We start from the raw sequence: 56,728 nt of genomic DNA on the forward strand, positions 1-56,728 counted from the left end.
TAGACCTATGGCCCAACCACAAAGCCATGCTGGTAGGAATATTATTTTTTCAAATAAAGATGCAATTATAACTGCAAAAAATCCTAATATACTAAGAGTTAAAAATAATTCTAGGTTTGGATTGAAATTCATACACTCCATAATTAAAATGGCCAAAACTGCCCATAAATCTCCACACCAAAAACCGAACATTATTTTTAATCCATCTTTTCGTTTATTACCATTTGTTACATATAGTCCTGCACAAATAAGTGCTACAGCTCCAGTTTTTATTCCTATATAAGGTGCTAACACTGCCCATAAAGGAGGTAGTAAAGCAATCCCTATAGCTAGTGTTAATATTTCTTTTTTCTTTCTATCCATTTCCTATATTATAATTAATAGCTTCTATAGCTTGCCTCATTCCCACCAACCTCATTGCTATTGGATTTGCAATCATAGATACTATAAATTTTAATTATTCTCCTAATGAAAGTTCAACATGCTTTTCTTTTGTTGATGGTTCTATAAAATTGTAAGCTGTTTTTCTTTCTTTAAATTCTGGTGTTTTACGAACTTCTGCATAATGGCCTTCCATTTTCTTAATATCATCACCATGTATAAACTTGCCTGCTAAAGTATCATGAGCATGACCTAATTGTTCTTCTTGGAAACTAAATACAGTTTTTCCACTTGCAGTATCTAATTCTCCAACTATACCACATAGAGCACATATTGATTTTTTAGTACCTGGCTCAAGATAGAATAATCTATTATTACAATGTGGACAGACTCCTTCTTCTCCTTGGTATAAAGCTTTGTCAAAATCTTTTGCTGCTTCAACTATGTTTAAACCTATTTGATGAACTTGAGCAAGTTTTGAGTCATCCATTACTAATTCCTTTGCCCATGGGAACCAAGCATTATCTATAACTTTCCACATTGGTATTAAGGCTAGCATAGCATGCTCACATTGAACTCTTGTACCCCAGTCTGATCCTCCTATTCCCATGAATGATATTACTTTATCATTAAGCATTCTTGGGTCTGGAATTTTTCCTCCTGTAGCTTCTGCAACTTTTGTTCCTATAATATTATTTCCTCTATCTGCTCTTGGTCCAAAACGATCCATTATAGTATGGAATAATCCTGATGCTCCTTCTTCAAAGATAGGGTCTGAAACTACTATCCCATCTGCACCTTTCATTTTGTCAAGTAACCATTCAAAATCATCCTTTAATACACACATACTACCTTTTCCAGATAATAAATTCTTAACACATGCACAACATCCAGTACAATGTTTAATGTTAAGAGATGACATTTGAATAAATTCTACTCCAGCTCCTGCTTCTTGAGCACCTTTAAGTGCCACTTTACACATTGTGTCATTATTTCCATTTTTTGTTCCAAAAGAAATACCTAGTATTTTCATTTTCAACTCTCCCTCTTTAGCATTTATTAATATTCTTTCATTTTTAATATATAGAATCCATCATCTAAGGCATCTATGATGATGTAACCTCTATCATCAACAATAAGATCTTCTGTTACTGCCAAGCGTGGTCCAGGGAATCCTGGGAAATAAGATTCTTCTGGTGTTTTATTTGGATTTGGTGGTATAAAATATGCTAACTCTTTGATGTAATATGGATCTGATACATCATAAACCCTTAATCCTGCATGGAAATAACAACAATATACTCTATCTCCTCTTTGCTCTAGCCATGGTTTATTATCCATTGGCTCATGAAGGTTATGTGGTCCAAATGGCCCTGGTTTTCCTAGCCCTGCAACATTAAAGTTAGGATATGGGAAATCCTTCGGTACTTCAGGATATGGGAATTGAGCAATTAATGTTGGTCTTGTTGGATTACTAACATCAACCATATGTATATTATTCATGGCTTGAACATCTGTAATATTCTCTGGCTTAAAAAATTGGAAACGTTCTCCCTCATTTTGCACAACAACTAAATCTCTTTCTGGTAATGGTAGTGCTGTATGAGTTCTTGCTCCTGCAAGTCTACTAGAAAATGCAGGCATAAATGGTAATTCACCTAAACATCTTGGTCTTGTTAAATCCTCAACATCTAGTACAACTAAACCTGCTCCACCATAACCACAATATGCTTTTCCATCTCTTACAAATGGAGGTCCATGAAGCCATCCTTTATCCATAAATTCTGGACAATGAGCTGCCCCTGGATCAAAAGTTCTATTTGGATATCCATCTGCATATTGGTCTGGTCTCCACCACTTACCTATTTCCACTGGATTAGTTGGATCTATTATATCTATGACTCTATAAATCAAACCTTCAAAACCAACACAATCACTTGATAAATGGACATATCTTCCACCATTATACATAAATCTATGGACACCCATTACATGCTTTAATCCACAATCCCAGTATCCTAAAAACTTAGGATTTAAAGGGTCTTCTTTTAAACTATATATTCTAATTCCTGCTTCGCACTTAATACTTGCTAATTTAGCTTGGTCAACAAGTGCTCCTGGTCCACTTCCACAGCTCATAGCTACTATCATTAAATCATCTGCTATTTGAATTTTTGGAGTTGTTGTTGTAGGGTACTCTTTTGGATCTAACATTTGAAAATGTTTTATAAAGTGTGGATTATAAGGATCTGTAACATCACTAATCATTACTCCATTTTTTTTGCTTCCTCCAAAACAACATCCATATAAATAGTATTTTTCATCTCTTTTGTACAGAGCCATTTGAAACATTCCACAAGTTCCATCTAAGTCATTAAAGGAACAAACTTCAAGGTTTTTAACATATCCGTTATTTCCTTTTCCTTTTGCGTAAAATTTATCCTCCATTTTTTCTCCTTTCTCATTTAAAATATTATTAATTGGTATACTTTCATTTTATGGGACAAACTTACTTAAATCCAATATCGTTTTCATGGGAATATATAAGTTATTCTTATTAATAAGTTTATAAAATCTAGTATAAAGATATGTTTAAAACATATATTTTTATACAAATATTTTCCAATATTCTTTAAAAGTAAATTTTCTTATACTATAATAAGTTTTAATTATATATAAACAATGTTTACAAACAATCAAGTTTAAATAGGGGTGATTATTTGAATACTAAACAATTAGAATATTTTATATCTGTAGCAGAAAATCTAAGTTTTACCAAAACAGCAGAAAAGTTTTATATTTCCCAAACTGCTATTACACAACAAATAAAAGCTTTAGAAGAAAAAATAAATGTAACTCTATTTACAAGAAGTAAACGACATGTTGAACTAACCCCAGCTGGAAAAGTTTTTTTATCTGAGGCACGTACTATAATAAAAAATATCAATGATGCTATTGAAAAAACACAACAATTTGCACATGGTTCTTTTGGAACTTTGAGTATTGGAATCTTAATAGGATATGAAAAAAACAAATTTCAACAATATTTAAAAGAATTTTCTAATACATACCCTAATATATCTATGGAAATTTGTACTAACGAGATAACTGAACTTTTAAACTTAGTGAAAAATAATTTTATGGATCTTGCCTTTGTTATTAATCCAGAAAATCAACCATTAAAAGATTTTGAATATAAAACTGTAGAAAGATATTCTTTGGTAGCTCTTTTACCCCCTGGTCATCCACTTTGCAATGAGGATTATATTGATTTAATTGAGCTACAACATGAGAAGTTTATTTTTGTAAAGGAAACAGGCGATGAATATGGGCAGAAGTCCATGATACAAAATAGATATCGTGAAGCGGGATTTGTACCTAATGTTGTGCAACGTTCAAATGATCTTAATACTATTGAATCATTAGTTGCCTCTAATATGGGTATATCCATTTTACCTTCATTTTGTGTTGTAGATACTATGATAAAGCAGGATATTGCAATTGTACCCATAAATGAAGTACAAAATAGAATAGAAGTTGTAGTTGTATGGAATAAAAACAATACAAATCCAGCATTAGAAAAATTTATTTCTATAATATAAAATTAATTAATATTAACTATAAAAATAGCATTAACCATCTTTCTATGGTTAATGCTATTTTCTATCTACTTATTATTTAATTTTTCATTCATTATTAATACTATCTCAATATATCTAATTTTTCATTGTTCATAAGTCTAAATACGTGATTCGTACTTACTAAAGAATTATCCCCATAAGTTGTATGGGCTAGCACTGAACTAGCAACCCCGAACTCAACTATATCTTCATTGCTCATCTTTTCCAAATATGAATATATAATTCCTGCTACATATCCATCTCCAGCACCAACTCTGTCATATATTTCTAACTTATATTCCTTACTTTCAAAATAGCCATCATTATTTGATATATATCCCTTTATAAATCTATTGTTCATATCATCAAATCTTCTCATAGTTCCAGCCACAATTTCTATATCATACTCTTTTTTAATCAATTCTGAACTCGATTTTATATCTAGAGCGTCTATATTAAGTATTTTATTTATATCTCTATAGCTAGCAAATAATCCATGGCAATATGGTAGTATTTTTTTATAATCATCTACTAAATTATCATAAGTCTTGTCTGGATTTAGCGATTGTCTAAAATTAAAATCAAAGAATACTTTTATCCCCTTTTCATAAGACTTTTTAGCTAGTTCTAAAGCAATCTCTTTAACTGAATCTGTAAGTTGCATAGCAATCCCACATATGTGGACTACATCTATTCCTTCTAGACAATTATCAATATCATATTCTTGTAGCCTACTCTCGCAAAATGAACTATTTAGCCTATTTAAATAAGTCACTTCTGAAGGCCTTTCTCCATATCCAGTCTCAAGAAAATATACTCCTATATGATTTCCTCCATATGTAATAAAATCATCTTTTACTCCAAGCTTTCTTATGTTTGCACTTGATGCTTTACCTACATTGTTATTAGGCAACTTTGTTAACATATAGGTATTGTATCCAAAATTTTGAAGTCCAGATAATATATTTAACCCTGTACCTGTAATTACATAATTTAATTGGTCTGTTTGTGTTAAAAACTTATAATCAGGTACTGAAAGTCTCATCATTATTTCACCAAAAGCTAATATATTCATAAATCTACCCCAATAATTCTTTTATTATTTTGTAAAGTGTTTTTATATCTTCTACTTTTGTACAACCTGTTTCTTTATCAATTATTGATGTATAAACATGAGGTATAACTTTTTCTACACCATTATCAAGTGCAATTTGAACTATCTCTTTGAAGTTATCTAAGTCTATACCTCCTGTTGGCTCTAGATAAAAGTCATGCTTTGCGCAAGCTTTTGCAACTTCTATATATTCATCTTTTGTTTTAAGCCCTCCCATTGGGAAAAACTTAACTGAACTTCCTCCCATATCCTTCATCATAGCTATAGCTGTCTCTATAGGAACTATACCATCTTCCTCCTTTGAGCTTAATGGACCTGTAGATATCTTTACAAATCCTGGCTTACCAGTTGGAGAAACTAATCCATTTATTATGCTATTGTCTTGACCAAGTAATGCTCTAGATGTAGCTATACCTGTAAATACTTGGTTTATATGTTGTGGTTGAAGCTCTTTAGAAATTTGAGATACCATATTTGATTGATTTGGGTCTCCAGCTCCAAGTCCTACAGATACTGCATTATCTATTTCCTTTGAGTACTTTTTCATATCTTTAATAGCTTCTTCTATAGTACTATAATTCTTCGATAGTACTCCTACTAATACATGCCCATCGCAAGCATCATATACTTCTTTAGCATTTTTTATGTTCCCTGCAAGAACATTTAAACAAACTCTATCTTTATAATATTTTGGTGTACAATTCATATTAATCCCCTCTTCTAGTAAAATTTAATTTAATAAGTCATTATCGTTTTATTTACCTTATTTTCTATTTTTCTATTATCTCTTTTATTCTATTATAAATAATATCTAAATCATCTTTACTTACACTTCTTATATCAACCTCTATCTTGCCTTCATTAGCCTTATAATCTCTAGTGTATATGGATATCTCTCCACCTCTAAGCTCATTTATAATTTGTTGTATTGATTTATTTATTATATCTTCATTAAAATTAATTTCTCCACGCAGTATTTCTCTGCCCGCTGAATCTCTAGTTATATTAGCACTTATCCCATTTAGAGTATTTATCTTGTCTATAAATGGATTTAGCTTATCCTCCATTTCTTTTAAAGTTACTTTATCATTATTTATATATCTCTCAATTGCACATGTTAAACCTACTATATTTTCTTTTCCTATTTTCATAGCTCTTCCAATACCCTTTGATTGAAGCTTTACATTATCTATATATTTTTTCTTACCTATTACTAACCCTGAACTAGGTCCCTCTATAGCCTTTGCGCCACTGTATATCACTAAATCTGCTCCTAGTTCATAGTATACTTTTAAATCTTCCTCTGCCGCTGCATCTACTATTAAAGGTAAATTGTATTCTTTGGCAACTTGTACTGCATCTAATACACTTAGCATACTCTTTTGAACACAATGATGAGATTTAATATACATAATTGCCGCTGTATTGTCATTTATCTCTCTTCTTATATGTTCCTTGTTGCACATATTAGCATAGCCAGCCTCAACAACTTCTCCTCCTCCAAGTCTTATCATTGTTTCTACTGGGATTCCATAGTCAACATTATGCCCTTTTGGAATTATTATTTCCCTTTTAACTTGCTTTTTAGGATTATTTATATTGTAAACTAAACTCATATCATCCCTTGCTATCATTGCACCTACACTCTGTGCAATTCCAGCAGATGCACTAGAAACTATTACTGAACTTTCACACTCTAATAAATTTGCTATATATTCACCTGTTTTATTTACAAGCTCTTCTATTATAAAGAAATTTTTACACCCTTCACCTATTGCTTCAATAACTTCCTTATCTAATGTTGACACCCCTAGTATAGTCATCTTACCTGAGGCATTTATAACACGTCTTACAGAGTACTTTTCAAATACACTACTCATACAATATTCTCTCCTTCCTATTCATTCTCCTTTGTAGACTCACCTATATTCAAATACTCTCCATTAATTACTACCGCTCTTGGCTTTATGGACGTATTTGTGATTACTGACTTATTCAAAGAATCTTGAAGTTCTTTTTCTTCATTCACCACGTCAAATATAGTTAAATCAGCATCATATCCTTCTTTTATTAAACCTTTATTTTTCAAGTTTATTGCATTTGCTGCATTTTTAGTAACCTTATTTATTATATCTTCAAGTGAGTAACCCATATATATAAACTTTTCCATTGTTGTAGATAAGCTATATACTGGACCATTTATTCTATTTTTAATATATATATCTGTACTTATGGTATCTGGAAAAAGTCCCACATCCTTAGCTTTCATTGCAACATCCATACTAAAACTTTCTGTTCCATGACCTACATCAAGGATTATACCTCTTTCTCTAGCTTCTATAATTTCCTCTTTAATCTTATTACCTTTTAATATTCCATTTGGTTTTCCATTATATATATGAGTTAATATATCTCCTTTTTCCATATAACCTAATATATCCTCTATAGTTGGAGGAGAGCTTCCAAAGTGAACCATCATAGGTAGATTAAGTTCTTTTTTAATTCTTTTAGCTAACTTCAAAGGTTCAATTCCATTTGAAATTACAACACTTTTACTCATTCTAGCTTTGATTCCAACAACAAAATCTTTATATTTTTTAACTGCATTTTTAAGTTCATCCTCATCAATGTTCATCATATTTGAAAGTTCATCTTGAGATGTTATTCCCTGCTTAGCAATATTTATTAAAGCATACACGTTTGTTTTGTACTTTTTAGTATCCTCATAAAATTTCTCTATATCTAAAGCACCTGTTGTCCCTGTATCTACTACAGTAGTAACTCCACTTTTTATTCCAACCTCATCAGGATAATCTTTATAAATCTCTAACCTTTCGTAGCAGTGTGTATGTATATCTATCCACCCTGCGCTAATAAATGTCTTTCCGTCTAGGTTTATAATTTGGTTTGCCTGATACTTAGAATCATCTATCTGATTTTTTACTTCTATTATTTTATCATCTAATATAGCTATATCAATTATACTTTTATCTACTGTTTTTCCACCTTTGATTAATATGTCTATCTTCACTTTACTCTCCCTCTAAAACAAGCTTAAATTTACTCCAAGGTTCAATAAAGTCCAAAAGTATTATTTCATCTTCTGTTATTCTGGCAACCTTATTTTTTCTTTCATCTTCACAATCTTGAAGTATCAACTGTAATTCCCCTTTATACTTTCCAAAGTCATCATTACCAATCACTACATCTCCTCTTTTAAAGATGCCCGTATTATCATGTTTAGGGAAATTTTCTTTAGCATATTTTTTTCTTACCTCTGTAGATCTTGCTACCTGATTAGTTATGTCCCCTCTTCTAAAGTGTTGCTCATTTACTATTATTGTTTTTTCTACTTCAGAAGTTTTTTCCTCAGCTACTACACTAAATACAACTTGATATTTATTTACTTCAGACATTCTTTTTAATTCATCTTCACTTGCATATGCATTTCCTACAATAACATCATCAATCAAACCAGTTGCGAATAAGTGCTTAGTTGCTGTAGCTATATCTAAATTTCTATGCATTTCAAGTGTGCACAGTCCATCATTTATATTCCAAGGTCCTATTGTTGCGTATTTTGAATTAACAAAAGCGGCAGTTCTTATTCCATACTTTTTAAATCTATTTGAACATCTTACAAAGAAATCATATGGCAAGCCTGTACCCCTTTGAGGATAAAAATTGTGACAACCATATATATTATTTACATTTGGCTTGTAAGTAATTATATTATCTAAGTACGCTACATCATTACTCATATTTAGCTCTACTTTTAAATCATATGGATTGAAAGAAATCATAGCTTCTTTACTTCCATCATATCCATAGTCAAGTCTTATTCCACTAGCACTTAACTCATTAAAAAATGTTAAATCATCATAAGATATTTCTAATATATCAAATATATTTGGAGCTATATCAAGGATTACTTCAAATCCTAAGTCTCTTGAATAAGTTATAATCTCTTTAAAATGTTTTTTAACCTCTTCCTTTGGTCTTGTAATTGAAAGCATACACATAAATATTCTTTTAAATCCATACTTTGAAGCCATTTTTATATATGTCTTATCATCTTCCATATTACTATGCTCTGGATATACTGATATTCCTAATCTTCTTTCCATCTTTCTCCTCCTAAAATTACACTTTTTTTGATATATAAAATAAAAGTGAAGATAATTCCTCCTACCTTCACCTTTAATAATTTGTAAGTTTTTTCTATATTATATACAGTACAAAACTTCTATTATATGTATTTTTATAAACTTTCACTCATTTCTTTTTGCTCTCTTTGTAATTGTTGCTTTTCAAAAACCTTGAAGAATGGATAATAAACAACAAATGATATCGCAAAGTTGATTAATACTAAGATACCTGCCATTATACTCCAGTTAGTACTCATTACTGCTGCTATTGGTGCTGGCATTGCAAATGGTAATCTTGCTACCATCATAGGTATAATACCTGTAATAGTAAGAACATACGATAGAACTGTCATTATTATAGGCCCAATTATAAATGGTATTCCTAGTATTGGATTCATAACTATTGGTGCTCCAAATATTATAGGTTCATTTATGTTAAATAATCCTGGTAAAAATCCTAATCTGCCTAAACTTTTTAGGTATTTTGACTTAGAAAACATAAACATTACAACTAATGCAAGAGTAGCTCCTGCTCCTCCTATCCATACATACCATTGTAAAAATTGTTCTGTAAATATATTTGGCATTGCATGAGCTGATACTCCTTCTGTGAATGCAGTTATATTTTCTGCTATAGACATATCCCATATAGGTCTTATTACTGGACCCATTATAGCTGGACCATGTATTCCAAGTACCCAGAATACTGTTATTAAGAATACTGTTAGTATTCCACCACCTAAACTATTTCCTGATAAGAATCCTTTTAAAGGTGATAACATAGCACTTAGTGCTGAACTTATATCAAATCCTAATATATGTCTTATTACCCAGAATAACATTAGTACTACTGCTGTTGGTAATAATGCAGTAAATGAGTTTGAAACCTCTAGTGGCACCCCTGCTGGCATCTTAATTGTAATATTCTTTTCCTTCATGAAACGATATATCTCAACTGTAATTAATGATGTTACGATTGCTCCAAATAATGATGGTGAATTAAGTTTCGCCATATCCATCCATCTACCAGCTTCTATAACTCCCCCTACTGGTTCAACTACTTGAGTTGGAACTATTGTAGAAACTAAAAATGCCATAACTGCAAGCATCCCAACACCTGTTGTGTCTAGATTATAACTTTTAGCAAGTGACGACGCTATTCCAAAAGTAGCGTATAGAGATAAAAATCCTACAGTATATCTAAACGGTATATCTAACGTTTCTCTGAATGGAGCTATAAAATCCATATAAGCATCAATAGGTATGTTTAATAATATTGTAAAAAATGATCCCACTATCGTTAGTGGTAATGTTGCTATTATACCTGCTCTTACAGCTCTCATATGTCTTTGATTGCTTATCTTCGCTGCTACAGGCATAATCTTACGCTCTAAAAAACTTGCGAATTTTTCCATAGTTCCCCCCTATATTAGTGATATTCCCCTTTATTTACAACACAATAACGATTTCATGATGAAAACTAATTTTTATGCAATTGATAATATCACTTATTTGATTAATAAGATTATAACATTATAATCTTTAATTGTAAACATCATAATGTTATAATCTTATTTATTTTTATAAAATAAAATCCTGAGCATATTATCATTTTAATAAACTCAGGATTTTTATTATATTATATTTCATATTTAATTACATAATTTTGTACTTCTGTATTGTATCTTGCAAATGATAACTCAACGATACTATCATTCTCATCATAGGTCTTTCTCTTTCTTCCAAGTAATGTGTCTTTTTCTAGATTTAGAGCCTTTGATACTTCCAGTTCTGATTCTTCTATAAAAAATTCATCTTCAAACCTAGTTATATTTATATCTCTCCTATATAAATACATATATAAAGAACTTTCATTATTAAAACTTTCAACAGTTAGATTTTCGTCAAAAGGTATATAATGAGTAAAATATATATATGGTTTACTATCCAAGTAATACATTCTAGTAATCTTGCTACATTTTTCTCCAAATATACTAAATACTTGTGAGTTTGTATCATTTATAATTTTTTCAATTGAAATAGTCTCTTTAGATAACTTATGACCTTTAGATAAAAGTATGCTTGAAAAAGAATCTGCCTTAGATAGCTTATTAAAAAGACTATTGCTTATTACTTTTGTCCCTTTTCCACTCTTTTTCTCTACATATCCTTCTGATTCTAATATCTCAATAGCTTTTCTAACAGTAATTTTACTAACCCCAAACTCTTGCTCTAACTCTCTTTCTGTTGGAATATTTTCATCGATTTTATATTCATTATTTAATATTTTTTGCTTTAATATCTCTACGACTTGTATATATAATGGTTGATTTTTTAACATGATTCACCTCTTAAATTATATGTTATAATATTATAACATATAATCTTATACTATTAATAGTAAATATACATTGACTTTAAACTCAATATAAAAAGAGTCCTCAAAATAAACTTAGTGTACTACACTTCAATTATTGAACCAACATTCTAACGATTGGTGTGCAGTACATAATTTATATTTTTAGAACTCTTTCATTTTATTCTCTTTAATTTTTATTTATCTTGTAACCTCAAATGTAAGTCAACTATTTCCTCAGCTAACTGTTGAAAATTCATACCATTCATTAAGTGATCTTGTGCATGTACAAGTATAACACTCATTTCAGTCTTATTCCCACTAGCTTCATTTTGTATTAATTCTGTTTGGTATCTATGCGCCTTATTTATAACTTCCTTAGACTCTTTTAATAATTCTTTTGCTTTTTCTATGTTTCCATTTTTAGCTTCTTGTATTGCCTCAAAAGCTAATCCTTTACCTTCACCTGCATAGCCTATTATACCAAAAGAAATCTCTATAATCTTTTCGTCCATCCCTTGATTCTCCCAATTTATATATTAAAAATACGTTATATTTTCTATTACTTAGCGTTGTTAAGTTCTATTGCTCTATCTAAAACAGCTTTTCCATTAACTGTACCATAGTGCATCATATTTATAACCTCTACTGGTATATTATGTGGCTTAGCTATTTCCTGAGCCTTAGACAATACATATCTAACTTGTGGCCCTAATAATAAAACATCACATTTTTCTATTTCATTTTGTATATTTGATTCTGGTATTGCCCAAATTTGTGACTCTATACCGCTTTCTTTAGCTGCATCTTCCATCTTAGTAACTAATAAACTTGTAGACATTCCCGCTGAACACGCCAACATTATTTTTATCATATATTTACCTCCAAATTTTTATTAACAATCAACTTAAACATTATAATGTTATAATATTTTATTTAATTCTACCTCAAATGTAATATACTTTCAATACTTTTTTATTATTTTAATATTATTAATTGCTAAACTGAAAAAACCGTATCACTTATTTGTGATACGGCTCACCATCAACAATCAACTCACAAAATTTATATAGAAGTATAAATCATACCATCTAAAAAAACACCTCTTTAAATTGAATTTTATGTATCTTATATTTATTTGGTTCAGTTGTATCAAATCTATTTAGTAATTTGTATTATTATAGTTTTTGTTTACAATAAAAGAATCTGATTATTTTTGCTAATTCTTTTGGTGAATCGGTATTTACCTCATGTCCAGCATTTTTCACAAATTGAATTTCTGATTTTATTATACCTTTAGCTATATTACTTGTAGCTTTTTTATTTGCTTTATCTTTTTCTCCACATATAACCAACACAGGGCATGAAATATTTTTTAGATTTTCACTAAAATTTAAATTCATCATTGAATTTATTAATTCAATAAAATCTTTCTTTCTAAGTCCCATACCCTTAAAAGATTTCTGAGGTATAAATCTAAAAATAATATTTTGAAGTTTGAGTAATACTTTTGGCATTTCATATTGTGTCGCTATCAATATCAAGGATTTAACTTTTGAAGGATTATCTATCGCATAATTTAATGCAAGAACTCCCCCCAATGAAAGTCCACATAGGTTTAAAGGTTCCGAAAAATCATCACAATACTGTGAAAAGGATTGATATAGATTCGAATACGTTACATCTCCCTCTCTTAGAAATAAAGATAATTCTGGACATATAAGCCTCTCTTGTCCTCTCATATAAGAAATTACTTTATCCCAACTTGATGAATTTTGTCCAAGACCATGAATTAATACATACTGCATTATATACTTCCTTTCTACCAATTTATAATTCGTTGTTATATTTTATTAATAATTTAATATTTTGCTATTGGATATTAGTTATTCAAACTCCCCCCTTTTATAAAAAAATAAATTATAGGTTGTAACTATACAACTTTCTATGTAAATGCTTTAGAGCTACCTATTTTTATCAAATTAAATACAAATTTTATTATAAGTAACTGTATATCATTTCACATATAAAAAATAAAACCGTATTACTTACTTATGATACGGTTCTCCATTATTTATTCTATAAGCCCTATAAATCTGCTCTAACAATATCAATCTCATCATCTGATGAGGAAAAGTCATCCTAGAAAAAGACAATCTATAATCAGCCCTAGCTAAGACCTCATCAGAAAGTCCTAAAGAACCTCCTATTATAAAACAGATACTACTATTTCCTCTAACTGCTAAATCACTCATGGTCTTAGCAAGTTCTTCAGAAGACAAATTCTTTCCATCAATAGCCAAAGCTATAACATAACTATTATGCTTTATCTTCCCTAAAATTCTCTTTCCTTCTTTATCTTTTATAATTTCCATTTCCTTGGCACTTAAATTTTCTGGAGCTTTTTCATCATCTAGCTCTATAATTTCCAACTTACAATACTTAGAAAGTCTCTTTCTAAATTCATCAATACCTAACTTTAAATATTTTTCTTTAATTTTACCTACTACAACTATACTTATATTCATATACTTCTCCTAAACTTAATCTTATTACAAATTTATATACTAATATAACTTACAAATCATTAGAAAAGTTATTTAGCAAGTGCTCGATTTGCATAATCTATAAACTCCTCAAAAGGTATAGCTTTACTATAATAATATCCTTGATATATTTCACATCCTAGGCCATACAACTTATCTCTCTGATTTAAATTTTCAACATACTCCACGATTATATCAAAATCTAGGTTTTTTGAAAGATTTACAATAGACATTATGATTTCACTACTTCTTTTGTTTATAAGTATCTCTTTAACAAGAGAGCCATCTAACTTAACTATATCAAAATTATTATTTTGAAGGTATATAAGAGAACTATGTCCCATTCCAAAATCATCCATAATAAGCTTTATTCCTAAGTCATGTATCGCATTTATACGTTCAATGATTATCTGGGAGCCTGACAGTGCAACTTGCTCCGTGATTTCTATGCCAAGCATATTAGGATTGATATTCTTATTTTCAATTATATTTTTTATTTGCTCTGGCAAATTAGGGTCATTAAGTTGGTCTGGAGATATATTTACAGAAAATTTAATAGGATTTATTAGTAAGCTTTCACTTTTCTTTAAATCAATACAAGCTTTATTAATAATATACTCTCCAAGTTCATCTAAAAAACCTTCTTCTTTAGCTAAAAGTATAACAAGTGGTGGATAAATAAATCCCCCTATTGAATGTCTCCATCTAAGTAATCCCTCTGCCCCTACAACATTTCCATCATAATTAACTTGCGGTTGGTAAAAAAGCTCTATTTCTTCCTTTTTCATAGCAAACTTTAAATCCGATGCTAGCATTTTTGAGATTGAACCTATTTTTCCACTGTGATTTAAAATATTTGGTTGTTCTCCTGTTAATTCACACTTCTTTACTAAATTTGTTAAGTTTTCTATATTATTTTTGAACATGTAAATATATCTATTTTGTGACATCTTTATAAATGGAATATAAATCATAACTCCTACACACAAATTAAACAATTGCAACAAACTTCCTCTTATTGAGTCCGTAGCCATATATCCACTTAAAAATATCGGTGATGTCCACTCTACAGCAGAAACTGTACAAGGTACAAGCCCTGTAGCCATAGCTACATAACTTGTAATTGTTAGAATTATAGGTGTAATTATAAAAGGTATGAACATAATATAGTTAAAAACAATCGGAATCCCAAAAACTAACATTTCATTTATATTAAAAAGAGCTGGTATTGAAGCAATTTTAGCCAGCTTCCTTACATTTATACGCTTCTCACTAAGAAAAATGGCAATTACTAAACATAACAAAGCTCCACATCCACCCAATAAAACCATTGTATCAAAAAAAGTCTTAGTAAAAATTTCTGTTGGTAATTGATTATTGTTAACTAAATTTATGTTAATTGCCATTCCATTTTCAAATAAATTTTTTGCAACTGTATCAAGTACGTTGCTCCCATGAATACCAAAGAACCACATAAAATGCATTAGAAATATAAACAGCAAAGCACTCATAAGGTTTCTTCCCATACTCTTAAATATATTTGAGAATAAATTATAAAATATATCTTGAAAATTCGAACTTCCAATTAGATTTATTACTATTACACGCAAAATAGAAAATAAAAATACTACAATTATGAAGGGAATTATTGCTGAAACAACCATATTAAAATCAGCATCTGCCCCTTCTGTATGAAATTTTACACTTGTAATAAACGATTCTGTGAGCTTTACAAATAATATAGAAGACGTTATGGAAACAATAATAGCTGTAAACAACCACTTTGTTTTAAATATTTCCACATAAGAATCCAGTTCATTACCATGTGAAAACACTAAAAAAGAACACATTGCAACGATAGGAACAAGTACTGTATACTTGCTCCCATAGATTTTTCCATAGCTATAACTTATTGTCAACAATATTATCAATGAGATAATTCCTAAAGTAGAATCATTTATAAATGTAAGAATATTTGAAATTTCACCATTAAATAAACTTGCTATATATTCTTGATAAATTTTTATTGGAAGATTCAAAATAACAAGAGCAATTGAACCAGTCATAATAGCAGGTATTGCTAAAATCATCCCTTGCTTTATAGAATATAAGATTTTATTATCCTCAACATTTTCGAAATTTCTTTTTAGCAAAGTTATTCACCTCTACTTCATCTTATAAACATTAGAAACATCATTACGTGATAATACATCTAGTTTTACATCCTGCCCAACTACTATATCATTTGATGCTAATACTCCTTTTGAAGTTTCATATGCCAATTCTGGAAAATTATTTTCTTTACTTAAATGTGCTAATAATATAGATTCTGTACCTTTATCAATAAGTTCAACACAGAAATTTGCTGCATCTTCATTAGATAAATGTCCAGTATTTGACATTACCCTTTTCTTTAAAGCATATGTATATGAACCCATCATAAGCATATTAGGGTCATAATTTGATTCTAATACCACTAATTTAGATTTATATAGATGTTTTTTTATATTTTCAGTTATACACCCTATATCAGTAGCTATAGACATTTTTTCATCGTTTTCTGTATAGAAATTATATCCAACTGGGTCAGCTGCATCATGTTCTATCGAAAAAGGCCTTACTATAACATCTCCTAATGAATAAGTTTTATCATTTTCAAAGACCTTCATATTTTTATCCTTAATATTACCAAGCTTGTCTTTCATAGAACACCATGTCTTTATATTAGCAAACACTGGTATATCAAACTTTCTTGATAATATCCCTGCCCCTTTTATATGGTCAATATGCTCATGAGTTATAAATATCCCTTTTAATTTATCTGAATCTACTCCAATGTCTTTAAGACCTGTAGTTATTCTCTTTCCACTTAATCCTGCATCTACTAGTATATTAGTATTTTTATATCCTATATAGTGGCAATTTCCACTACTACCACTTCCTACTGAACAATACTTTAGCATTATTTCACCTCTTTTTCTGCCTTATAAATTATATTATACCAAAAAAACAGAGTATTAAATAAAATTTAATACTCTGTACGAAATTTACTTGTATTCACTTATAATCTTATTTATATCTACCCCTTTACTGTTCCATAACTCTACAAAGGCTCTTCCATTAGCATTTTTATGTTTGTATTTATTATAATACTCATTTAGTGTTTCAAAGAATACCTTATCCCCAACCTCTTTTCTTACTTCATTAAAAGCTGTTGCTCCTTTTGTATAAACATTTAAACTGTATTCAGTAGAATTCTTATACTCATTTGATGGTTTAAATATGTTTTCACTCAAATAACTCTTTGTTTGTATTTGCATAGTTTTTATAAGTTTATTTGCCATTTCCTTCCCATATTTTTGTTCAAAATAAACTATTGTAGAGTATTCAGTAAGAGCTTCATCTAACCAAGGTTCACTTATTTCATCGTTTCCAACAGCAGAATACCACCATTGGTGCGCTGTTTCATGTGCTATAACATACTCAAGCAAAAACTCATTTTTTTCATTATATAAGCCTTGGTCTATCATAACAAGCATAGGATATTCCATGCCACCTATAAAGAAATCACTTGCTACAACAGAATATTCTTTATATGGGTATTTGCCAAACAACTCACTAAATATATTTATTGAATCTTTTGCAATCTCTGTTGCTCTGCTAGAAAGCTTCTTATTTAAATTGTATGTACTAATAGCTACTCCCTTTGAATCTACTTTATTTACATCAAATTTACTACTTAATATAAACGCAAAGTCCCTAACGTTTTCAGCCTCTATTTCATACAACATTTTCTTGTTATCATGTTTATCATTAACAAGTTTACCTGTATGAGCAATCTTATACTTATTTGGAATCAATAGTTTCACATGAAAATCACTAGTTTCACTATAAAATGGGTCTCCAATAGTTTCATAACTCTTTATATTCCATCCTCTTTCATCATTAACACAAGCTATAGGAAACCAATTAGTAATATTTATAGTGTTTTCTCCATATCCAAATCTTCCCACTGAGTTTGGTATTTTTACATTATATTTTATATCCAGTGATATCCTTTCATTTGGCTTTAACTCTTTTCCTAATTCTATTTCTAATATATCATTTTTATCTCCTTTGATTTTATATTCCATTTTACTACTATTATTTAGTATGTTTTTTATATCTATATATCCTTCATTGAATCCATTAGGATAGGCTCTTGTCATCTCATCTTTTTCAAAAGGAGCAAATTCTTTTTTAGAAAAAGCATTCGGATATATATGGAAATATATTTTATCCATATTTGATTTTGTATTATTTATGTACTCAACACTCTGATTACACATTAACCTCTTAGTTTCATCATCAAATATAACATCCATATTATATTGATTTATCTTTGAATTAGATTTTTCTTTGTATGCTTCTAAACTGTCATCCTTTTCTATGAAGCAACCTATTATTAGTACCATAAATAAAATTGCTACTGATAATGTTCTTCTTACTTTTTGGTTGAATTTTATAACCAAAATATCTCCTCCTTTTTAAAATGAATACTTTTAGAAAATATTTACATGCTAATCTTATGACCTTTTATTTGTTTACAACCAAATGTAATACAAAAAATGATATAATTTAATCTGAGGTGATAAAATGTTTTTCAAAGAAAGCAATGAAATAGATTTAGGTGAAATCACTATTCCCAATATCTTTATAGATATATTTATGCCAATGGCGGACGGGTTATACGTAAAAGTTTATCTTTTAGGCTATAGACAGGCATGTGATATTACTTCTAATCCTAAGTTTGACAATAGCTCAATAGCCAAGAACCTAAATATACCTTTGTCTGATGTACTATCTGCTTGGAAATTCTGGGAAGAAAAAAAGATTATAAAAATACATGACAATGGAGAATCTGATAATTTTAATTATTCAATAGAATTTTTAGATTTAAAGAATTTCTATATCGAAAATATATTAGGTAATAATTCATCTGTAAAATCTAATACAGATAAAGTTGTATCTACTTCTGAAAATCCAAGTATTAGAAAGATGTTCAATTCTATAAATAAAATAGTTGGTCGATATCTTGACCCAAGCGAAAAAATAAGTATTATGGATGTAATGAATAAATACAACATGGGCCCTGATATGATACTTTGTGCTTATGAATATGTTAAAGATAAAACTGGTACATCTAAACCAGTTAAATACATCGAAGGCATTATTAGAAACTGGTATGATTCAAATTTATATACCCCAAAAGATGTTGAAGATAGCTTCTTAATTAGAAGCGAACGATATATTTTATATAAAACTATTTTCAATGAATTGGGATTTTCAAGACAAGCAACGAAATCAGAAAAAGAACTTATGGATGCTTGGTTTGATAAATTTGACATGGATATGGACTTAATAGTGAATGCATGTTCTAAATCTAAGAATATACCAAACCCAAGTATATCTTATATAAATGGAATAATTAAAAATTGGCACGAAAAAAATATAAAAAATTTAAATGATTTAAAGCAAAAAGAGGAAGAACGTATAGTTAAGGAGAATATTAATAAAAAGCAGATTAATACTACTCAAAACAACAATACTTACAAGAAAACTAAGTTTCATAATTTCAACGAAACATTTACTCAATATACATCTGATGAACTCGATGAAATTATTAAAAAAAGTCAAAAAGAAAAGTTTAAGTAGGTGATTAAATGAATGAAGATAAAATAAGAAAAATACTGGCTAAATATGCCAATAAAAGAGATAAAAATGAACTACTCTTAGAACATAGAAAAAATGAAGTCTATAATAGGATTCCTGAGATAAAATCTATAGATGATGAGATTTCTAAAATAGGTCTTAACTTAGCTAAAACAGTTCTTTTGAATCCTAAATCTAAAGATGAAATTGTAAATGAGTCTAAGGAAACTATAGAATCTTTAAAATTGAGAAAAGAAGAACTTTTACTTAAAAATAATATATCTCTTGATTACTTAGAAATAAAGTTTCAATGTGACTCTTGTAAAGACAAAGGATTTTTACCTAATGGTGAAAAATGCTCTTGTCTAAAACAAGAAATTGTAAATGAGGCTTATAAAATGTCTAACTTAGATAGAATTTTAAGTCAGGAAAATTTTTCGAATTTTAACTTGAATATATTTTCTCCTAAGAAGAGTCCCGATGGAGAAATCTCTCCAAGAGAAAACATGTTAAATAATCTAAGTATCTGCGAAAATTTTGTTCATGACTTTAAGGTGGATAATAATGAAAACCTATTGTTTTATGGTTCTACTGGACTAGGTAAAACATACATGTGTAACTGTATTGCAAAAGAATTGTTAGACAAAAGTAATGTTGTAATCTATCAAACTTCTTTTAGAATTTTAGATATTCTTGAAGACTATAAATTTAGAAGAGACCCAAACAATCAAATAAGTGAAGAAAATTATAAAAACTTGTTTGATTGTGATTTATTAATAATAGATGACCTTGGTACTGAACTTAATAATTCTTTTACTAGTGGAGAGATTTTCAATATTGTAAACACAAGACTTGTTACTGGTAAAAAAATTATTATATCAACCAACTTAACACCATCTCAAATAGGAAATACTTATACTCAAAGAATTCTATCTAGGATTTTAGACAAGTTTAGAATTTTAGAATTTACTGGAGATGATTTGAGATGGGAGAGATTCAAATAAAGTAGCCCTTAAAAAACATTTTTTTATTTTTAAATAGAGAGGTAAGAACATACTTGCTTCTCTGTTTAAAACTTATACTAAATAATCATATTGTCCTTTCAGTTTTTCTAATTATATTTCTAATATACTAAACCTTTATCTAGTTTGTAATTTTTTATATATTAATATCATATCTTAATATATTGTATTATTTAAATTTATTATAGTGCATTTATAGACTATGTTTCTAAAGCTATGATATTGTATAATATTTAAAGAGTTAATTATAATTACAATTAATTTTTGATGCAATTAAAAAAAAGATACCTAAAAGTATCCTGTAGCATAGAAAATTATGTTAATTTACATTTATGTATTTTGTGGAGCTGGTGATAGGAATCGAACCTACAACCTGCTGATTACAAGTCAGCTGCTCTACCGTTGAGCCACACCAGCATCTATAGTATTTTTCATCTAAAAACTGGTGGGACTAACAGGGCTCGAACCTGTGACCCCCTGCTTGTAAGGCAGGTGCTCTCCCAGCTGAGCTATAGTCCCATATTGGTGACTCGTAGGGGAATTGAACCCCTGTTACCGCCGTGAAAGGGCGGTGTCTTAACCTCTTGACCAACGAGCCATGATTTGGTGATCTATCCGCGACTCGAACGCGGGACACCCTGATTAAAAGTCAGGTGCTCTACCGACTGAGCTAATAGACCACATTTTTTTCGACTTTTTTCGTCGTTTCTTTCACTCACAAGTTATATTATAACTGCTGTATAACTTTTAGTCAACAGTTTTTTTATTTTTTTTAGCATATAATTAAAATAATACTGAATCATTGATTTTCAACAAAATTCTCTAAATAAGACATCTAATTTAGGGTATAAATTCGACCTTAATTTTATTTAAAATATACATAAATAATTTTAGCTCAATGTAAAAGAGCATCTCTAATAATTATAAACATTATCTTGAGATACTCTTTTTTAATCATTTATAATTTAAATCACTTACTTAAAATACTAAGCAAATATATTTTTTCTTATTATAGTTTGAGCTCTATTAGGCCCAACAGAAACCATATCTACACTTACTCCAATCAACTCTTCTATTTTAGCAATATATTTCTTTGCATTTTCTGGAAGGTCATCAAAATTGTCTACTTGAGTTATATCTTCGTTCCATCCATCTAACTCTTCATATATAGGTTCACATTTTGCTAAATCATCTAATGAAGCTGGGAAATCTGTTATTATTTTATCGCCCATTTTATAAGATGTACAAACTTTAATTTTGTCAAATCCAGTTAACACATCTAATAGCATAAATGAAATACTAGTTAATCCATTAACTCTAGCTGCATATTTTACTATAACAGCATCAAACCACCCACATCTTCTTGGTCTACCAGTAGTTACTCCAAATTCATGCCCTTGTTCTCTTATCTTATCACCAGTCTCATTTATTTGTTCTGTAACAAATGGACCTTCTCCAACTCTTGTAGTGTAAGCTTTTACTATACCAACAACATCCTTTATCATATTTGGTCCTATACCTGCACCAATAGCAAATCCTCCAGATATTGGATGAGAAGATGTAACAAATGGATAAGTTCCTAAGTCTAAGTCTAATAAAGTACCTTGTGCTCCTTCAAATAAAACTTTTTTACCTGCTTTTACCGCATCATATACAATAACTGATGTATCTGCTACATATTTCTTTATTTGTTCTGCGTACCCAATATATTCATTATATATAGCTTCAAAATCAAATAATTCTTCTTTTCCGTATATGTTTCTAACTAATTTGTTTTTAGCTTCTATCTGAGCCTTTAATTTTATAGCAAATTTATCTTTATCCATTAAATCACATATTCTGATTCCAGATCTCTCTGTTTTATCCATGTAGCAAGGCCCAATACCTTTTTTTGTCGTACCTATCTTTAAATCGCCTCTAGCTTCTTCTGATAATGCATCTAGCTCTTTATGGTATGGGAATATAACATGAGCTCTATCGCTAATTTTTATGTTTTCTGTATTTATATTATCCGCTTTAAACATTTCTAATTCTTCTAAGAATCCTTTAGGGTCAAATACTATTCCATTTCCGATTATGTTCACTGTCTTTGGATTTAAAACTCCAGATGGTATTAAGTGTAATGCATATTTTTTACCTTCAACAACTAATGTATGCCCTGCATTATTTCCACCTTGTCCTCTCACTACTACATCTGCTTGAGTAGCAAGATAATCGATAACTTTACCTTTACCTTCATCTCCCCATTGAGAACCAACAATTGCAACTGTTTTCATGTAATTCACCTCTATATTTTATATACTCTCGAACGCTTTACTTATTTATTCTATCAAATATTCGTATTTTTTTCAACTTTTTTAGCGTTCTCCAATATTTAACAGATACTCTTCTATTTTTGAAAAGTCATTTATTTCTTTAATTTCTGTGCTATTTTTTATAACTTTTTCTATAAACTTATCCACGTCTAAAAGTTTTTCTAATTTACATATGTTAATTATATTTCCAAAGTTTGTATTAGTCATGTTTATATAATATTGATTGTCCACAATACTAGCATAAACAACAATTGATTCTTTTAAATTACTATCAACTATCCTAAACAAGTTTATTTCATCAAGTACTTTAATTATATTGGGATATATATATTTTAAGCTTATTTTTTCCATATTGTTCCTCCTAATAATTAACATTTATACACAGATAAAGCAAGCCAAAAGCTTGCTTTATCTACTTATTCACACTTATCAACAGGCTATCTGTGGATAGTGTGGATAAGTTTTTAGCTAAATTTCAAGGTTTAGACATATTTAGTGACATGTATCCACATTTTTCCTGTAGAAAGAAAGGATGTTCTGTGGATATTAGTTAAATTATAGGTCTCTCAACTTATCCCCAAATCTTTGAACTTCACCAAGCCAAACTAGTTCCACAGAACCAGTTTCGCCATGTCTATTTTTTGCTATTATTATTTCTCCTATATTTTTACTCTCAGAATCAGCATGATAGTATTCATCTCTATACAAGAACATAACTATATCTGCATCCTGCTCAATTGCTCCAGATTCTCTTAAATCAGATAACATAGGTCTATGGTCTGCTCTTTGCTCTGGTGCACGTGATAACTGAGATAATGCTACTACAGGACAATTTAATTCTTTTGCTAATACTTTTAATGACCTTGATATTTTAGATATTTCTTGTTGTCTACTTTCATTATTACCTTCACCTTCCATAAGTTGAAGGTAATCTATAAGTACTAAATCTAGACCTTTTTCTATCTTTAACTTTCTGCACTTTGACCTTAATTCTGATATTTTTATACCAGGAGTATCATCGATGTGTATTTTTGCATCTGACAGTACTGCCATTGCATCTATAATCCTAGGCCAATCATTATCATTAAGTGTTCCAGTCTTTATCTTTTTTAATTCTACACTAGATTGCGAAGATAACATACGTTGTACTAACTGTTCTTTGGACATCTCTAAACTAAATACAGCTACAGAAGCATCTCCTTTTAAAGCTGCATTTTGTACTAAATTTAAAGAAAAAGCAGTTTTACCCATTGCAGGTCTTGCGGCAACTAATATTAAATCTGTTCTTTGAAGACCATTTATTTTTTTATTTAAATCTTTAAAACCAGTAGTTATACCAGTTACATCGCTTTTATTGGTATATAATTTTTCTATCATATCATAGGCATCCATCAAAACTAAGTTTATAGATTTAAAATCGTCACTAGTTTTTTCCTGTGATATATCAAATATCCTCTTTTCAGCTTGTTCCAAAACATCTTCAATTTTTGTTGCTCCACTATATCCTAGATTTATTATTTCATTAGATGCTTTTATAAGCTTTCTAAGTACAGACTTTTCTTTTACTATGTCAGCATAGTATTTTACATTTGAAGTTGTTGGCACTATTGTAGAAAGACTTGTAATATAACTGATTCCTCCAATATCATTAAGATGCCCTTGTTTTCTTAGCTCTTCTGTCAATGTGATTAAGTCTATAGGCTCACCTTTATTGCTTAAAGTTATCATACATTCATATATTATTTTGTGAGCTTCTTTATAGAAGTCATCAGGCCTTATGGTTTCTGTAACTGTTATTATAGCATCTTTATCTAGCAGTATAGAACCTAATATTGATTGCTCTGATTCTACACTATGAGGAGGAATTCTCGTCATGTCTTCCATCTTTATCACCTCTAGTTATTACTGTTTTTCTTTTACATCTACTCTTATTTTAGTAGTTACTTTTTGATGTATTTTTATTTCTACAAATGTTGAACCTAAAGTTCTTATTGGTTCGTCTAATAAAATTTTTCTTTTGTCTACATCTATATCTTTTTGTTTCTTTAATTGCTCAGCTATATCTTTGGCTGTTATTGAACCAAATAATCTTCCACCTTCACCTGATTTTGAATATATTTCTATATTAATTTCTTCCATTTGTTTTCCTAATAAAACAGCTTCTTCATATTCTTTTTGAGCTTTTATTTCTTTAGATTTATTCTTTTCATTTAATTCTTTGATTGCTACACTATCTGCTTGCACAGCCATTTTTTTAGGAAATAAGAAATTTCTTGCATATCCATCACTTACTTCTTTCATTTCCCCTTTTTTACCAGTTCCTTTTACGTCTTTTAATAATATAACTTTCATCTATTCTTCCTCCTCTAAATACTCCTCTATTATTTTATTTACTATCTTGTAAGCTTCTTTTAGAGAAACATTTTTTAACTGTGCACCAGCTATATCTATATGTCCCCCGCCTCCTAATTTCTCCATAAGTACATGTACATTTATTTGCCCCAAAGACCTTGCACTTATAAATATAGTATCATCTTTTTCTCCTAATACAAAGGAGGCTTCTACTTCTTTTATATTTAACAGCTCATCAGCAGTTTGAGCTATTATAACGTTTATACTATCTATTTCTGTACTTGAATATGCTAGGCATATTCTATTATTAATTATCTTCGTACTTTGAATTATTTCAGCCTTTATTATAAAATCTTTTACGTCAGAATTAAAAAACTTCTTGACTTCTATTGTATCTGCTCCAACTTTTCTAAGGTAAGAAGCAGCTTCAAATGTCCTAACACCTGTTTTAAATGCAAAGTTTTTAGTATCTAAGCTTATTCCTGCTAAAAGACCTTCAGCTGTAAGTTTATTGATTGTTACCTCTTCATCCATATATTGAACTAATTCTGTAACCATTTCACAGGTTGAAGATACATATATTTCATGGAATAAAAGCACTGCATCATTTATAAACTCTACACCTCTTCTATGATGGTCTATTACTACTACCTTCTCTGATAACTTTAAGAGTTCTTCACATTCAGTATAATTAGGTCTATGAGTGTCAACTACAACAACTAGTGTATTTTTAGTACAGTTATCAATAGCCTCCTCTTTTCCAATAAACAACTTCTTATAATAATTACTTTCATTTATTTTGTTTATAAATATCTCTATAGATTCATTTACAGATTGTAAAACTATATTTGCTGTCTTATTGCAAGATTTACATATATCATAAACCCCAACTGCAGCTCCCATAGCGTCCATGTCAGGATATTTATGACCCATTATATAAACATGATCGCTTTCTTGTATAACCTCTCTCAGAGCATGACCTATAAGTCTAGATTTTACTTTTGTTTTCTTTTCTACAGCTTTAGATTTTCCACCATAAAATACAAACTTATCTTTTGTCTTTACAACAGCTTGGTCTCCTCCTCTACCAAGTGCTAAATCAAGAGCACCTGTAGCAAGTTTTAGGTTCTCATTTAATGTATCTCCATCTATACCAATTCCTATACTTATTGTAACAGGAAGATTATTTCCATAATCAATATGTCTTATTGTATCTAAAATAGAAAACTTCTCAGCTTCTAATTTTTTTAACTCTTTTTTATGCATTACCAAGAAGAATTTATCTTTTGAAGTCCTTCTCAAAGCACCATTTGAATTTAATTCTAAAGCAGAAAGTATTTTTTCTACTTCAACATTAATTAAAGCTCTCTTATCTTCTGCTGCACTTTTTAATACTTCATCATATCCATCTACTTGTATTAACATCATTGCATCTTTTTCATCATCATAATCTTGTTTTACTTGTAAATATTCTGTCTTATCTATCCAGTATAATATCATTAAATATTTAGGATTCTTTTCTTGATCATTTTTTATAACATTATAAACTATTGTATATTCTCTTTCCTTATAGTTTATTTCAGTGTACATCTCTTTATTTTCATTTAATACTTTTCTTAAATTAAGATTTTTAACTATATCTTCTATATTTTTATCAAGTAAATCTTTTTGACCAATCATATCATAAAACTTTCCATTATACCATGATATATTTCCATCAAATTCTAGAATACATAGTGGTATTGGAAGATTTATTATAGCTTTCTTAGTTGTTTCATCTATATCTAAAGATAAATTTTGAATATACTCTGTCCATTCATGACGTCTAATATTAGTCGTTCTCCAATTGTGAAAAACCATATATGCAAAAATACAGAAAAATAAACACCCTACATACAAGTTGTAATAAAGCAAAATTATACTAGAAATACCAATAATAATTATATATAAATTTATTTCTGGCATATTTAATTTAAAGGTTTGTTTATTACTCATTTCTATCCTCCTAAGTGGATTTATAACTTCTCACCTTTCTAAAGTCAATTATACTATCTACCATACCAACAAAAGATATTCCCATAAATCCAAATAAACATAAAATTATCCCTGAAAGAAACATAATTTTATTTGGTCCTTGTCTTATCCATTTCTTTAAATAATAAATACAAACTGCTATTCCTTGAATTACAAACATTAAGTTAAAAACTAGCTGTAAATTAGTCATTATTAATTCTGTATATAATTTTGAACCAATAATTTCAATCAATAAGACTAATAAATAAAGTAAAAAAGTTGTGACTATAGCATTTCCTGGTAAATAAAAGTCAGCAAATTTAGGAAATCTTATATTCAAATTTGTAATTCTTTTAATAAAGAATACACTTAAATAATATGTTACAAATGCTGATAATAAACCTTGTAGGAATAACATCATCGGTAGCATATTTGTAAAATAACTTACAATTTCATCTGGCTTCATTTTATCAAATACTTTAAGCTCAGTTGCAGAAAAACTATTTTTTTGAATATTTACGATTTCCGTTATCATTTTAGCAACTTCATCTAATAAATTTACATTTAAAAATGTCTTCAATACAAAGAAATACACAACCATTGCAAGCACAAATATTATTGTTCCTCCATATATTGGTTCAAATTTATTGCTATCTTCTTGCTCAAAACTTCTCTTTAGCATCTTTCCTATTGCTATACCTGGCAAAGAATACATTATACATATATTTAATGCATACGAAATGTCTGCAAATAAAATTAGCACACAAAATGTAATCAAAATAGATAAAAAAGAATACTTTTTATCAGTAATGGCACCTATAATTACATATGGGACAGCAGCTAATATACTAAACATTCCTAGCATTGGAATATAGGCTATTACTAAAGCAATTATTATAGCTAAAACTATTATAGGCATGGCTTTAGATAGTCTAATTTTATTATTCAATTTAATATCACTCCCTATTATCCATATGTTTTTTTAAGTTAGATAAATCTCCATACCATCTTTCAACACTATGGTCTTCCTCTATACCAATTTTTATTTTTTCCTTGACTTTATAATCCACATCTCTAAAACTAATTCCTAATCTCTTTGCTAAGAGATATGTTATCATTATTATATTTGCTAGAGTATCTTGAATTGCCTCATCTAAAGGTTTTACCCCTTTAAATAATAAGTTAAACAAATCACTTACACTCATTAATATTTCTGTTTTCATCCACTCTATTATCTTTATGTTTCTTGTTATCTCAGAACCTTTATCTATTTTCACGTTTGCAACCCTCCTTAATATATAATATTATATCATAAATAATAATATATTTAAGTATATAAACAAAAAAACGAGCGTTATAGCTCGTCTCATTTACTTATATAAATATCTATAATAAAAAATGAGCACAAGGCTCATTTTTTAATCTAATGTATATGGTAAAAGTGCTATATTTCTTGATCTTTTTATAGCAACTGTTAATTCTCTTTGATGCTTAGCACAAGTTCCAGATATTCTTCTTGGTAATATCTTTCCTCTTTCAGTTATATACTTTTGTAATCTTTGAGTACTTTTGTAATCTATTTTAGCGTTTTTGTCAGCACAAAATTGACAAACTCTTTTTTTCTTACGTCTTTTTTTATTCATCATGACTTTTTTCCCTCCTTTTTAAAATGGTATATCGTCATCATCTATAGCTTGGAAACCTTGTGGGTCTAACCCTTGAGGTTCAAAGCTTGGCTCAAAAGCTGGAGCACTCTCTTTATATGAATTTTCCGATTTATTCTTGCTATCTAAAGCTTGTACTGATCTAGTACTTACTTTTGTAAAAGTTCTTTTTTCACCTGATTGTGTCTGATAATTGTCTACTCTTATCGATCCTTGAAGTGCAACTAATCTACCTTTAGTTATGTAGTTGGCACAAAATTCAGCGGATTTACCCATTACTTCAACAGGTATAAAATCAGTTTCTTTAGATCCATCTTTTTTTACATAGTCTCTATCAATGGCTATTGTAAATGATGCCACTGGTGTTCCTGTACCTGGGATGTATCTTAATTCAGGGTCTTTAGTTAACCTTCCCACTAATACAACTTGATTCATAAAAACACCACCTATTTTTTATAATAAAACTAGTTATTAAGCAACAACTATCATATGTCTTATTACGTTTTCATTTATCTTTAAGTTTCTGTCTATTTCTTTAGGAACGTCTACTGCTGATTTGAAGTTAACTAACACATAGAAACCTTCTGTAAACTTAGCTATTGGATAAGCTAATTTTTTAGTTCCCCAAGTATCAACTTTAACTATTTCTCCTTCAGTTGCAACAACTTCCTTAACTTTGTTTAGTACAGCTTCTCTTGTTTCTTCATCAGAGTTTGGCTTTACTACATAAACTAATTCATAATTTTTCACTATAATTCACCTCCCTTTGGACTTAACGGCTCTACACTCTTAGAGCAGAGAAATGAGACTAAAATCTCATACCTACACATTTTATCATTTTTTCTTGTTTATGTCAATTTAAATTTTGGACAAATTTTAATATTTAATATAAGGTGAAATATATTTTTTAAATTAATAAGGGATGGCAATCGCCATCCCTCATAATATATCTATAAGTTATTATTTTTAATTAAGCTTCAACACCCATAGCTTCTTTTAAAACTGATGCTATATTTTTGATACCTTCTATTATTTTTTCTTCTGGCATATTTGAATAGTTAAGTCTGAAAGTATTTTCTCTACCACCATTAGGGAAGAATCCTCCTCCAGCAACATAAGCAACATTCTTTTCTAAGCATTTTGGCATTAATTCTTTAGCATTTAAATTACTTGGAAGCTCTACCCATGTAAATAATCCACCTTCTGGATGAGTAAATACTAATCCTTCTGGGAATTCTTCTTCCATAGTCTTAAGCATTACATCTCTACGTTTGATATAAACAGCTTTTATTTTATCAACGTGTTCATCTAAGTCATACATATCCATAAATTTGCTTACTTCCATTTGAGATATAGTTGATGCTTGTAAGTCTGCACCTTGTTTTGCAAAGTTAAATTTAGATAGTATTTCTGCAGAAGCACAAGTCCATCCTAATCTGTATCCTGGGCAGAATATTTTAGAGAAAGTTCCTAAGAATATTACTAATCCTTTTGTATCCATTGATTTTAAAGATGGTAAAGTTTCTCCTTCAAATCTTAAATCTCCATATGGATTATCTTCTATTACTGGTATTTCATATTTATTTACTATTTCCATGAATTTTTTACGTCTTTCAAGTGGCCAAGTTCTTCCTGTTGGATTTTGGAAATCAGGTATTACATAAATCATTTTTATTCTATCAGTTGTTTCTAGTATTTTTTCTAGTTCTTCCATTATCATTCCATTAGAATCTGTTGGAACATCTATGAATTTAGGTTGGTAAGATTTAAATGCGTTTATAGCTCCTATGTAAGATGGGCTTTCACATAAAATTACATCACCTTCATCAATAAATACTTTTCCTGCAAAATCTAGACCTTGTTGAGAACCACTTGTAACTAATATATCATCTTTATTTACATTAGTTTGGTTTTTGTCATTCATTCTAGCTGCTATTTTTTCTCTTAATGGTTCATATCCTTCTGTTGTAGTATATTGCATAGCTGATCTTCCATTTTCTTCAAGCACTGCAACTGATACTTTTTTCATTTCTTCAACTGGAAATAACTCTGGAGCAGGCATTCCACCCGCAAAAGATATTATTTGTGGTTGTTGAGTAAGTTTTAAAAGCTCACGTATTTCAGATCCTTGTAAACCTTCCATTCTTTTTGCATATTTAACTGCCATAATTAAAGCACCCCCATGAAAATGTTTTCTTCAATTTCTATTATACCAAAAATTTGGATATTAATATACGGTATTTGACATTTTTTAAATGTTAAATTTATATCATTTTTTTATTAGCTTCTTTACTCTCTTTTCTAATGTCTCTCTATCAAGCATTATTAGCCTTGAACATTTCGTACATTTTATCTTTATATCCATTCCAGTTCTTACGATTTCAAACTCTTTACATCCACATGCATGTTGTTTTTTCAATTCAACAATATCCCCTATTTTTAAATCCATTGGCATAAATAATTAGCCTCCTAATCTAACTTCTTTGCTTCCTTTGAGCCATCTTCTAATTTACTTATACAATAAATTCCCTTTATATCTACATTATTTTCAACTAAAATTGCCTTTATTTTTTCAATATCTTCAAAAGAAAATTTAATTGATATTCCACAGCTTGCTGTTATTTCTCTTGGTGTTGGAAGAGCCATTACTTTTAAACCCTTTTCACCAAATAGCTTTTCTGACCTTATTGCATGATGTGTCGAATTAAACGATACTATATACATTTGATTCATTGCTTAATCCTTTCTGACTATCTACTTTTCTTTAGTTTAATATTTCTTAATGACTTTATATTGTTAAACAAGCATACATTATATAGAAATAGTATTTGATGCATTTTTTAATGTTTCAACTATAGTGTACATATTTGTAACTGAGCCAACTTGTAATTTTTCTTTTAAATTATAGTAATCTAAACAAGTTCCACAAGATAAAATTTCTACGCCTGCATCTTCAAGTATTTTAAGATTTTCTATAGTTGCTTCATTTTCAGCACTTAATTTTACTCCTCCATTAACTAAAAGTATATGTTTAGGATATGGCTTTGATTCTGTTAAAGTATATATAAATCCTTTTATTAATACTTGTCCTAATTCATCATTCCCCAATCCCATCTTATCTGAAGATATAAATACACATGTATCTTCTAGTTCGCTTTCTTCTTTTTGAGCTACAATATTATTGCCTTTTTTAATTTCTATAGAAATTAAATTTTCTTTTTCATCAACAATCTTTGCTTCACAATTTAAAGATTTAGCAAGTTTTAATATATTTTCTTTTGCTGTTTCATTGTCAACTGTTGTAACTACAATACCTTCTTCTATATTATCTAATTCTTTTTTTGTATTTATAACTGGTTTAGGACAAGCAAGCCCTCTAGCATCTATTTTTATACTCATTGTTTGATTCATCTCCTTAAAATTATTCATACAATTTATATTTTATCATAGATATTATCTTGCTTGTTATAGATTGTATCTATACTATTATAGGTTTATTATACTTACATTATCTCTAAATTTTTATACATAAATACTCCCTTTTGGTAGTATTCTAATTCTTTCTCTTTTGATATGCTTGAATATAATTGTCCTAAGTCTATGTACAAGTTTGCTAATATCTTATTATTACCTAAGTCTGATACTATTTTTATACATTTAATTAAATACTCAATAGCAAGAGTAATTTCATTTTGATTCTTATACATATTAGAATAGAATTTTAATGCTTTATACTCATTAAACTTGTTTTTATTTTTTATTGATGATGCTAAAGCTATTTTACAATATTTTCTAGCTAAATCATAATCTTCCTTATCTATGTACGCTTCTATTATCTTGAATAAACCTGACATCATATATTCGTCTTCATCATTTTTCTTTATGTTGTACACTTTTTGAGAATACTCAAGAACTCTATCTGTCTCACCTATTTTTCTATAAACATCACAAATTGTTAAGTATACATTTGCTATTCCAGTTTTATTATCTTCATTTTCAAGTATTTTTAGTGCTTTTTTAAAATACTCTTTTGATTCTTCATATTTTCCAATCTCAAGCATGTTATTTGCTTTTAACACCAAAATATCGACATCTTCTTTTCTATCATTTTTATTATCTATTTCATTTATTTTATCTATGTACTTTAATGACATATTTGGATTATCTAATTTTATATAACAATATGCCATCTTACTATATAATTCCTTATATATGTTAATATCCTCAAACTTACTCTCTGATAAAATTTCCTCTGCAAAATTAAAGTGACTTATCGCACCTTTATAAAAGTCTTCCTGCATATATATCTTTCCTATGTTTAAATAGCACTTTAGTATGTTTTCACTATCATCGTTTTTTATAAAGAAATATAAAGCCTTTTCAAAGTTTTCTATAGCATTATTGTAATTAGATTTTTTTAAGTTAATATTAGCCATAAGAAAATTGCATCTGCCATAGTTCTCCATTAAATCGTATCTCTTACATATATCTAAAACTTCTTTTATTTGGTCCTCAGCCTTGTTTAGCTCATTCTCTTTTATATAAATTTCACTTTGCAGTATTAAATTATCTGTTATCTTTTTTGACTGCATTTCTTTTGTTTCTAATAAATATTCCACGCTTACATCTAGCTTATCACCTAGATATTCCAACAGTTCATAACTAGTATGAGATTTATCTCTCTCTATATGGCTTATTTGTGCTGCTGTTATCCTATCTCCGGCTAACTCTTTCAATGTCATATTTTTTTCTTTTCTTAATTTTTTAATCTTTTCTCCTAAGCTCAAAATTTCCATACTATTCCCACCTTTTGAAGACATTTTTTTATAATATAATTATAACTTATATTTATTTTAAAAACACTACTTTTATTTTACAATATTTTCTCTATACATTAAATGATTTCCCATAAAAATGACTAAAATTTAGTTTATTTTGTATTTAATTAATTTAAATAAATCATTTTTTAAATTTGTTACTATTTTGTATTCATATATTCAGTCATAACGATTATAATTATATATAAGAATAGTATCTTAGAGAGGAGTAATTTTTATGAAAAATAAGAAAATAATGTTAGTGTTAAGTATATTATCTATATCTATATTGGCGGTTGGATGTAGCAATGCTCAAAATGAAGCAACTAAAAAAGAAACTAAAAATAATACAAATGTTGAGCAACCAAAAGAAGAAAACAATAACGAAAATAATGATGAAAAAGAAGTTCCTAATAAAAAATCTGCATCAACTCCAAAGGAAGAAAAGAAGACAGAGTCTGCTGTTATTTACTCTTTTGATGTAGACAAAACAGATTTAATTGAAAATAAGGTTAATTTAGAAAAAATTGATGAAAACACTTTATTTGCTGAGCTTCAAAAGCTTAAAGTAATTCCAGAATCTGCAAAACTAAATTCATTTACTACAAAAGATATTGATGGCGTAAAAACTGGTATATTAGATGTTAACTCTGATTTTACAAAATCAAACTTAGGTAGTGATGCAGAAACTTTAATGCTTGATTCAGTTGCACGTACTTACATAAAGAACATGAATGTTGAACAAATAAAGCTTACTGTTGATGGCGCTAACTATGAAAGTGGTCATATAGTTCTTGAAGATGGAGATTATTTAAAGTAAGTTTTTAAATTATATTAAGTTACAAAAAATAGTGTCAGCTTTCTATAAAGTTGACACTATTTTTATGTTGTAATGTATAACTATCTATTTTTTGAAATTTTCTTCAAAGCGTCTATTGCTTTATCTATTTCATCTTTTGTATTAAAATATCCTATACTGAACCTTACCGCACCTTGTTTTAACGTACCTAAAGTAGTATGAGCTAACGGAGAACAATGTATTCCTGATCTAGTTGCTATATTATATTCACTATCTAATAAGAAAGTAACCTCTCCAGAATCCATATTCCCTATATTTATAGCTATTACTGAGGCTCTTTTTTTACTGTCTTTTGGTCCATATATCTTTATATCTGATACTTCTTCTAACTTATTTAGCATATATTGACATAATTCTTCTTCATGTTGTCTTATATTGTTGATTCCTCTTTCAAATATAAATAATACACCTTGGTTAAGTCCTGCTATACCTGGAGTATTATGAGTTCCTGACTCGTATTTATCTGGGAACAGTTCTGGTTGAACCATTTCTTCTGATTTACTACCTGTTCCACCCTCTTTTAATATATTTAAATTTAGACCTTCTCTTACATATAAGATACCTGTTCCTTGAGGTCCAAATAAGCATTTATGACCTGGCATTGCCAACATGTCTATATTGCATTTCTTCACATCTATATCATAAACACCTGCTGTTTGTGATGCATCTACCAAGAATAATATATTATGTTTCTTAGCTATTTCTCCAACTTTTTTTATATCTATTAATGTTCCACATACATTAGATGCATGTGTAGTTACAATCAGCTTAGTGTTATCCTTTATTGATTTTTCTAACTCTTCATAATCTAAAAAACCTTCATCATCACATTTTACTACAGTATTTTCTACCCCTTTTTGCTCAAGTGCTTTTATGGGTCTTATTACTGAATTATGTTCCATAGATGTTGTTATTACATGATCTCCTTTTTGTAGTACACCTTTTATTGCTAAATTCAAAGAGTCTGTTGCATTAGACGTAAATACTATATTCATAGGATTACTTACATTAAATAACTTAGCTACATTTTCTCTTGTGTCATAAATTTCTCTAGCAGCTCTCATAGCAAGCTTATGTCCTGCTCTTCCTGGATTTGCACAATAGTTTTTCATACAATCTAAAACAGCATCATAAACTCTTTCTGGCTTTGGATATGTAGTTGCAGCATTGTCTAGATAAATCATATTAATCGTCCTCTCTATTTTATATTTGTGTGTTATTCAAGAAGCATTGATACAATACTGTTTAAATCATCGTCATTATAGTATTCTATCTCTATTTTACCTTTTTTCTTACCTTTAGAAATATTTACTTTAGTTCCAAAAATATTTCTAAGTTTATCTTCTACATCTAAAATAAATACATCCTTAGGCTTAGACTTTTTTGGCATATCTTCTTCTTTATTTTCAGATATTTTTTTTGCAATATTTTCAACCTCTCTTACAGAGAGTTCTTCCTCTTCTATCTTTTTTGCGATTTGTAATTGTAATTTTTTATCTACAATCCTTAACAGAGCCTTTCCATGACCTGCTGTGATTTTACCACTATCTATCATGTCTATAACATCTTGTCCTAGATTTAAAAGTCTCAAAGTGTTAGTTATATGAGGTCTACTTTTACCAACAGCTTCTGATATTTCTTCTTGAGTTACACTATAGTGCTCTATTAAACTTTTATATGCTAGTGCTTCTTCTATCGAATTTAAATCTTCCCTCTGTAAGTTTTCAATTAAAGCTATCTCCATTATATCTTTCATCTCTATATCTTTAATTATAGCAGGCATTTGACTTTTATTTGCAAGTTTTGATGCTCTAAATCTTCTTTCACCAGCTATTATCATGTACTTATTATTTTCATCCCTTTTAACTACTATTGGTTGTAGTACACCATAATTTTTTATAGACTCAGATAATACTTTTATTTTTTCTTCATCAAATTGCTTTCTCGGCTGAACTTCGTTTGGATATATTTTGTCTATATCTATATTAACTATTTCTTTATCTGAAGTTTCTCCTTTGATTTCTGGTATCAATGCACTAAGACCTCGACCCAATCTATTACTTCTTTTAGACTTATTCTCCATACTACCACTCCTCCTCTTCTAAATCTATAAATTCTTCTGCTAGTTCCAAATAAGCTACAGACCCTCTACATCTTTTATCATAGTAAATTGCTGGTTTACCATGACTAGGAGCTTCTGCAAGCCTTACATTTCTTGGAATTAGAGTTGTATATACACTTCCTTTAAAGTACTTTTTAACTTCTTCAACAACTTGTATCGATAGATTAGCTCTTCCATCAAACATACTTAAAACAACACCTTGAATTTCTATATCTGTATTTAATCTTGATTTTACTAATTTTATAGTTTCCATTAATTGACTTACACCTTCTAAGGCATAATATTCACATTGTATAGGAATTAAAACACTATCTACAGCCGTTAGACAATTTATTGTAAGCATCCCAAGTGAAGGTGGGCAATCCAAAAATATATAGTCATATTCATCCTTTACTACTTTTATGGAATTTTTTAAAATATACTCTCTATTACTTATTGATGCAAGCTCTATCTCTGCACCTGCTAGTTCCGTAGCTGATGGAACTATATCTACATTTTCAAACTCTGTTTTTATTATTGCTTCTTTAATATGCAAACCATCTAACATAATCTCATAGATTGTATTTTCCACTTCATTTTTATCAATACCATATCCACTAGTTGTATTTCCTTGAGGGTCCAAATCTAATACTAATATCTTTTTTCCTAAGGTTCCTAAACTGGCACTTAAATTTACATTTGTTGTAGTTTTTCCAACTCCGCCCTTTTGATTGAATATAGCTATAACTTTGCCCATGATGTTCCCCCCTTTAAGAATTAAATTAATTTTAAATATTGACTAGTTGCTTTTATAATTATAAATAATGTCTATAAATCAATTTATATTACAAGGCTTGTTTAAAAAAAAAGATTACTGGTAAGCAGTAATCTCTATTTTTTAGGGATTTTTACAACAACTTCCATATAATCTCCCTTATCTATTTCATTATACTTAGCATCAATTCCTGTATTTGATATAGCATCAAAGGCTTGCTTTATAGTATTTATGTAAATTCTTATACTCATAGCACCCTTTATATTCTGTTTTTTATCAGGCTCTTCTTGAATTTCAATTTCTTCTAGTATATCTTGTATCAGTTTTTCTGTTTTTTTAACAGTCAATTCATTCTTTATGACCTTTTCTAGTACACTTTTCATTAAATCTTCACTTGGTAATTTAAGGAATGCTCTAGCATGTCTTTCTGTTAAATTATTCTCTATTAGCTTCATTTTTATATCGTTTGGAAGCTTTAATATTCTAAGCTTGTTTGCTACAGTAGATTGATTTTTGCCTAATTTTTCTGCTAATTGCTGTTGAGTAAAAGCATGCTCTTTTATTAAGTTTTCATAGCCAATTGCTTCTTCAATAAAATTTAAGTCTTCTCGTTGCAAATTTTCTAATAACGCTAGAACAGCAGAAGATTCATCGTCCATATTATTTATAATTGCTGGGACAGTTTTAAGCTCTGCTAACTTAGCTGCTCTTAATCTTCTCTCTCCAGCAATTAGTTCATATTTACCACCTTTTGCTCTAACTGTTATAGGTTGAATTATACCATATACCTTTATAGAATTGCTCAATTCCTCCAATGAAACTTGTGAAAATATTTTTCTTGGTTGGTATGGATTTGGAACTATATCTTCTATAGGTATCTCCATAACTCTTTTATCTTCCATAACATACCTCTCTTATTTTAGATATAAATATTTTTGTTCTCTATATGTACATACAATTTTATTTCTGCATCTACTTTAATAATTCCTTTATTTTTGTTTGTTTTAAGGCAACCTTAATTATTTCTCAGGAAATAATTAAGGTTGCCTACTAATTAATAGCTTGATTATTTAATAGGATTTTTAGCTGGTTTACCAGCTTTTCTAGGGTATTTAACTGGTGTTTCATGTATCTTTTTAAAAACTAATATATTATGATTTAAATCTATTTCTGGTAATTCTACATCTATTTTTTCGACAAACTCTAATCCTAAAGTATCTATAGCCTTTTTTGATTCCTCTAATTCTAGATTAGCATTTGGACCTTTTAAACAAATAAAATATCCTCCTACTTTTACAAATGGTACACAAAATTCCATAAGAATTGGTAATCCAGCTACAGCTCTTGCTGTAGCAATATCATACTTTTCCCTGTACTTTTCATCTTTTCCAAAATCTTCAGCTCTTCCATGTATAAATGTAATACCCTCTAGTTCTAATGCTCTGCCAACTTCTTCTAAAAAGTTTATTCTTTTATTTAAAGAGTCTAATAAAGTTAATTTTAATCCATCTAAACATATTCTTAGTGGTATACCTGGAAAACCAGCACCTGTACCAACATCTATTATAGACATACCATCTTTTATATATCCATTTTTTACAGCTGAAATAGAGTCTAAAAAGTGTTTTATATATACTTCTTTTTCATCCTCTATTCCTGTAAGGTTCATTTTTTGATTCCAATCAACTAATATATCTCTATATGTTTTAAATTTTTGTAACATATTATCATTTGTATCTATATTAAAATTTTCAATTCCATTTTTTAGAAGTTCTATATTATTCACCTTTGCCACCTCTAGTCCTTCTAACTTGTTCAAGGTGTATAAGTAAGACTGATATATCAGCTGGAGAAACACCTGATATACGAGATGCTTGACCTATTGAAATAGGTTTTATATCGTCTAGTTTTTGTCTTGCTTCTAGTCTAAGTCCTTCTATTGATGAATAATTTATTTTTTCATCTAATTTCTTATTCTCAAGCTTTTTAAATTGGTCTATTTGTTTTAATTGCTTGTCTATATAGCCTTCATACTTAGTCATTATCACACATTGTTCTTTAACTTCTCTTGAAACATCTTCACCAGCATCTTTTCCTAATTCTTCAAGTAACTCATAGGATACTTCTGGTCTTTTTAAAAACTCATACAATGATATTCCAACTTTTATTGGCGTTGCACCTTTTTCTTCTAATAAACTATTTACTTCTTTTGGTGTAACCCTTTCACGCTTTAATCGCTCAAATTCTTTTTCTACAGCATTCTTTTTATTTATGAATCTTTCATATCTATCTTCTTTAACTAGTCCTAATTCATAACCTTTTTGAGTTAATCTCATATCAGCATTATCTTGTCTTAAATACAATCTATATTCTGCTCTTGATGTCATCATTCTATAAGGTTCATTAGTTCCTTTTGTGACAAGGTCATCTAATAATACACCTATATATGCTTCTGATCTATCTAATACAAAAGGTTCTTTTCCTTCTATCTTTCTGACAGCATTTATACCAGCCATAAGTCCTTGAGCTGCTGCTTCTTCATATCCAGAAGTTCCATTAAATTGCCCTGCACTAAATAAGTTTTCAACACCTTTTATTTCTAAACTTATTTTTAATTGTGTTGGGTCAACACAATCATATTCTATAGCATATGCAGGTCTCATTATCTTACAGTTTTCAAGCCCCTTTATAGTTTTATACATATCTAATTGAACTTCAAAAGGTAAACTAGTTGATATACCTTGAATATACATTTCTTTAGTATTCAGTCCCTCTGGCTCTATAAACAATTGATGTGAAGTTTTATCACTAAATCTTACTACTTTATCTTCTATCGAAGGACAATATCTTGGCCCAGTACTTTCTATCACGCCACTATACATAGCAGACCTTTTTAAATTATCTAGTATAACTTTTTGAGTATCTTCAGTAGTTCTTGTTAAATAACAAGGTTCTTGCTCTTTCTCTATGTTTTCATTCATAAATGAGAAAGGAGTTACTTTTTCATCACCTTCTTGTAGAGACATTACAGAGAAATCTATACTATCTCTATGGACTCTTGCTGGTGTTCCTGTTTTAAATCTTCTCATTCTAAGACCTAATTCAACTAAACTATCTGTAAGATATTTTGCATATCCTAATGCATTAGGCCCTTCGTAAAATGCTACCTCACCCATATATATTTTTGAATTTAAATAAACTCCAGTAGCTAATATTACAGCTTTAGATTTAAATGAACATCCTAGTTTAGTTCCAACACCTATTACAACATTTCCTTCATGTAATATTTCTACAACTTCATCCATAGCTATATCAAGATTTGGCTCATTTTCTAATGTTTTTTTCATTTCTTCATGGTATTTAAATTTATCTGCTTGGGCTCTTAAAGAATGAACTGCTGGTCCTTTAGCAGTATTTAACATTCTACTTTGTATATATGTCTTGTCTATATTTAGTCCCATTTGACCACCTAAAGCATCTATCTCTTTTACTAATTGACCTTTACCCGTTCCACCAATTGATGGATTGCAAGGCATTAATGCAATAGAATCTAAAGACATTGTTATTATCAAAGTTTTATATCCCATTCTTGCAGTAGCTAAAGCAGCTTCACATCCCGCGTGACCTGCTCCAACTACTATAACATCATATTTTCCTGCTTCAAACTTTATCATTTATAATTCCTTTCTTTTTAATATTAATGTTTCATGAGAAACACTATAAAATATCTATAATTTCTATAATAAAAAATGAAATTTATTACTTTTATATCTTCTTTCCTTTTGCATTTTATATCCTATTTTCCTATACAGAAGTTATGGAATATATTATCTAGTAAATCCTCTGTTACTGTATCCCCATTAATATATCCAAGGTAATCCCATATATTTTTTAAATCTACTTCTACAAAATCAAATGGCATACTTTGTTCTAGAGCAATTAAAGCATCTGTTGCAGACTTATATGCCTTACCAAGTGCATCTTTATGTCTAGAATTAGTTACTACTAAGCTAGAATTGTTTTTGATACTTCCTTTATATACCATAGACTCTATCTTATCTTGTAACGCTTCTATTCCTTCTTGTTGTAAAGCTGATATTCTTATTATACTATTATTTTCTACATATTTAAGTATTTTTTCTTCTTCAATCTCTTGTTTTAAGTCATTTTTATTTAATAGCACTATTGTTTGTTTATCTTTAAGCTTCTTTAATATTTCTATATCTTCTTCTGACAACTTTCTTGATGCATCTAAAACCATTATAATTAAATCAGCACTTGTAAATGATTCTTTAGATTTCTCAACTCCTATTTTTTCAACTATATCATCAGTATCTCTTATACCTGCTGTATCAACTATCTTAAGAGGTATACCTTTTATATTCACAAATTCCTCTATGACATCTCTAGTAGTTCCTGGTATGTCTGTAACTATAGCTCTGTTTTCTCCCAAAATAGAGTTAAGCAGTGAAGATTTTCCTACATTTGGTTTACCAACAATTACTGTTTTCAAGCCTTCTCTAAGTATTTTCCCACTTTCAGCTGTATCATATAATTTTTTAATTTCTTTTTTAAGCTCGCCAGTTTTATCCTTAAGTGTTTGATATGTTATATGTTCAATATCTTCTTCAGGATAATCTATAGCAACTTCTACATGTGCCAGTATCTCAGTAACTTTATCTCTTAAGTCTCTTATCTTCTTTGATAGAGAACCCTCTAGTTGGTTTTGGGCAACTTCATGAGCTATATCGGTTTTTGCCTTTATAACATCTATTACTGCTTCTGCTTGAGATAAATCTATTCTTCCATTTAAAAATGCTCTTTTAGTAAACTCCCCAGCTTCTGCCAATCTAACATCTTTAGATAATATTAATTCTAAAATTTTCTTTACTGAAATAAATCCGCCATGGCAATTTATTTCTATAACATCTTCTCCTGTATATGAATTTGGACCTTTCATATATGCCAATAATACTTCATCTATTACATTTTCATTATCTATAATATTTCCATATATTAATGTTCTTTTATTATAATCTTTAATACTCTTTCCTGACATGGACTTAAAGATTTCTTCTGCAACTTTTAAAGCTTTTTCTCCACTTATTCTCAGTATACCTATGCCACCTTCTCCAGGTGCTGTAGCTATAGCCGCTATTGTATCATCTATAAACAAATTTATCACCTCTTAATTTATAATTTTTACATATAGATTTATTTTTAACCAATTGCAATGATTTAATAAGATTAAAAAATAAAACCCCCTAATGTTTAGGAGGTTGATTTTATCTTTTACACTCAATTACTAATCTTCTATATGGATCGGTTCCTTCACTATATGTAATTACATATTTGTCATTTTGAAGAGCTGAATGTATTATTCTTCTCTCATATGGATTCATATAATCTAATTTTTTAGTTTTTCTTGTTTTCGCTACTTCTCTAGCAACCTTATTAGCATATCTTATTAAAGACTCTTCTCTTTTTGACCTATAGTTTTCTATATCTACAAGTACTCTTGTATGAGAGTCTTTATTTATTTTATTAAGAGCTAATCCAGTTAAAAATTGAATAGAATCTAAAGTTTCCCCTCTTCTACCAATTAAACTTGCAGCTTCTTTGCCTTCAATATCAACCATGATTAAATTATCTTTTTGAGATACATTGACTTTGGCATCAACATTTGCATTTTTCAACATTACCTCTATAAAATTTTTAGCTACATCTAGTTCCCTTTCAATAACAAAAATTTCATAGGTACCATCTTTAGCACCTATAAAACCTAAAAACCCCTTGCTTGGATTTTCTAGTATTTCTACCTCTATATCCTCTACTTTTAAATTTAACTCTGCTATAGCCTTATTTATAGCTTCTTCTTTACTTTTACTTTTTATTAATTTTAGGCTTTTTCTCATTAACTTTTTCCTCCTTAGAGTTAGCAGCCAGCTTAGCTTTTAAAGGATTCATTATTAAGTAATACTGAGCTATTGAGAATAAGTTACTTACTGTCCAGTACAATGTAAGTCCTGCTGGGAATATAAATCCCCAATAGAAAGACATCCCTGCCATTACATATGTCATTACTTTCATAGAGCCTTGTAGTTGGTCCTTTGGAGTCATTACTTTTTGCATTACATATGCACTTGCTCCTGAAAATACTGCTAATACATAATCTGGTGCTGTTAAACTTTTTATCCATAAAAACCCATTGTCAGCCGCCATAAATGCAGCTTGATTTGCAAAAACGCCATGAGCAACTGGCTCTCTTAAAACGCTAAATAATCCTATTAATATAGGAAACTGTATTAATAAAGGTAAACAACCAGATAGTGGATTAATTTTAGCTTCTCCATATAACTTAACAATTTCTTCATTTTGTTTTTCTGGCTTATTTTTATATTTTTCTTGTATCTCTTTTATACGAGGTTGTATATCTTGCATTGCCTTTGTTGACTTAGTCTGTTTAACTGTTAATGGTAGTAAAACAATCTTTACAAGTATAGTAAAAATTATTATAGAAATACCATAATGGTTAACAAATTCAAATATTACCTTAAGAATTAATCCTAAGAAATTTCCTATTATATTCAATTTTTTTATACCTCCTAATAGTTACTCTCTTTTATTTTAGAGGGTCGTAACCTCCTGGATGAAAAGGATGACATTTTAGAAGTCTTCTTATCGTTAAGTACATACCTTTTACAAATCCATATTTTTTAAATGCCTCTATTGAATATTGTGAGCAAGTTGGATAGAATCTACAAGTAGGTCCCTTTAAGGGAGATATATACTTTTGATAAAATTTTACTAAATAAATACATAAATTCGATAAATACCTACTTATTTCCTTTAATATATAAATTATTTTATTCAAAGTTATTAACCTCCAGATTTATAGCATACAATTTAAAGAGAAATATCCGTTCTTTTAACTAAATTTTTTATAGACTTGTCTATATCTTTAAAACTAGCATCTTTACTAGATACTCTTGCTATAAATACTATATCATATCCAGGCTTAATTTTTTCATCAATATTTAATCTGTAAGCTTCTTTTATTAATCTTCTTACTCTATTTCTAGTGATAGCTTTTCCTACTTTCTTTGAAATAGAAATACCTATTCTACTATAATCTGATTTATTTTTAAGTATATATATTACTAAATATCTGTTTGCAAAAGATTTGCCGTGTTTATATACTTTTCTAAAATCAGAGTCTTTTTTTAACCCTTTTGTCCTATTAAAGTCCATAGTTAACCTCCATAAACACAGCTATGCATTGTAATTATTTACACAAAAAGGCCACCTTTGCAGCGGCCCTTTTGTAATTAATGAGTTAATCTATTTCTTCCTTTAGCTCTTCTTCTTTTTAACACGTTTCTTCCGTTAGACGTCTTCATTCTTTTTCTGAAACCATGTTCTTTACTTCTTTGTCTCTTTTTTGGTTGATAAGTTCTTTTACTCATTATTTTGCACCGCCTTTCAGATTTCATTTTCCGTTTATAAAAATAATAACTTTACCCTCAAAGTAAACATAACACATATAATTATAAATACTTTTACTATCGTTGTCAACGAGTTTTTGGTATGCTTGCATCACAAAATCTACCATATATATATTATGTATTTTTTTTATTGAAAATACTAGTAAAAATCTATTTAATTTTATTCTAAATTATTTTTTTCAATTATATACACAAATAAAGCAAATTTAACATGTTTATATTTTTTATCAACAATTAGTTAATATTGTGGATAAATTAGTTACAAATCATTGAAGTTTGACATATATTTTGATATTATAAATATACTTGTTGATAATGTGCATAAATGTTATCAACTTATTAGAAATTATTCACAGCTTGTGGATACTTTTGTGTATAACTTTTAAGATTACTGACAATACTCTAGTTATAATCACCATTTATTGTATGTTTATGTTATTTATAACTTTATCTACATATTGTTTATATCTTTTCATATTTTTTTAATAATTTATACTATTATTAATTTATCAACACCATTATCCATAAATTTAGTTATTCTGTAAAATTTATATATATTTTTGCTTTTCTGTTAATAACTTTGTGGAAAATATTAATTATTCTGTTCGGAGGTTTATATTATGGATATAGTTTCTTTATGGGACAAAACCCTACAATTAATAAAAGGTGACTTAACTTCAGTAAGTTTTAATACCTTTTTTAAAAACATCGTACCATTAAAAATACATCTTAATGACTTGATACTACTAGCTCCTAGCGATTTCAATAAAGATATTCTAGAAAATAGATATTTGCATTTAATTGAAGATGCTATAAATCAACTGTCATTAAAAAAGTATAATATTAAATTTGTATTGAGCGAAAAAGAAGTTGCTGACCTAAATTCTGATAGTACAGATTTAAATTACAGAGTACTTTACCCTAACCTGAATCCAAAATACACATTTGATACGTTCGTTATTGGTAATAGCAATAGATTTGCTCATGCTGCATGTGTTGCAGTTGCTGAATCTCCTGCTAAAGCTTACAATCCACTTTTTTTGTATGGAGGAGTTGGTTTAGGTAAAACCCATTTAATGCACGCTATTGGACATCACATCGTCAGCCAAAAAAAGGATTCAAAAGTTGTTTATGTTTCTTCAGAAAAATTTACTAATGAACTTATAAACTCTATAAAAGATGATAAAAATGAAGAATTTAGAAATAAATATAGAAACGTAGATGTCTTATTAATTGATGATATTCAATTTATAGCTGGGAAAGAAAGAACTCAAGAAGAGTTTTTCCATACATTTAATACTCTTCATGAGGCAAATAAACAGATAATTATCTCTAGTGATAGACCGCCAAAAGACATACCTACACTAGAAGATAGATTAAGATCGAGATTTGAAATGGGACTTATAACTGATATTCAGGCCCCAGACTTTGAAACAAGAATTGCTATACTTAGAAAAAAGGCTCAACTAGAACGTATAGAAGTGCCAAATGAAGTTATGTCATATATAGCAAAAAATATTAAGTCAAACATAAGGGAACTAGAAGGTGCCCTAACTAGAGTAGTTGCTTACTCTTCTCTTAGTAATAGAGTGATATCTTTTGATCTTGCTACAGAAGCATTAAAAGATATTATAACAACTTCTAAAAATGAAGAAATCAATGTGCTTAGAATAAAAGAAAAAGTTTCTTCTGTATTTAATTTAAAAATGGAAGATTTTAATTCTAAAAAAAGAACTCGTTCAATAGCTTTTCCAAGACAAATAGCTATGTATTTAACGCGCGAACTTACTGACTTATCTCTTCCTAAAATAGGCGAAGAATTTGGAGGAAGAGATCATACAACAGTAATTCATGCTCATGACAAAGTATCTAAAGACATAAAAGAAAGTGAAGAAATTAAGACTAAAATAGACAAAATTATATCAGATTTAAAGGGATAATTTATACACAATTGTCTGTTTATATCTATTGAATAACTTGTTTATATCTTTTTATCTTAAAATTTATTAACAAATAATTAAGTCTAAAATAACAAAGATATCAACATCTTATACACATGTTGATATCTTTGTATTTATAATGTTACATATACTTATTAACATTATCAACAACACCTACTACTATTACTACTATGATTTTAACTTATTTTTTTATATAAAAAGCCAGAGGAGGTTATCCACATTGAAAATAATTTGTAATCAAAAAATCCTAGCAAATAGAATTGGGATTGCTCAAAAAGCTATTAATGGAAAAACAACAATAGAACTATTAAAAGGTATACTTATATCTACAGAAGAAGGTCAATTAAAACTTACTGGATATGATGCAGAGATAGGAATAGAAACTTATGTACAAGCAGAGATTATAGAAAAAGGTGATGTTGTTGTAGATGCAAGATTATTTGGAGATATAATTAGAAAACTACCAGATTCTTTTGTTGAGATAGAAACAGATTCAGAAAATAATATTTACATAAATTGTGTAAATTCAAGATTTAAAATTAAAGGATATGCAGCTAAAGAATTTCCTAAGCTACCAGAATTAAATGAAGAAGATTTATATAGCATACCTCAAGAACTCCTAAAAAATATGATTAAACAAACTGTATTTGCTATTTCACAAGATCAAACAAAACCTGTTTTAATGGGAGAACTTCTAGAAATTGTAGATAAAAATTTAAATTTAGTAGCAATTGATGGCTATAGATTGGCTGTAAAAAGCTGCTCAGTTGATAGCTTAACTGAAAATATAAAAGTAATAATTCCAGGAAAGACACTTATAGACGTAAATAGCTTGCTTTCTGGAGAGGATAATGTTAAAGTTGGATTTAACGAAAAAAATGCTATTTTTATAATTAATGATACAAAAATTATTACAAGATTACTTGAAGGAGATTTTATTGATTATAAAAAATTGTTGCCAAGAGAGCATAACAGTAGAGTAAAGTTAAATACTAAAGAACTTTTAAACAGCATAGAAAGAGCATCTTTATTGTCTCAATCAGAAAAAAATAACCTTATAAAATTATCTATAAGAGATAAAGTAATGGCAATTACTTCTAATACAGAAAAAGGAAATGTATATGAAGAAGTTGAAATAGATTTAGATGGAGATTATTTAGATATAGCTTTTAACTCTCGATACTTTATTGAAGGGTTGAAAAATATAGATAATGAGGAAATATTTATAGAATTTACTACAAATGTAAATCCTTGTATAATTAAACCAACAGATGATATTAATTATATTTACTTATTACTTCCAGTAAGAATATCATCCAATATATAGCAGACATTAAGGAGTTGTCTTTTGTAGAAAAATTTTTCTAATCTTAGGCAACTCCTTTTGCAAGTATTTTTATGGTATAATATACTTTTAATGTATTAATACCTATTTACCTAAAATAATGGCAAGGAGGAACTCTTATGACTGAAATAACTATAGAATCAGACTATATAAAGTTAGATCAATTCCTAAAATTAGCAGAGATTGCATCAACTGGAGGTCATGCAAAATTTTTAATTCAAGAAGGTCTAGTGACAGTAAATGATGAAATAGAATTAAGAAGAGGGAAAAAGATAAAATCAGGAGATATAGTTGAGATAGAGGGAACTAAAATAAAAGTATTGTAAAAAAGGAGAACTTTTTGTGAAACTTAAAAGTTTGCAGCTTGTTAATTTTAGAAATTATGAAAAGTTGCATCTGGAATTTAATGGGAAAGTGAATCTTCTTGTTGGAAAAAATGGTCAAGGAAAGACAAATATAGTAGAATCTATTTATATGCTTTCTTTTGGCAAATCATTTAGAACCAACAAAGATAGAGAAATGGTTAGATTTAATAGTGAAAATTTATATGTTGGAGGAAGTTTTTCAAAATATAATAAATATAGTCTAATAGAGCTAATTATTGGAAAAGATAAAAAGGGGATACGAATAAATAAAGTCCCTTTGCAAAAAATGCAGGAATTACTTGGCAACTTAAATGTTGTCATATTTTCACCTGAAGATTTAAGACTAGTTAAAGAGGGTCCTAAAGAGAGAAGGACTTTTATAGATAAAGAGATTAGCCAAATTATTCCTAAATATTATAATTATCTTACTAATTACAATAAAATACTTTCTCAAAGAAGTAGAGTGCTAAAAAGCATCCATGTTGATGAAGCTTTATTAGATGTATATGATGATACACTAGCAAAATATGGAAGTTATATTTATATTTTACGCAGAGACTTTATAAAAAAGATAGCTAATATATCTGAACATATGCATATGAATTTGACTAATGGAATTGAAAAATTATCAATCAAATATAAAACTCAAATAAATATAACTGATGAAGATACTATAGAAACAGTATATAATAAATTTTTAGCCAAGTTGTCATCAAATAGACCTAATGATATAGAATCTAGAACTACTAGATATGGTATACACAAAGATGACTTAAATATATTCATAAATGATTTAGATGCAAGACTTTTTGGTTCACAAGGTCAACAGAGAACTGCTTCAATATCATTAAAGCTGTCAGAGATAGAATTAATAAAAAATGAGGTTGAAGAATATCCAGTATTAATTTTAGATGATGTTTTTAGTGAGTTAGATGAAGCAAGACAAAAACTTTTAGTAAATAATTTAAGCAATGTTCAAATGTTTATAACAAGCGCTGAAATTTCACATAAAAAAATATTTGATGAAAAGGATGTTACAATATTTAATATTGAAAATGGCAATGTTATTAGCATAGAGAATGGAGGAAATTAAATGAAACAAGAATACGGTGCAAGTCAGATACAGGTATTAGAGGGATTAGAAGCCGTTAGAAAAAGACCAGGTATGTATATTGGTAGTACAAGCCCAAGAGGTTTACACCACTTAGTTTATGAAGTTGTAGATAATAGTATAGATGAGGCTTTACAAGGATATTGTTCACATATATATGTATCTATTAATGAAGATGGCAGTATTTTAGTAAAAGATGACGGAAGAGGTATCCCAGTCGAAGTACATCCTAAGACTGGAAAATCAACTTTAGAAACAGTATTAACTAATCTTCATGCAGGAGGAAAATTTGGAGGCGGAGGATATAAAGTATCTGGAGGTCTTCATGGAGTTGGTGTTTCTGTAGTTAATGCATTATCAAAATGGATGACAGCAGAAGTTTATTTAAATGGAAAAATATATAAGCAGACATATGAAAAAGGTCTACCAACATCTAAGCTTGAAGTAGTTGGAGAATCTCAAAGTACAGGAACAATAATTCAATTTATGCCTGATGCTACAATATTTGATGAAATAGAGTTTAAATATGAAACATTGGAATATAGACTGAGAGAACTTTCTTTTTTAAATAAAGGAATAAAAATAGTATTTGAAGATAAAAGAGAAAATCAAGAAAAAAGAAAAGAATTTCACTATACAGGTGGTCTAGTAGAATATATTAAGTATTTAAATAAATCTAGAACTGGAATACATGATGACATAGTTTATATAGATAAAAAAGTTGACGATTGTATTGTCGAATTAGCTATGCAATATACGGATGGTTATACAGAGAACATATATTCTTTTGCAAATAATATAAATACACATGAAGGAGGAGTTCATTTAAGTGGATTTAAAGCAGCTCTTACTAAAACTGTAAATGATTATGCTAAGAGAAATAAATTCTTAAAAGAAAATGACGTTAACTTACTGGGTGAAGATATAAGAGAAGGCCTTACAGCTGTAGTATCAGTTAAATTACCAGAACCTCAATTTGAAGGGCAAACTAAAACAAAACTAGGTAATAGTTTTATGAGAGGTGTAGTTGATAGTGTAACAGTTGATGAACTTGGTTCTTTCTTAGAGGAAAATCCAACAACAGCTAGAATAATAGTTGATAAAGCTTTGAGAGCACAAAGAGCGAGAGAAGCTGCAAAGAAAGCAAGAGAATTAACAAGAAGAAAGAGTGTTTTAGAAAGCACATCTTTACCTGGAAAATTAGCAGATTGTGCAGAAAAAGACCCTGCTAAAAGTGAAATATTCTTAGTCGAAGGAGATTCAGCAGGAGGTTCAGCAAAACAAGGTAGAGACAGAAATAGCCAAGCGATACTTCCATTAAGAGGTAAGATACTTAATGTCGAAAAATCAAGACTAGATAGGATATTATCTTCAGACGAAATAAAAAATATGATAACAGCTTATGGTTGTGGTATAGGAGAAGATTTTGATATAGATAAGGCTAGATATCATAAAATCATAATTATGACCGATGCCGATGTAGATGGAGCTCATATAAGAACTTTACTACTAACATTCTTCTTTAGATATATGAGACCTCTTGTAGATGAGGGATATGTTTATGCAGCACAACCTCCTTTATACAAAGTAACAAAACAAAAAAAGGAATATTATGTTTATTCAGATAAAGAATTAAATATTTTATTAGATGAAATTGGAAGAAATGGTGTAGAGCTTCAAAGATATAAAGGTCTTGGAGAGATGAATGCAGAGCAATTATGGGACACTACTATGAATCCTGACACAAGAACTTTATTACAAGTAACTGTAGAAGATGCTGCAATTGCAGATGAAGTATTTTCAATGCTTATGGGTGATAAGGTTGCTCCAAGAAAAGAATTTATAGAAGAAAATGCAAGATTCGTTAGAAACTTAGATATATAGAGAGAGGGGATTAGTATACATGGAAGAAAATAACAAAATACTCCCTATTGAAATAGCGGAAGAAATGAAAAAATCGTATATCGATTATTCGATGAGTGTTATAGCTGGACGTGCTCTTCCTGATGTTAGAGATGGTCTAAAGCCAGTTCACAGAAGAATACTATACTCAATGAGTGAATTAAACTTAACACCAGATAAACCATATAGAAAGTCAGCCCGTATTGTTGGGGACGTTTTAGGGAAATACCATCCACATGGAGATACTGCTGTTTATTTTGCAATGGTAAGAATGGCTCAAGACTTTTCAACTAGAGCACTTTTAGTAGATGGGCATGGTAACTTTGGTTCTGTTGACGGAGACTCACCAGCTGCGATGCGTTATACAGAAGCTAAGATGAGTAAATTATCATTAGAATTATTAAGAGATATAGAAAAAGAAACTGTAGATTTTAAGCCAAACTTTGATGAATCATTAAAAGAACCTTCAGTACTACCAGCAAGGTATCCTAATCTATTAGTAAATGGATCTAATGGTATAGCTGTTGGTATGGCAACTTCAATACCTCCACATAATTTAGCTGAAGTAATTGATGCAACTGTACATTTGATTGACAATCCAGATTGTAGTGTTGAGGACTTAATAAAATTTATACAAGGTCCAGATTTTCCTACAGCTGCAATTATAATGGGTAAAGAGAATATAGCAGAGGCATATAGAACTGGAAGAGGTAAAGTTAAAGTTAGATCTAGAGCTTTTATAGAAGAACTTCCAAAAGGAAAACAACAGATAATAGTTACAGAAATACCTTATCAAGTAAATAAAGCTAAATTAGTTGAGAGAATAGCTGAATTAGTTAAAGAAAAAAGAATAGAAGGTATATCAGATTTAAGAGATGAAAGTAATAGAAATGGTATGAGAATTGTTATAGAATTAAAGAGAGATGCTAATGCTAATATAGTATTAAATAATCTGTATAAACATTCTCAAATGGAAGATACATTTAGTATAATAATGCTTGCTCTTGTAGATGGCCAACCAAGAGTTTTAAATCTTAAGCAAATACTATATCATTATATTAAACATCAAGAAGATGTTGTCACAAGAAGAACCAAATTTGAATTAAATAAAGCTGAAGCAAGAGCACATATTTTAGAAGGATTAAAAATTGCTTTAGATAATATAGATGCTGTTATAAGTTTGATAAGAGCTTCAAAAACAGGTCAAGAAGCTAAAATAGGTTTAGTAGAAAAATTCAATCTAACTGAAATTCAAGCTCAAGCTATACTAGATATGAGACTTCAAAGACTTACAGGTCTAGAAAGAGATAAGATAGAAGCTGAGTATGAAGATTTAATAAAGAAAATAAATAGATTAAAAGAAATTTTGGCTGATGAAAGATTACTTTTAAATGTAATAAAAGATGAAATGACAATAATAAAAGAAAATTATTCTGATGAAAGAAGAACAGAAATAAGACATGCTGAAGGCGAGATAGATATGAGAGATCTTATAAGTGATGAGGAAATAGCCATAACTCTTACTCACTTTGGATATATAAAAAGACTTCCATCTGATACTTATAAGAGCCAAAAAAGAGGTGGAAGAGGTATCTCAGCACTTACAACTAGAGAAGAAGATTTTGTAAGACATCTGATAACTACAACTACTCATAGTAGATTACTGTTCTTTACAAATAAGGGTAGAGTATTTAAATTAAATGCATATGAAATACCTGAAGGTAAGAGACAAGCAAAAGGTACTGCTATAGTAAACTTACTTCAATTATCAGCAGATGAAAAGATTGCAACTTTAATACCTATAGATGGTAATGATGAAAATGAATATTTATTACTTACAACTAAAAAAGGTATCGTTAAAAAGACTAAACGAGAAGAGTTTAAAAATATAAATAAATCTGGTCTTATTGCTATAGGTTTAAGAGATGATGATGAACTTATTGGAGTAGAGTTAACAGATGGAAAACAGGAAGTACTTTTAGTAACTAAAGAAGGTATGTCTATAAGATTTGATGAAAATGATATAAGATATATGGGTAGAACAGCAATGGGTGTAAAAGGTATAACTTTAAGTAAAAAAGACTTTGTTGTATCTATGAATCTTTGTAGCAAAGGTACAGATGTATTAGTTGTCAGTAGAAATGGTTTTGGTAAAAGAACAAATATAGAAGAATACAGAAGCCAAATAAGAGCAGGAAAAGGAATCAAAACTTATAACATATCTGAAAAAACTGGTACAATTGTTGGTGCAGAGATGGTCAATGAAGATGATGAGATAATGATTATAAATTCTGATGGAGTTCTTATTAGAATAAGAGTTAATGAAATTTCACTATTTGGAAGGGTTACAAGTGGTGTTAAATTAATGAAGACTAATGAAGAAGTGAATGTAGTTTCGATTGCTAAAATAAATATTGAAGAAGAATAGGATAAATATCCTATTCTTTTTGTATAATGTACTTAGATAAAAATTTAAAATTGAAAGGAGTAGTTATTATGTGTAATAAAAGAGGTTGTAAAAAAGGTGGATTTTTATTAATAGGAGCCATTTTAGGTTTTATATTTGGTATGTTTCTTGCACCAAAAAAAGGTTCTGAGTTAAGAAAAGAGACAAAAGATAAGTTTGATAAAGTGAAAGAAAACCCAAAAGAAGTTCTACATGAAACATTTAATGATGTTAAAGAGAGAATAATAACTTTAGTAGATGATGATAATAATGAGGAAGATATAAAAATTTCAGAAGAAGATATAGTAATAAGTAAAAGTTTTGACGACGAGGGAGATGTTAACTAATGAATGCATGGGGGTGGCAGATAGGAGCCGTATTAGTAGGTAGCTCGGCTCTTATAGTAGCAATTTATTTAGCTAAAACTCTAAATAGTTTAAATAAAATTGTTGAAAAAGCTTATAAGATTGTAGATTACAATGAAAGACATATACAAGATATTGTTGAAAATGCATCATCAATATCAAAGGGAATAGAGGATATAGTTTATGTAATTAATAAGATATTGAGTATAGGTAATATATTTAAAATTATTAAGAGGAAATAGGAGGTTTTTACATGTCTATGAATATAGATTCAAATTTAGATTCTCAAAATAAGTTTTGGAATGTTTGTATTGATGGAGAACTTGATGTCTCTACAGCAGATAAATTAAAAGAACATTTACATGGTTTAATAGAAAGAAACATGTTGGATGTAAAGATTAATCTTAAAGATTTAGATTATATAGATTCTACAGGTTTAGGGGCTATGATAGGTGTTTTAAAAAAACTAAAGATAAATGAAAAAGAAATATACATAGTAAATCCTAAGAGTAATGTTAGGAAAATTTTTACTATAACAGGTCTAGATAAAATATTTAAAGTGGAGGGATAAATTTTGGCTTGTGAAACTATAAAGATGGAAATTACTACAAATCCAGATTATGTAGGCATAATAAGATTAACAGCATCTGGGATTGCAAATAAAATGGGGTTTCCAATAGATGATATAGAAGATATAAAGGTAGCAGTATCAGAGGCATGTACAAATGCAATAAAACACAGTAATGATGATGTATTCAATATAGTATTTAATATTTTAGATGATGCAATTAATATAGAGATTCAAGATAGTGGAAAAGGATATGATGTTAGCTCAATAAGTACACCAGATTTAGAGAATCCAAAAGAAAGTGGTCTTGGATTATTTATAATTAAAACTTTAATGGATGATGTAGATATTGAATCAGAATGTAATCAAGGAACAAAAATAAAAATGACTAAGTATTTAGGAGTTGATATTTAATGAAAAATGTAGCTAATGCTACACATTACCTAAATATGGATACAAAAGAGCTATTTAATTTATATAATACAAATAAAAACGTAGATATCAGGAATATTCTTATTGAAAGACATCTATATTTAGCAAGGTTGTTAGCTAAGAAGTATATAAACAAGGGTGTTGACTTTGAAGACATATATCAAGTTGCTTCATTAGCATTAATTTATGCTATTGACAGATATGATGTTGAAAAGGGATTTGAATTCTCCAGTTTTGCAACACCAACTATAGTAGGAGAAATTAAAAAATATTTTAGAGATAAAGTATGGACACTTAGAGTACCAAGAAGAATACAAGAATTAAGCAAAAAAATAAGTGATGCTAAAATTAAACTAGAGCAAGAAAATAAAAAACATCCAAAGGTAAAAGATATCGCTGACTATATAGGGGTTAGTGAAGAAGATGTATTAGAGGCTATGGAAGCCTCTTATGGTTATCAACCTATGTCTTTAGATTCATCAAGTAATGATGATTCAGAAGACAAAGACATAACTCTTATTGATAAAATAGGAAAAGAAGAAGGTAATTTCGGAAGTATAGAATATGAAGATTTTATTAATAAGTTTATTGAAACTTTAAATGAGTTAGAAGTAAAAATATTTAAAGATAGATTTTTCTTCGATAAAACCCAGTCTAGTATAGCTAAAGAATTAGATATATCCCAAATGACTGTTTCTCGCTTAGAAAAAAAGGTCGTAGAAAAGCTAAAAAAAGAATATGAAAAAAATTTCTAAAAAAATATAAAAAAAGTATTGACCTACTGTTTGAATGATGGTATAGTATTACTTGTCCTTGAAAAAAAGGAACAAGAAAAAAATACGAACATTGAAAATTAAACAGTAGGTTAATTTATATTAAGAAACAAACCATAAAGCCAGATATTTTGATAACAATAGTATCTGAGCCTGATAAACTTTTATTTGAGAGTTTGAT

At 28.9% G+C, this 56,728-nt stretch carries 59 protein-coding genes and 4 tRNA genes (1 of these 63 running past the window's edge); 15 read left to right on the forward strand and 48 right to left on the reverse strand.

Going from position 1 to position 56,728, the window contains the following annotated elements; all coding sequences use genetic code 11:
• From KGF36_RS14355 to KGF36_RS14365, 3 genes are all read right to left on the reverse strand, one after another.
• Positions 1–363 carry the 5' portion of a DUF1097 domain-containing protein gene (locus KGF36_RS14355; protein ID WP_227828602.1) on the reverse strand. It extends 150 nt beyond the left edge of the window, so only the first 363 of its 513 coding nucleotides appear in the window; its start codon is at positions 361–363; its stop codon lies beyond the left edge, outside the window.
• A gap of 94 nt (positions 364–457) precedes the next feature.
• Entirely contained in the window at positions 458–1,414 is a 957-nt protein-coding gene (locus KGF36_RS14360) for a flavodoxin family protein (protein WP_227828601.1), read from the reverse strand.
• Positions 1,415–1,440: 26 nt separating this feature from the next.
• A complete protein-coding gene (locus KGF36_RS14365; protein ID WP_227828600.1) occupies positions 1,441–2,829 on the reverse strand; it encodes an LVIVD repeat-containing protein in 1,389 nt (462 codons plus the stop codon).
• A 272-nt stretch (positions 2,830–3,101) separates the two neighbouring features.
• Between KGF36_RS14365 and KGF36_RS14370 the strand changes: the two genes are divergently transcribed.
• The gene (locus tag KGF36_RS14370; protein ID WP_227828599.1) at positions 3,102–3,983 is read left to right on the forward strand and encodes a LysR family transcriptional regulator; all 882 of its coding nucleotides are present in this window, start codon (positions 3,102–3,104) and stop codon (positions 3,981–3,983) included.
• 100 nt (positions 3,984–4,083) lie between these two features.
• On the opposite strand, the gene KGF36_RS14375 is transcribed toward KGF36_RS14370, so the two are convergent.
• The 14 genes from KGF36_RS14375 to KGF36_RS14440 form a co-directional block, all read right to left on the reverse strand.
• Positions 4,084–5,076 (reverse strand): sugar kinase, encoded by a 993-nt coding sequence (locus KGF36_RS14375; RefSeq protein WP_227828598.1) that lies wholly within the window; start codon positions 5,074–5,076, stop codon positions 4,084–4,086.
• Positions 5,077–5,080: 4 nt separating this feature from the next.
• Positions 5,081–5,821 (reverse strand): 2-dehydro-3-deoxy-phosphogluconate aldolase, encoded by a 741-nt coding sequence (gene dagF, locus KGF36_RS14380; protein ID WP_227850637.1) that lies wholly within the window; start codon positions 5,819–5,821, stop codon positions 5,081–5,083.
• Between the two features lie 64 nt (positions 5,822–5,885).
• Entirely contained in the window at positions 5,886–6,995 is a 1,110-nt protein-coding gene (locus KGF36_RS14385) for a DgaE family pyridoxal phosphate-dependent ammonia lyase (protein ID WP_227850636.1), read from the reverse strand.
• A 17-nt stretch (positions 6,996–7,012) separates the two neighbouring features.
• Complete coding sequence (locus tag KGF36_RS14390; protein WP_227828595.1) at positions 7,013–8,146, reverse strand: amidohydrolase/deacetylase family metallohydrolase; 1,134 nt, start codon at positions 8,144–8,146, stop codon at positions 7,013–7,015.
• 1 nt (position 8,147) lies between these two features.
• On the reverse strand, positions 8,148–9,242 hold the full coding sequence (locus KGF36_RS14395) for a MupG family TIM beta-alpha barrel fold protein (RefSeq protein ID WP_227828594.1): 1,095 nt from the start codon (positions 9,240–9,242) through the stop codon (positions 8,148–8,150).
• 134 nt (positions 9,243–9,376) lie between these two features.
• On the reverse strand, positions 9,377–10,678 hold the full coding sequence (locus tag KGF36_RS14400; RefSeq protein ID WP_227828593.1) for a PTS sugar transporter subunit IIC: 1,302 nt from the start codon (positions 10,676–10,678) through the stop codon (positions 9,377–9,379).
• Positions 10,679–10,902: 224 nt separating this feature from the next.
• Positions 10,903–11,604: a GntR family transcriptional regulator gene (locus tag KGF36_RS14405; protein ID WP_227828592.1), complete on the reverse strand. Its 702-nt coding sequence runs from the start codon at positions 11,602–11,604 to the stop codon at positions 10,903–10,905.
• Positions 11,605–11,816: 212 nt separating this feature from the next.
• Positions 11,817–12,134, reverse strand: coding sequence for a PTS lactose/cellobiose transporter subunit IIA (locus KGF36_RS14410; RefSeq protein WP_227828591.1), 318 nt, complete (start codon positions 12,132–12,134; stop codon positions 11,817–11,819).
• A gap of 47 nt (positions 12,135–12,181) precedes the next feature.
• A complete protein-coding gene (locus KGF36_RS14415; RefSeq protein ID WP_227828590.1) occupies positions 12,182–12,493 on the reverse strand; it encodes a PTS sugar transporter subunit IIB in 312 nt (103 codons plus the stop codon).
• Between the two features lie 304 nt (positions 12,494–12,797).
• Entirely contained in the window at positions 12,798–13,427 is a 630-nt protein-coding gene (locus KGF36_RS14420; protein ID WP_227842994.1) for an alpha/beta fold hydrolase, read from the reverse strand.
• A gap of 240 nt (positions 13,428–13,667) precedes the next feature.
• Positions 13,668–14,147, reverse strand: a complete 480-nt coding sequence (gene rlmH / locus KGF36_RS14425) for a 23S rRNA (pseudouridine(1915)-N(3))-methyltransferase RlmH (RefSeq protein ID WP_227842993.1) — start codon at positions 14,145–14,147, stop codon at positions 13,668–13,670.
• 68 nt (positions 14,148–14,215) lie between these two features.
• Entirely contained in the window at positions 14,216–16,318 is a 2,103-nt protein-coding gene (locus KGF36_RS14430; RefSeq protein ID WP_227839141.1) for an EAL domain-containing protein, read from the reverse strand.
• 12 nt (positions 16,319–16,330) lie between these two features.
• A complete protein-coding gene (locus KGF36_RS14435; RefSeq protein ID WP_227850635.1) occupies positions 16,331–17,128 on the reverse strand; it encodes an MBL fold metallo-hydrolase in 798 nt (265 codons plus the stop codon).
• An 84-nt stretch (positions 17,129–17,212) separates the two neighbouring features.
• Entirely contained in the window at positions 17,213–18,676 is a 1,464-nt protein-coding gene (locus KGF36_RS14440; protein ID WP_227828583.1) for a M1 family metallopeptidase, read from the reverse strand.
• Between the two features lie 124 nt (positions 18,677–18,800).
• Here KGF36_RS14440 and KGF36_RS14445 point away from each other — a divergent pair, with 124 nt between their 5' ends.
• Together KGF36_RS14445 and KGF36_RS14450 are read left to right on the forward strand one after the other, a co-directional pair.
• Positions 18,801–19,859: a DnaD domain protein gene (locus tag KGF36_RS14445; RefSeq protein ID WP_227828582.1), complete on the forward strand. Its 1,059-nt coding sequence runs from the start codon at positions 18,801–18,803 to the stop codon at positions 19,857–19,859.
• An 8-nt stretch (positions 19,860–19,867) separates the two neighbouring features.
• Positions 19,868–20,860 carry an ATP-binding protein gene (locus KGF36_RS14450; protein WP_227828581.1) on the forward strand — a complete coding sequence of 331 codons (993 nt, stop codon included), beginning with the start codon at positions 19,868–19,870 and terminating at the stop codon, positions 20,858–20,860.
• A gap of 360 nt (positions 20,861–21,220) precedes the next feature.
• Here the strand turns inward: KGF36_RS14450 and KGF36_RS14455 are convergent.
• From KGF36_RS14455 to rstA, 19 genes are all read right to left on the reverse strand, one after another.
• Positions 21,221–21,295: transfer RNA gene (locus KGF36_RS14455), tRNA-Thr, on the reverse strand.
• A gap of 26 nt (positions 21,296–21,321) precedes the next feature.
• A tRNA-Val gene (locus tag KGF36_RS14460) sits at positions 21,322–21,397 on the reverse strand.
• A 4-nt stretch (positions 21,398–21,401) separates the two neighbouring features.
• Positions 21,402–21,476: transfer RNA gene (locus KGF36_RS14465), tRNA-Glu, on the reverse strand.
• A 6-nt stretch (positions 21,477–21,482) separates the two neighbouring features.
• Positions 21,483–21,558 (reverse strand) — tRNA-Lys (locus KGF36_RS14470).
• Positions 21,559–21,864: 306 nt separating this feature from the next.
• The gene (locus tag KGF36_RS14475) at positions 21,865–23,154 is read right to left on the reverse strand and encodes an adenylosuccinate synthase (protein WP_227828580.1); all 1,290 of its coding nucleotides are present in this window, start codon (positions 23,152–23,154) and stop codon (positions 21,865–21,867) included.
• 81 nt (positions 23,155–23,235) lie between these two features.
• Positions 23,236–23,544 carry a hypothetical protein gene (locus KGF36_RS14480; RefSeq protein ID WP_227828579.1) on the reverse strand — a complete coding sequence of 103 codons (309 nt, stop codon included), beginning with the start codon at positions 23,542–23,544 and terminating at the stop codon, positions 23,236–23,238.
• 204 nt (positions 23,545–23,748) lie between these two features.
• A complete protein-coding gene (gene dnaB / locus KGF36_RS14485; protein WP_227483326.1) occupies positions 23,749–25,077 on the reverse strand; it encodes a replicative DNA helicase in 1,329 nt (442 codons plus the stop codon).
• A gap of 18 nt (positions 25,078–25,095) precedes the next feature.
• On the reverse strand, positions 25,096–25,545 hold the full coding sequence (rplI, locus tag KGF36_RS14490; RefSeq protein WP_227828578.1) for a 50S ribosomal protein L9: 450 nt from the start codon (positions 25,543–25,545) through the stop codon (positions 25,096–25,098).
• A complete protein-coding gene (locus tag KGF36_RS14495) occupies positions 25,546–27,540 on the reverse strand; it encodes a DHH family phosphoesterase (protein WP_227828577.1) in 1,995 nt (664 codons plus the stop codon).
• Positions 27,541–27,550: 10 nt separating this feature from the next.
• Positions 27,551–28,507: a YybS family protein gene (locus KGF36_RS14500; RefSeq protein WP_227828576.1), complete on the reverse strand. Its 957-nt coding sequence runs from the start codon at positions 28,505–28,507 to the stop codon at positions 27,551–27,553.
• Positions 28,508–28,514: 7 nt separating this feature from the next.
• Positions 28,515–28,835 carry a MazG-like family protein gene (locus KGF36_RS14505; RefSeq protein WP_227436541.1) on the reverse strand — a complete coding sequence of 107 codons (321 nt, stop codon included), beginning with the start codon at positions 28,833–28,835 and terminating at the stop codon, positions 28,515–28,517.
• Positions 28,836–28,976: 141 nt separating this feature from the next.
• Positions 28,977–29,204 (reverse strand): 30S ribosomal protein S18, encoded by a 228-nt coding sequence (gene rpsR / locus KGF36_RS14510; protein ID WP_021386573.1) that lies wholly within the window; start codon positions 29,202–29,204, stop codon positions 28,977–28,979.
• An 18-nt stretch (positions 29,205–29,222) separates the two neighbouring features.
• Positions 29,223–29,657 (reverse strand): single-stranded DNA-binding protein, encoded by a 435-nt coding sequence (locus tag KGF36_RS14515; RefSeq protein ID WP_227436543.1) that lies wholly within the window; start codon positions 29,655–29,657, stop codon positions 29,223–29,225.
• 36 nt (positions 29,658–29,693) lie between these two features.
• Complete coding sequence (gene rpsF, locus KGF36_RS14520) at positions 29,694–29,972, reverse strand: 30S ribosomal protein S6 (protein ID WP_227842992.1); 279 nt, start codon at positions 29,970–29,972, stop codon at positions 29,694–29,696.
• A 220-nt stretch (positions 29,973–30,192) separates the two neighbouring features.
• Positions 30,193–31,389, reverse strand: a complete 1,197-nt coding sequence (locus KGF36_RS14525) for a PLP-dependent aminotransferase family protein (RefSeq protein WP_227828575.1) — start codon at positions 31,387–31,389, stop codon at positions 30,193–30,195.
• Between the two features lie 102 nt (positions 31,390–31,491).
• A complete protein-coding gene (locus tag KGF36_RS14530) occupies positions 31,492–31,677 on the reverse strand; it encodes a DUF951 domain-containing protein (protein WP_054275506.1) in 186 nt (61 codons plus the stop codon).
• 14 nt (positions 31,678–31,691) lie between these two features.
• Positions 31,692–31,955: a DUF3343 domain-containing protein gene (locus tag KGF36_RS14535; protein ID WP_227828574.1), complete on the reverse strand. Its 264-nt coding sequence runs from the start codon at positions 31,953–31,955 to the stop codon at positions 31,692–31,694.
• Positions 31,956–32,033: 78 nt separating this feature from the next.
• Positions 32,034–32,621: a sulfurtransferase-like selenium metabolism protein YedF gene (yedF, locus tag KGF36_RS14540; protein WP_227828680.1), complete on the reverse strand. Its 588-nt coding sequence runs from the start codon at positions 32,619–32,621 to the stop codon at positions 32,034–32,036.
• A gap of 104 nt (positions 32,622–32,725) precedes the next feature.
• On the reverse strand, positions 32,726–34,018 hold the full coding sequence (rstA, locus tag KGF36_RS14545) for a toxin production/motility transcriptional repressor RstA (protein WP_227828573.1): 1,293 nt from the start codon (positions 34,016–34,018) through the stop codon (positions 32,726–32,728).
• A 259-nt stretch (positions 34,019–34,277) separates the two neighbouring features.
• Between rstA and KGF36_RS14550 the strand changes: the two genes are divergently transcribed.
• Entirely contained in the window at positions 34,278–34,859 is a 582-nt protein-coding gene (locus KGF36_RS14550; protein ID WP_227828572.1) for a GerMN domain-containing protein, read from the forward strand.
• An 80-nt stretch (positions 34,860–34,939) separates the two neighbouring features.
• On the opposite strand, the gene KGF36_RS14555 is transcribed toward KGF36_RS14550, so the two are convergent.
• From KGF36_RS14555 to rpmH, 12 genes are all read right to left on the reverse strand, one after another.
• Positions 34,940–36,082 (reverse strand): aminotransferase class V-fold PLP-dependent enzyme, encoded by a 1,143-nt coding sequence (locus KGF36_RS14555; RefSeq protein ID WP_227854807.1) that lies wholly within the window; start codon positions 36,080–36,082, stop codon positions 34,940–34,942.
• 32 nt (positions 36,083–36,114) lie between these two features.
• Entirely contained in the window at positions 36,115–36,981 is an 867-nt protein-coding gene (locus KGF36_RS14560) for a ParB/RepB/Spo0J family partition protein (RefSeq protein ID WP_227828570.1), read from the reverse strand.
• A 1-nt stretch (position 36,982) separates the two neighbouring features.
• Positions 36,983–37,756 (reverse strand): ParA family protein, encoded by a 774-nt coding sequence (locus tag KGF36_RS14565; protein ID WP_227828569.1) that lies wholly within the window; start codon positions 37,754–37,756, stop codon positions 36,983–36,985.
• A 134-nt stretch (positions 37,757–37,890) separates the two neighbouring features.
• Positions 37,891–38,676 carry a nucleoid occlusion protein gene (gene noc / locus KGF36_RS14570; RefSeq protein ID WP_227828568.1) on the reverse strand — a complete coding sequence of 262 codons (786 nt, stop codon included), beginning with the start codon at positions 38,674–38,676 and terminating at the stop codon, positions 37,891–37,893.
• Between the two features lie 164 nt (positions 38,677–38,840).
• The gene (rsmG, locus tag KGF36_RS14575; protein WP_227842987.1) at positions 38,841–39,560 is read right to left on the reverse strand and encodes a 16S rRNA (guanine(527)-N(7))-methyltransferase RsmG; all 720 of its coding nucleotides are present in this window, start codon (positions 39,558–39,560) and stop codon (positions 38,841–38,843) included.
• Positions 39,553–41,448 carry a tRNA uridine-5-carboxymethylaminomethyl(34) synthesis enzyme MnmG gene (mnmG, locus tag KGF36_RS14580; RefSeq protein ID WP_227839152.1) on the reverse strand — a complete coding sequence of 632 codons (1,896 nt, stop codon included), beginning with the start codon at positions 41,446–41,448 and terminating at the stop codon, positions 39,553–39,555. The genes rsmG and mnmG overlap by 8 nt, the downstream gene beginning before the upstream one ends.
• Before the next feature lie 122 nt (positions 41,449–41,570).
• On the reverse strand, positions 41,571–42,950 hold the full coding sequence (gene mnmE / locus KGF36_RS14585; protein WP_227828566.1) for a tRNA uridine-5-carboxymethylaminomethyl(34) synthesis GTPase MnmE: 1,380 nt from the start codon (positions 42,948–42,950) through the stop codon (positions 41,571–41,573).
• 109 nt (positions 42,951–43,059) lie between these two features.
• Positions 43,060–43,689: an RNA-binding cell elongation regulator Jag/EloR gene (gene jag / locus KGF36_RS14590; RefSeq protein ID WP_227828565.1), complete on the reverse strand. Its 630-nt coding sequence runs from the start codon at positions 43,687–43,689 to the stop codon at positions 43,060–43,062.
• Positions 43,658–44,365 (reverse strand): YidC/Oxa1 family membrane protein insertase, encoded by a 708-nt coding sequence (locus tag KGF36_RS14595; RefSeq protein ID WP_227828564.1) that lies wholly within the window; start codon positions 44,363–44,365, stop codon positions 43,658–43,660. The genes jag and KGF36_RS14595 overlap by 32 nt, the downstream gene beginning before the upstream one ends.
• A gap of 31 nt (positions 44,366–44,396) precedes the next feature.
• Complete coding sequence (yidD, locus tag KGF36_RS14600; protein WP_227436574.1) at positions 44,397–44,648, reverse strand: membrane protein insertion efficiency factor YidD; 252 nt, start codon at positions 44,646–44,648, stop codon at positions 44,397–44,399.
• 32 nt (positions 44,649–44,680) lie between these two features.
• Complete coding sequence (rnpA, locus tag KGF36_RS14605; RefSeq protein WP_227850633.1) at positions 44,681–45,025, reverse strand: ribonuclease P protein component; 345 nt, start codon at positions 45,023–45,025, stop codon at positions 44,681–44,683.
• Between the two features lie 77 nt (positions 45,026–45,102).
• A complete protein-coding gene (rpmH, locus tag KGF36_RS14610; protein WP_003420485.1) occupies positions 45,103–45,240 on the reverse strand; it encodes a 50S ribosomal protein L34 in 138 nt (45 codons plus the stop codon).
• 659 nt (positions 45,241–45,899) lie between these two features.
• Between rpmH and dnaA the strand changes: the two genes are divergently transcribed.
• The 11 genes from dnaA (at position 45,900) to KGF36_RS14665 (ending at position 56,529) form a co-directional block, all read left to right on the forward strand.
• On the forward strand, positions 45,900–47,219 hold the full coding sequence (gene dnaA, locus KGF36_RS14615) for a chromosomal replication initiator protein DnaA (RefSeq protein ID WP_255287852.1): 1,320 nt from the start codon (positions 45,900–45,902) through the stop codon (positions 47,217–47,219).
• A 241-nt stretch (positions 47,220–47,460) separates the two neighbouring features.
• On the forward strand, positions 47,461–48,567 hold the full coding sequence (dnaN, locus tag KGF36_RS14620) for a DNA polymerase III subunit beta (protein ID WP_227436578.1): 1,107 nt from the start codon (positions 47,461–47,463) through the stop codon (positions 48,565–48,567).
• A 137-nt stretch (positions 48,568–48,704) separates the two neighbouring features.
• Entirely contained in the window at positions 48,705–48,911 is a 207-nt protein-coding gene (gene yaaA / locus KGF36_RS14625) for a S4 domain-containing protein YaaA (RefSeq protein ID WP_227436580.1), read from the forward strand.
• A 16-nt stretch (positions 48,912–48,927) separates the two neighbouring features.
• Entirely contained in the window at positions 48,928–50,043 is a 1,116-nt protein-coding gene (recF, locus tag KGF36_RS14630) for a DNA replication/repair protein RecF (RefSeq protein WP_227828562.1), read from the forward strand.
• Entirely contained in the window at positions 50,044–51,945 is a 1,902-nt protein-coding gene (gene gyrB, locus KGF36_RS14635) for a DNA topoisomerase (ATP-hydrolyzing) subunit B (protein WP_227828561.1), read from the forward strand.
• 19 nt (positions 51,946–51,964) lie between these two features.
• The gene (gyrA, locus tag KGF36_RS14640) at positions 51,965–54,391 is read left to right on the forward strand and encodes a DNA gyrase subunit A (RefSeq protein WP_227828560.1); all 2,427 of its coding nucleotides are present in this window, start codon (positions 51,965–51,967) and stop codon (positions 54,389–54,391) included.
• A gap of 68 nt (positions 54,392–54,459) precedes the next feature.
• A complete protein-coding gene (locus tag KGF36_RS14645) occupies positions 54,460–54,756 on the forward strand; it encodes a YtxH domain-containing protein (protein WP_227436588.1) in 297 nt (98 codons plus the stop codon).
• A complete protein-coding gene (locus tag KGF36_RS14650; RefSeq protein ID WP_227828558.1) occupies positions 54,756–55,016 on the forward strand; it encodes a DUF948 domain-containing protein in 261 nt (86 codons plus the stop codon). The genes KGF36_RS14645 and KGF36_RS14650 overlap by 1 nt, the downstream gene beginning before the upstream one ends.
• 11 nt (positions 55,017–55,027) lie before the next feature.
• The gene (locus tag KGF36_RS14655) at positions 55,028–55,345 is read left to right on the forward strand and encodes an STAS domain-containing protein (RefSeq protein WP_227436590.1); all 318 of its coding nucleotides are present in this window, start codon (positions 55,028–55,030) and stop codon (positions 55,343–55,345) included.
• A 3-nt stretch (positions 55,346–55,348) separates the two neighbouring features.
• Positions 55,349–55,756 (forward strand): ATP-binding protein, encoded by a 408-nt coding sequence (locus KGF36_RS14660; protein WP_227828557.1) that lies wholly within the window; start codon positions 55,349–55,351, stop codon positions 55,754–55,756.
• Complete coding sequence (locus KGF36_RS14665; RefSeq protein WP_227436593.1) at positions 55,756–56,529, forward strand: SigB/SigF/SigG family RNA polymerase sigma factor; 774 nt, start codon at positions 55,756–55,758, stop codon at positions 56,527–56,529. The genes KGF36_RS14660 and KGF36_RS14665 overlap by 1 nt, the downstream gene beginning before the upstream one ends.
• Positions 56,530–56,728 lie beyond the last annotated feature (199 nt).

This window comes from Clostridioides sp. ZZV14-6009 (assembly GCF_020658095.1).
Classification (GTDB): domain Bacteria; phylum Bacillota; class Clostridia; order Peptostreptococcales; family Peptostreptococcaceae; genus Clostridioides.

Bases quoted from the DNA above. Each gene is read 5' to 3' on its own strand.
- KGF36_RS14360 (WP_227828601.1), bottom strand. From the start codon at position 1,414: ATGAAAATACTAGGTATTTCTTTTGGAACAAAAAATGGAAATAATGAC.
- KGF36_RS14365 (WP_227828600.1), bottom strand. From the start codon at position 2,829: ATGGAGGATAAATTTTACGCAAAAGGAAAAGGAAATAACGGATATGTT.
- KGF36_RS14375 (WP_227828598.1), bottom strand. From the start codon at position 5,076: ATGAATATATTAGCTTTTGGTGAAATAATGATGAGACTTTCAGTACCT.
- dagF (WP_227850637.1), bottom strand. From the start codon at position 5,821: ATGAATTGTACACCAAAATATTATAAAGATAGAGTTTGTTTAAATGTT.
- KGF36_RS14385 (WP_227850636.1), bottom strand. From the start codon at position 6,995: ATGAGTAGTGTATTTGAAAAGTACTCTGTAAGACGTGTTATAAATGCC.
- KGF36_RS14395 (WP_227828594.1), bottom strand. From the start codon at position 9,242: ATGGAAAGAAGATTAGGAATATCAGTATATCCAGAGCATAGTAATATG.
- KGF36_RS14400 (WP_227828593.1), bottom strand. From the start codon at position 10,678: ATGGAAAAATTCGCAAGTTTTTTAGAGCGTAAGATTATGCCTGTAGCA.
- KGF36_RS14405 (WP_227828592.1), bottom strand. From the start codon at position 11,604: ATGTTAAAAAATCAACCATTATATATACAAGTCGTAGAGATATTAAAG.
- KGF36_RS14410 (WP_227828591.1), bottom strand. From the start codon at position 12,134: ATGGACGAAAAGATTATAGAGATTTCTTTTGGTATAATAGGCTATGCA.
- KGF36_RS14415 (WP_227828590.1), bottom strand. From the start codon at position 12,493: ATGATAAAAATAATGTTGGCGTGTTCAGCGGGAATGTCTACAAGTTTA.
- KGF36_RS14420 (WP_227842994.1), bottom strand. From the start codon at position 13,427: ATGCAGTATGTATTAATTCATGGTCTTGGACAAAATTCATCAAGTTGG.
- rlmH (WP_227842993.1), bottom strand. From the start codon at position 14,147: ATGAATATAAGTATAGTTGTAGTAGGTAAAATTAAAGAAAAATATTTA.
- KGF36_RS14435 (WP_227850635.1), bottom strand. From the start codon at position 17,128: ATGCTAAAGTATTGTTCAGTAGGAAGTGGTAGTAGTGGAAATTGCCAC.
- KGF36_RS14445 (WP_227828582.1), top strand. From the start codon at position 18,801: ATGTTTTTCAAAGAAAGCAATGAAATAGATTTAGGTGAAATCACTATT.
- KGF36_RS14450 (WP_227828581.1), top strand. From the start codon at position 19,868: ATGAATGAAGATAAAATAAGAAAAATACTGGCTAAATATGCCAATAAA.
- KGF36_RS14475 (WP_227828580.1), bottom strand. From the start codon at position 23,154: ATGAAAACAGTTGCAATTGTTGGTTCTCAATGGGGAGATGAAGGTAAA.
- KGF36_RS14480 (WP_227828579.1), bottom strand. From the start codon at position 23,544: ATGGAAAAAATAAGCTTAAAATATATATATCCCAATATAATTAAAGTA.
- dnaB (WP_227483326.1), bottom strand. From the start codon at position 25,077: ATGGAAGACATGACGAGAATTCCTCCTCATAGTGTAGAATCAGAGCAA.
- rplI (WP_227828578.1), bottom strand. From the start codon at position 25,545: ATGAAAGTTATATTATTAAAAGACGTAAAAGGAACTGGTAAAAAAGGG.
- KGF36_RS14495 (WP_227828577.1), bottom strand. From the start codon at position 27,540: ATGAGTAATAAACAAACCTTTAAATTAAATATGCCAGAAATAAATTTA.
- rpsR (WP_021386573.1), bottom strand. From the start codon at position 29,204: ATGATGAATAAAAAAAGACGTAAGAAAAAAAGAGTTTGTCAATTTTGT.
- KGF36_RS14515 (WP_227436543.1), bottom strand. From the start codon at position 29,657: ATGAATCAAGTTGTATTAGTGGGAAGGTTAACTAAAGACCCTGAATTA.
- KGF36_RS14525 (WP_227828575.1), bottom strand. From the start codon at position 31,389: ATGGCAGTTAAATATGCAAAAAGAATGGAAGGTTTACAAGGATCTGAA.
- KGF36_RS14530 (WP_054275506.1), bottom strand. From the start codon at position 31,677: ATGCCAATGGATTTAAAAATAGGGGATATTGTTGAATTGAAAAAACAA.
- KGF36_RS14535 (WP_227828574.1), bottom strand. From the start codon at position 31,955: ATGAATCAAATGTATATAGTATCGTTTAATTCGACACATCATGCAATA.
- yedF (WP_227828680.1), bottom strand. From the start codon at position 32,621: ATGAGTATAAAAATAGATGCTAGAGGGCTTGCTTGTCCTAAACCAGTT.
- rstA (WP_227828573.1), bottom strand. From the start codon at position 34,018: ATGGAAATTTTGAGCTTAGGAGAAAAGATTAAAAAATTAAGAAAAGAA.
- KGF36_RS14550 (WP_227828572.1), top strand. From the start codon at position 34,278: ATGAAAAATAAGAAAATAATGTTAGTGTTAAGTATATTATCTATATCT.
- KGF36_RS14555 (WP_227854807.1), bottom strand. From the start codon at position 36,082: ATGATTTATCTAGACAATGCTGCAACTACATATCCAAAGCCAGAAAGA.
- KGF36_RS14560 (WP_227828570.1), bottom strand. From the start codon at position 36,981: ATGGAGAATAAGTCTAAAAGAAGTAATAGATTGGGTCGAGGTCTTAGT.
- KGF36_RS14565 (WP_227828569.1), bottom strand. From the start codon at position 37,756: ATGGGCAAAGTTATAGCTATATTCAATCAAAAGGGCGGAGTTGGAAAA.
- noc (WP_227828568.1), bottom strand. From the start codon at position 38,676: ATGGAAGATAAAAGAGTTATGGAGATACCTATAGAAGATATAGTTCCA.
- mnmG (WP_227839152.1), bottom strand. From the start codon at position 41,448: ATGATAAAGTTTGAAGCAGGAAAATATGATGTTATAGTAGTTGGAGCA.
- jag (WP_227828565.1), bottom strand. From the start codon at position 43,689: ATGAGAAAAAGCCTAAAATTAATAAAAAGTAAAAGTAAAGAAGAAGCT.
- rnpA (WP_227850633.1), bottom strand. From the start codon at position 45,025: ATGGACTTTAATAGGACAAAAGGGTTAAAAAAAGACTCTGATTTTAGA.
- rpmH (WP_003420485.1), bottom strand. From the start codon at position 45,240: ATGAGTAAAAGAACTTATCAACCAAAAAAGAGACAAAGAAGTAAAGAA.
- dnaA (WP_255287852.1), top strand. From the start codon at position 45,900: ATGGATATAGTTTCTTTATGGGACAAAACCCTACAATTAATAAAAGGT.
- yaaA (WP_227436580.1), top strand. From the start codon at position 48,705: ATGACTGAAATAACTATAGAATCAGACTATATAAAGTTAGATCAATTC.
- gyrB (WP_227828561.1), top strand. From the start codon at position 50,044: ATGAAACAAGAATACGGTGCAAGTCAGATACAGGTATTAGAGGGATTA.
- gyrA (WP_227828560.1), top strand. From the start codon at position 51,965: ATGGAAGAAAATAACAAAATACTCCCTATTGAAATAGCGGAAGAAATG.
- KGF36_RS14645 (WP_227436588.1), top strand. From the start codon at position 54,460: ATGTGTAATAAAAGAGGTTGTAAAAAAGGTGGATTTTTATTAATAGGA.
- KGF36_RS14650 (WP_227828558.1), top strand. From the start codon at position 54,756: ATGAATGCATGGGGGTGGCAGATAGGAGCCGTATTAGTAGGTAGCTCG.
- KGF36_RS14655 (WP_227436590.1), top strand. From the start codon at position 55,028: ATGTCTATGAATATAGATTCAAATTTAGATTCTCAAAATAAGTTTTGG.
- KGF36_RS14665 (WP_227436593.1), top strand. From the start codon at position 55,756: ATGAAAAATGTAGCTAATGCTACACATTACCTAAATATGGATACAAAA.